At 52.5% G+C, this 55,822-nt stretch carries 59 protein-coding genes (1 of these 59 running past the window's edge); 37 read left to right on the top strand and 22 right to left on the bottom strand.

Annotated elements, in window-relative coordinates; genetic code table 11:
• Positions 1-152: 152 nt before the first annotated feature.
• From cysE to EPE01S_RS15605, 5 genes are all read right to left on the bottom strand, one after another.
• Positions 153-974 (bottom strand): serine O-acetyltransferase, encoded by an 822-nt coding sequence (gene cysE, locus EPE01S_RS15585; RefSeq protein WP_062746875.1) that lies wholly within the window; start codon positions 972-974, stop codon positions 153-155.
• A 64-nt stretch (positions 975-1,038) separates the two neighbouring features.
• Positions 1,039-2,058, bottom strand: a complete 1,020-nt coding sequence (gpsA, locus tag EPE01S_RS15590) for an NAD(P)H-dependent glycerol-3-phosphate dehydrogenase (protein ID WP_062746877.1) — start codon at positions 2,056-2,058, stop codon at positions 1,039-1,041.
• Positions 2,058-2,519, bottom strand: a complete 462-nt coding sequence (secB, locus tag EPE01S_RS15595; RefSeq protein ID WP_062746879.1) for a protein-export chaperone SecB — start codon at positions 2,517-2,519, stop codon at positions 2,058-2,060. Before secB ends, gpsA begins: the two co-directional genes overlap by 1 nt.
• 82 nt (positions 2,520-2,601) lie before the next feature.
• On the bottom strand, positions 2,602-2,853 hold the full coding sequence (gene grxC / locus EPE01S_RS15600; RefSeq protein WP_062746881.1) for a glutaredoxin 3: 252 nt from the start codon (positions 2,851-2,853) through the stop codon (positions 2,602-2,604).
• Positions 2,854-2,870: 17 nt separating this feature from the next.
• Complete coding sequence (locus tag EPE01S_RS15605) at positions 2,871-3,302, bottom strand: rhodanese-like domain-containing protein (RefSeq protein WP_062746883.1); 432 nt, start codon at positions 3,300-3,302, stop codon at positions 2,871-2,873.
• 352 nt (positions 3,303-3,654) lie between these two features.
• Here EPE01S_RS15605 and envC point away from each other — a divergent pair, with 352 nt between their 5' ends.
• The gene (gene envC / locus EPE01S_RS15610) at positions 3,655-4,962 is read left to right on the top strand and encodes a murein hydrolase activator EnvC (RefSeq protein ID WP_062746886.1); all 1,308 of its coding nucleotides are present in this window, start codon (positions 3,655-3,657) and stop codon (positions 4,960-4,962) included.
• Between the two features lie 3 nt (positions 4,963-4,965).
• Positions 4,966-5,883, top strand: coding sequence for a divergent polysaccharide deacetylase family protein (locus EPE01S_RS15615; RefSeq protein WP_062747030.1), 918 nt, complete (start codon positions 4,966-4,968; stop codon positions 5,881-5,883).
• A 39-nt stretch (positions 5,884-5,922) separates the two neighbouring features.
• Here EPE01S_RS15615 and tdh read toward each other — a convergent pair whose 3' ends face one another.
• Both tdh and kbl read right to left on the bottom strand, forming a co-directional pair.
• The gene (tdh, locus tag EPE01S_RS15620) at positions 5,923-6,951 is read right to left on the bottom strand and encodes an L-threonine 3-dehydrogenase (RefSeq protein ID WP_062746888.1); all 1,029 of its coding nucleotides are present in this window, start codon (positions 6,949-6,951) and stop codon (positions 5,923-5,925) included.
• Complete coding sequence (kbl, locus tag EPE01S_RS15625) at positions 6,948-8,159, bottom strand: glycine C-acetyltransferase (protein WP_062747032.1); 1,212 nt, start codon at positions 8,157-8,159, stop codon at positions 6,948-6,950. Before kbl ends, tdh begins: the two co-directional genes overlap by 4 nt.
• A gap of 228 nt (positions 8,160-8,387) precedes the next feature.
• On the opposite strand from kbl, the gene rfaD reads away from it, so the two are divergent.
• The 5 genes from rfaD to EPE01S_RS15650 are packed head-to-tail and all read left to right on the top strand — an operon-like array spanning position 8,388 to position 13,502.
• The gene (gene rfaD, locus EPE01S_RS15630) at positions 8,388-9,320 is read left to right on the top strand and encodes an ADP-glyceromanno-heptose 6-epimerase (protein WP_062746890.1); all 933 of its coding nucleotides are present in this window, start codon (positions 8,388-8,390) and stop codon (positions 9,318-9,320) included.
• A gap of 16 nt (positions 9,321-9,336) precedes the next feature.
• The gene (rfaF, locus tag EPE01S_RS15635; protein ID WP_062746891.1) at positions 9,337-10,383 is read left to right on the top strand and encodes an ADP-heptose--LPS heptosyltransferase RfaF; all 1,047 of its coding nucleotides are present in this window, start codon (positions 9,337-9,339) and stop codon (positions 10,381-10,383) included.
• Complete coding sequence (rfaC, locus tag EPE01S_RS15640) at positions 10,384-11,352, top strand: lipopolysaccharide heptosyltransferase RfaC (protein WP_062746893.1); 969 nt, start codon at positions 10,384-10,386, stop codon at positions 11,350-11,352. It begins immediately after the preceding gene.
• A gap of 31 nt (positions 11,353-11,383) precedes the next feature.
• Positions 11,384-12,355: a WaaZ-like lipopolysaccharide core biosynthesis protein gene (locus EPE01S_RS15645; RefSeq protein WP_255210151.1), complete on the top strand. Its 972-nt coding sequence runs from the start codon at positions 11,384-11,386 to the stop codon at positions 12,353-12,355.
• Positions 12,342-13,502, top strand: coding sequence for an O-antigen ligase family protein (locus tag EPE01S_RS15650; protein WP_062746895.1), 1,161 nt, complete (start codon positions 12,342-12,344; stop codon positions 13,500-13,502). The genes EPE01S_RS15645 and EPE01S_RS15650 overlap by 14 nt, the downstream gene beginning before the upstream one ends.
• 43 nt (positions 13,503-13,545) lie before the next feature.
• Here EPE01S_RS15650 and EPE01S_RS15655 read toward each other — a convergent pair whose 3' ends face one another.
• Positions 13,546-14,622, bottom strand: coding sequence for a glycosyltransferase family 9 protein (locus EPE01S_RS15655; protein ID WP_062746897.1), 1,077 nt, complete (start codon positions 14,620-14,622; stop codon positions 13,546-13,548).
• A gap of 303 nt (positions 14,623-14,925) precedes the next feature.
• Between EPE01S_RS15655 and galE the strand changes: the two genes are divergently transcribed.
• Positions 14,926-15,942 carry a UDP-glucose 4-epimerase GalE gene (galE, locus tag EPE01S_RS15660; RefSeq protein ID WP_062746899.1) on the top strand — a complete coding sequence of 339 codons (1,017 nt, stop codon included), beginning with the start codon at positions 14,926-14,928 and terminating at the stop codon, positions 15,940-15,942.
• Between the two features lie 60 nt (positions 15,943-16,002).
• On the opposite strand, the gene EPE01S_RS15665 is transcribed toward galE, so the two are convergent.
• Entirely contained in the window at positions 16,003-16,965 is a 963-nt protein-coding gene (locus EPE01S_RS15665) for a polysaccharide deacetylase family protein (RefSeq protein ID WP_062746901.1), read from the bottom strand.
• 178 nt (positions 16,966-17,143) lie between these two features.
• Between EPE01S_RS15665 and rfaQ the strand changes: the two genes are divergently transcribed.
• The 3 genes from rfaQ to EPE01S_RS15680 are packed head-to-tail and all read left to right on the top strand — an operon-like array spanning position 17,144 to position 20,438.
• Positions 17,144-18,211, top strand: a complete 1,068-nt coding sequence (rfaQ, locus tag EPE01S_RS15670; RefSeq protein ID WP_062746903.1) for a putative lipopolysaccharide heptosyltransferase III — start codon at positions 17,144-17,146, stop codon at positions 18,209-18,211.
• The gene (locus EPE01S_RS15675; protein WP_062746905.1) at positions 18,208-19,338 is read left to right on the top strand and encodes a glycosyltransferase family 4 protein; all 1,131 of its coding nucleotides are present in this window, start codon (positions 18,208-18,210) and stop codon (positions 19,336-19,338) included. The genes rfaQ and EPE01S_RS15675 overlap by 4 nt, the downstream gene beginning before the upstream one ends.
• Positions 19,335-20,438: a glycosyltransferase gene (locus EPE01S_RS15680; protein WP_062746907.1), complete on the top strand. Its 1,104-nt coding sequence runs from the start codon at positions 19,335-19,337 to the stop codon at positions 20,436-20,438. The genes EPE01S_RS15675 and EPE01S_RS15680 overlap by 4 nt, the downstream gene beginning before the upstream one ends.
• Positions 20,439-20,480: 42 nt before the next feature.
• On the opposite strand, the gene EPE01S_RS15685 is transcribed toward EPE01S_RS15680, so the two are convergent.
• Positions 20,481-21,497 carry a glycosyltransferase family 9 protein gene (locus tag EPE01S_RS15685; protein WP_062746909.1) on the bottom strand — a complete coding sequence of 339 codons (1,017 nt, stop codon included), beginning with the start codon at positions 21,495-21,497 and terminating at the stop codon, positions 20,481-20,483.
• A gap of 288 nt (positions 21,498-21,785) precedes the next feature.
• On the opposite strand from EPE01S_RS15685, the gene EPE01S_RS15690 reads away from it, so the two are divergent.
• From EPE01S_RS15690 to coaD, 4 genes are all read left to right on the top strand, one after another.
• On the top strand, positions 21,786-22,787 hold the full coding sequence (locus EPE01S_RS15690) for a glycosyltransferase (protein WP_062746911.1): 1,002 nt from the start codon (positions 21,786-21,788) through the stop codon (positions 22,785-22,787).
• 161 nt (positions 22,788-22,948) lie between these two features.
• Complete coding sequence (gene waaA / locus EPE01S_RS15695) at positions 22,949-24,223, top strand: lipid IV(A) 3-deoxy-D-manno-octulosonic acid transferase (RefSeq protein ID WP_062746914.1); 1,275 nt, start codon at positions 22,949-22,951, stop codon at positions 24,221-24,223.
• Positions 24,224-25,000 carry a glycosyltransferase family 2 protein gene (locus tag EPE01S_RS15700; RefSeq protein WP_062746916.1) on the top strand — a complete coding sequence of 259 codons (777 nt, stop codon included), beginning with the start codon at positions 24,224-24,226 and terminating at the stop codon, positions 24,998-25,000. It abuts the gene before it with no gap.
• Positions 24,997-25,476, top strand: coding sequence for a pantetheine-phosphate adenylyltransferase (coaD, locus tag EPE01S_RS15705; RefSeq protein WP_062746918.1), 480 nt, complete (start codon positions 24,997-24,999; stop codon positions 25,474-25,476). The genes EPE01S_RS15700 and coaD overlap by 4 nt, the downstream gene beginning before the upstream one ends.
• A gap of 8 nt (positions 25,477-25,484) precedes the next feature.
• Here coaD and mutM read toward each other — a convergent pair whose 3' ends face one another.
• The 4 genes from mutM to radC all read right to left on the bottom strand — a co-directional run bounded on the left by mutM (position 25,485) and on the right by radC (position 27,797).
• Entirely contained in the window at positions 25,485-26,294 is an 810-nt protein-coding gene (mutM, locus tag EPE01S_RS15710) for a bifunctional DNA-formamidopyrimidine glycosylase/DNA-(apurinic or apyrimidinic site) lyase (protein ID WP_062746920.1), read from the bottom strand.
• Between the two features lie 114 nt (positions 26,295-26,408).
• Positions 26,409-26,576 carry a 50S ribosomal protein L33 gene (gene rpmG, locus EPE01S_RS15715; protein WP_001051798.1) on the bottom strand — a complete coding sequence of 56 codons (168 nt, stop codon included), beginning with the start codon at positions 26,574-26,576 and terminating at the stop codon, positions 26,409-26,411.
• A 16-nt stretch (positions 26,577-26,592) separates the two neighbouring features.
• Positions 26,593-26,829, bottom strand: coding sequence for a 50S ribosomal protein L28 (gene rpmB / locus EPE01S_RS15720; protein WP_062746922.1), 237 nt, complete (start codon positions 26,827-26,829; stop codon positions 26,593-26,595).
• Between the two features lie 296 nt (positions 26,830-27,125).
• Entirely contained in the window at positions 27,126-27,797 is a 672-nt protein-coding gene (radC, locus tag EPE01S_RS15725; RefSeq protein ID WP_062746925.1) for a RadC family protein, read from the bottom strand.
• 191 nt (positions 27,798-27,988) lie between these two features.
• Between radC and coaBC the strand changes: the two genes are divergently transcribed.
• The 3 genes from coaBC to slmA all read left to right on the top strand — a co-directional run bounded on the left by coaBC (position 27,989) and on the right by slmA (position 30,351).
• On the top strand, positions 27,989-29,200 hold the full coding sequence (gene coaBC, locus EPE01S_RS15730; RefSeq protein WP_174522432.1) for a bifunctional phosphopantothenoylcysteine decarboxylase/phosphopantothenate--cysteine ligase CoaBC: 1,212 nt from the start codon (positions 27,989-27,991) through the stop codon (positions 29,198-29,200).
• A complete protein-coding gene (gene dut, locus EPE01S_RS15735) occupies positions 29,178-29,636 on the top strand; it encodes a dUTP diphosphatase (protein WP_062746929.1) in 459 nt (152 codons plus the stop codon). Before coaBC ends, dut begins: the two co-directional genes overlap by 23 nt.
• 118 nt (positions 29,637-29,754) lie before the next feature.
• Positions 29,755-30,351 carry a nucleoid occlusion factor SlmA gene (gene slmA / locus EPE01S_RS15740; RefSeq protein ID WP_062746931.1) on the top strand — a complete coding sequence of 199 codons (597 nt, stop codon included), beginning with the start codon at positions 29,755-29,757 and terminating at the stop codon, positions 30,349-30,351.
• 101 nt (positions 30,352-30,452) lie between these two features.
• Here slmA and pyrE read toward each other — a convergent pair whose 3' ends face one another.
• Together pyrE and rph are read right to left on the bottom strand one after the other, a co-directional pair.
• Positions 30,453-31,094: an orotate phosphoribosyltransferase gene (gene pyrE / locus EPE01S_RS15745; protein WP_062747037.1), complete on the bottom strand. Its 642-nt coding sequence runs from the start codon at positions 31,092-31,094 to the stop codon at positions 30,453-30,455.
• A gap of 57 nt (positions 31,095-31,151) precedes the next feature.
• A complete protein-coding gene (gene rph, locus EPE01S_RS15750; RefSeq protein ID WP_062746934.1) occupies positions 31,152-31,868 on the bottom strand; it encodes a ribonuclease PH in 717 nt (238 codons plus the stop codon).
• A 211-nt stretch (positions 31,869-32,079) separates the two neighbouring features.
• On the opposite strand from rph, the gene EPE01S_RS15755 reads away from it, so the two are divergent.
• Complete coding sequence (locus EPE01S_RS15755; RefSeq protein ID WP_062746936.1) at positions 32,080-33,264, top strand: NupC/NupG family nucleoside CNT transporter; 1,185 nt, start codon at positions 32,080-32,082, stop codon at positions 33,262-33,264.
• A gap of 48 nt (positions 33,265-33,312) precedes the next feature.
• Here the strand turns inward: EPE01S_RS15755 and EPE01S_RS15760 are convergent, their stop codons facing one another.
• Positions 33,313-33,741, bottom strand: a complete 429-nt coding sequence (locus EPE01S_RS15760) for a DUF3574 domain-containing protein (RefSeq protein WP_062746937.1) — start codon at positions 33,739-33,741, stop codon at positions 33,313-33,315.
• A gap of 155 nt (positions 33,742-33,896) precedes the next feature.
• Here EPE01S_RS15760 and EPE01S_RS15765 point away from each other — a divergent pair, with 155 nt between their 5' ends.
• Positions 33,897-34,760, top strand: a complete 864-nt coding sequence (locus EPE01S_RS15765) for a YicC/YloC family endoribonuclease (protein ID WP_062746939.1) — start codon at positions 33,897-33,899, stop codon at positions 34,758-34,760.
• A 30-nt stretch (positions 34,761-34,790) separates the two neighbouring features.
• Here EPE01S_RS15765 and EPE01S_RS15770 read toward each other — a convergent pair whose 3' ends face one another.
• Positions 34,791-35,714, bottom strand: coding sequence for a LysR family transcriptional regulator (locus tag EPE01S_RS15770; protein WP_062746942.1), 924 nt, complete (start codon positions 35,712-35,714; stop codon positions 34,791-34,793).
• 213 nt (positions 35,715-35,927) lie between these two features.
• Between EPE01S_RS15770 and EPE01S_RS15775 the strand changes: the two genes are divergently transcribed.
• Genes EPE01S_RS15775 through EPE01S_RS15810 form a run of 8 tightly spaced genes read left to right on the top strand, consistent with a single transcriptional unit; the run spans position 35,928 to position 41,843 of the window.
• Entirely contained in the window at positions 35,928-36,539 is a 612-nt protein-coding gene (locus EPE01S_RS15775; RefSeq protein WP_062746945.1) for a hypothetical protein, read from the top strand.
• A 12-nt stretch (positions 36,540-36,551) separates the two neighbouring features.
• Positions 36,552-37,328, top strand: coding sequence for an AfsA-related hotdog domain-containing protein (locus EPE01S_RS15780; RefSeq protein ID WP_062746948.1), 777 nt, complete (start codon positions 36,552-36,554; stop codon positions 37,326-37,328).
• Positions 37,321-38,151, top strand: coding sequence for a hypothetical protein (locus EPE01S_RS15785; protein ID WP_062746950.1), 831 nt, complete (start codon positions 37,321-37,323; stop codon positions 38,149-38,151). Before EPE01S_RS15780 ends, EPE01S_RS15785 begins: the two co-directional genes overlap by 8 nt.
• Positions 38,152-38,161: 10 nt before the next feature.
• A complete protein-coding gene (locus tag EPE01S_RS15790) occupies positions 38,162-38,392 on the top strand; it encodes a tautomerase family protein (RefSeq protein ID WP_062746952.1) in 231 nt (76 codons plus the stop codon).
• On the top strand, positions 38,389-39,039 hold the full coding sequence (locus tag EPE01S_RS15795; protein ID WP_062746954.1) for an HAD family hydrolase: 651 nt from the start codon (positions 38,389-38,391) through the stop codon (positions 39,037-39,039). The genes EPE01S_RS15790 and EPE01S_RS15795 overlap by 4 nt, the downstream gene beginning before the upstream one ends.
• A gap of 20 nt (positions 39,040-39,059) precedes the next feature.
• Positions 39,060-40,271: an MFS transporter gene (locus tag EPE01S_RS15800; protein WP_062746955.1), complete on the top strand. Its 1,212-nt coding sequence runs from the start codon at positions 39,060-39,062 to the stop codon at positions 40,269-40,271.
• Complete coding sequence (locus EPE01S_RS15805; protein ID WP_062746957.1) at positions 40,268-40,675, top strand: carboxymuconolactone decarboxylase family protein; 408 nt, start codon at positions 40,268-40,270, stop codon at positions 40,673-40,675. Before EPE01S_RS15800 ends, EPE01S_RS15805 begins: the two co-directional genes overlap by 4 nt.
• The gene (locus EPE01S_RS15810; RefSeq protein WP_062746960.1) at positions 40,668-41,843 is read left to right on the top strand and encodes an acetyl-CoA C-acetyltransferase; all 1,176 of its coding nucleotides are present in this window, start codon (positions 40,668-40,670) and stop codon (positions 41,841-41,843) included. Before EPE01S_RS15805 ends, EPE01S_RS15810 begins: the two co-directional genes overlap by 8 nt.
• A 74-nt stretch (positions 41,844-41,917) precedes the next feature.
• Here EPE01S_RS15810 and EPE01S_RS15815 read toward each other — a convergent pair whose 3' ends face one another.
• Entirely contained in the window at positions 41,918-42,916 is a 999-nt protein-coding gene (locus EPE01S_RS15815) for an aldo/keto reductase (RefSeq protein ID WP_062746962.1), read from the bottom strand.
• A gap of 171 nt (positions 42,917-43,087) precedes the next feature.
• On the opposite strand from EPE01S_RS15815, the gene EPE01S_RS15820 reads away from it, so the two are divergent.
• Together EPE01S_RS15820 and EPE01S_RS15825 are read left to right on the top strand one after the other, a co-directional pair.
• Positions 43,088-43,426 (top strand): zinc ribbon domain-containing protein YjdM, encoded by a 339-nt coding sequence (locus EPE01S_RS15820; protein ID WP_062746964.1) that lies wholly within the window; start codon positions 43,088-43,090, stop codon positions 43,424-43,426.
• 153 nt (positions 43,427-43,579) lie between these two features.
• Positions 43,580-44,947 (top strand): MFS transporter, encoded by a 1,368-nt coding sequence (locus EPE01S_RS15825; RefSeq protein ID WP_062746967.1) that lies wholly within the window; start codon positions 43,580-43,582, stop codon positions 44,945-44,947.
• A gap of 302 nt (positions 44,948-45,249) precedes the next feature.
• Here EPE01S_RS15825 and EPE01S_RS15830 read toward each other — a convergent pair whose 3' ends face one another.
• Positions 45,250-45,894, bottom strand: coding sequence for a response regulator (locus tag EPE01S_RS15830; RefSeq protein ID WP_062746969.1), 645 nt, complete (start codon positions 45,892-45,894; stop codon positions 45,250-45,252).
• Positions 45,895-46,306: 412 nt separating this feature from the next.
• Between EPE01S_RS15830 and EPE01S_RS15835 the strand changes: the two genes are divergently transcribed.
• Positions 46,307-46,924, top strand: a complete 618-nt coding sequence (locus tag EPE01S_RS15835) for a trimeric intracellular cation channel family protein (RefSeq protein WP_062746971.1) — start codon at positions 46,307-46,309, stop codon at positions 46,922-46,924.
• Here EPE01S_RS15835 and ligB read toward each other — a convergent pair whose 3' ends face one another.
• Entirely contained in the window at positions 46,925-48,589 is a 1,665-nt protein-coding gene (ligB, locus tag EPE01S_RS15840; RefSeq protein ID WP_062746972.1) for an NAD-dependent DNA ligase LigB, read from the bottom strand. It lies immediately after the preceding gene.
• Positions 48,590-48,846: 257 nt separating this feature from the next.
• On the opposite strand from ligB, the gene gmk reads away from it, so the two are divergent.
• The 5 genes from gmk to recG all read left to right on the top strand — a co-directional run bounded on the left by gmk (position 48,847) and on the right by recG (position 54,811).
• Positions 48,847-49,470 carry a guanylate kinase gene (gmk, locus tag EPE01S_RS15845; protein WP_062746974.1) on the top strand — a complete coding sequence of 208 codons (624 nt, stop codon included), beginning with the start codon at positions 48,847-48,849 and terminating at the stop codon, positions 49,468-49,470.
• Positions 49,471-49,526: 56 nt separating this feature from the next.
• Positions 49,527-49,802 carry a DNA-directed RNA polymerase subunit omega gene (rpoZ, locus tag EPE01S_RS15850; protein ID WP_062746976.1) on the top strand — a complete coding sequence of 92 codons (276 nt, stop codon included), beginning with the start codon at positions 49,527-49,529 and terminating at the stop codon, positions 49,800-49,802.
• Positions 49,803-49,821: 19 nt separating this feature from the next.
• Positions 49,822-51,948, top strand: a complete 2,127-nt coding sequence (spoT, locus tag EPE01S_RS15855; RefSeq protein WP_062746978.1) for a bifunctional GTP diphosphokinase/guanosine-3',5'-bis pyrophosphate 3'-pyrophosphohydrolase — start codon at positions 49,822-49,824, stop codon at positions 51,946-51,948.
• Positions 51,949-52,034: 86 nt separating this feature from the next.
• Positions 52,035-52,730, top strand: a complete 696-nt coding sequence (gene trmH / locus EPE01S_RS15860) for a tRNA (guanosine(18)-2'-O)-methyltransferase TrmH (protein ID WP_062746979.1) — start codon at positions 52,035-52,037, stop codon at positions 52,728-52,730.
• Positions 52,730-54,811, top strand: coding sequence for an ATP-dependent DNA helicase RecG (gene recG / locus EPE01S_RS15865; RefSeq protein WP_062746981.1), 2,082 nt, complete (start codon positions 52,730-52,732; stop codon positions 54,809-54,811). Before trmH ends, recG begins: the two co-directional genes overlap by 1 nt.
• Positions 54,812-54,824: 13 nt before the next feature.
• Here recG and EPE01S_RS15870 read toward each other — a convergent pair whose 3' ends face one another.
• Positions 54,825-55,187: a winged helix DNA-binding protein gene (locus EPE01S_RS15870; RefSeq protein ID WP_062746983.1), complete on the bottom strand. Its 363-nt coding sequence runs from the start codon at positions 55,185-55,187 to the stop codon at positions 54,825-54,827.
• Between EPE01S_RS15870 and EPE01S_RS15875 the strand changes: the two genes are divergently transcribed.
• A protein-coding gene (locus tag EPE01S_RS15875; protein ID WP_062746985.1) for a nucleobase:cation symporter-2 family protein crosses the window boundary here: on the top strand, positions 55,159-55,822 show its 5' portion. 725 nt of this gene lie beyond the right edge of the window; the window shows 664 of its 1,389 coding nt (coding positions 1-664); the start codon lies at positions 55,159-55,161; its stop codon lies off the right edge, out of view. The two genes, EPE01S_RS15870 and EPE01S_RS15875, sit on opposite strands and share 29 nt — an antisense overlap.

Here is a 55,822-nt window from a genome sequence, read left to right on the forward strand (position 1 = left end):
GAGCGTGAGGACAGATTTTACACCTCTATCAAGGGCCGTCGGTGTCGCAGCCAGTTTGCGTTCGGCCAGCGCGCAGTCACCGCAGCGTGCATGCAGTACGTGAGGATGACGAGCACTGCCCGGACACAAAATGGCAAGTAAACCAGGCTTAATCAGATGCCGTCGCCGAATTCGAAGCCTGGCACCATGCCATTAAAATGCTGGTCCATATCCATGGACGGTTTATCGCTGCCCGGTTTGCCTACAATGCGCGCCGGTACGCCCGCTGCAGTGGTATGTGGTGGCACGGGCTGTAAAACCACGGAACCCGCCCCGATCTTCGCCCCGCGTCCGACTTCAATATTGCCGAGGATCTTCGCACCCGCACCGATCATCACCCCTTCACGGATCTTCGGATGACGGTCACCGCTGGTTTTTCCCGTACCGCCAAGGGTGACGGACTGCAGGATGGAAACATCATCTTCAATGACGGCGGTTTCACCCACCACAATACCGGTAGCATGATCGAGCATAATCCCGCGGCCGATTTTGGCTGCCGGATGAATATCGACGGCAAACGAAACGGAAATCTCGTTTTGCAGATAGACGGCCAGCGCACGACGCCCCTCGTTCCACAGCCAGTGGCCGATACGATAAGCCTGCAATGCGTGGAAGCCTTTCAGGTAGAGCAACGGCGTGGAGTATTTGTCGACAGCCGGATCTCGCTGGCGTACCGCCTGGATATCACAGGCAGCAGAGACGATCATCGAGGGATCCTGACGGTAGGCATCCTGGATCACTTCACGGATGGCAATGGCGGGCATGATCGGATTCGCCAGCTTGTTTGCCAGCATGTAGCTGAGGGCGCTCCCCAGGTCATCATGTTTGAGCAGAGTAGCGTGGTAAAAGCTGGCCAGCATGGGTTCACAGTCGGCCAGCGCACGTGCCTCCGTTTTAATGCTATCCCAGATAATTTCAGGCTCTACACATGGCATGACTCTCTCCCCATTAAAAATGGCGTCCGGTCAGACGCCACAGGCTCCAACACGTCGATCCGGTTCAGCTTCCGCTGTTTTCGTCCTTCCTTGTGCGCCCGAGCAGACTCAATGCTGCCTCGCGTGCATTTTTTCCGCAATAGAGCACCTGATAAATCTGCTCGGTAATTGGCATTTCTACGCCAAACCGCGCGGCCAGTGCCTTCACTTCTTTAGTATTGCGGTAGCCTTCCACCACCTGACCGATGGTGTTCTGGGCACCTTCCACATCGGCACCCTGCCCCAGCATCATGCCAAAACGACGGTTACGCGACTGATTATCGGTGCAGGTCAGCACCAGATCGCCCAGCCCCGCCATGCCCATAAAGGTGGTCGGATCGGCACCCAGCGCCGCGCCCAGCCGGCTCATTTCTGCCAGGCCCCGGGTGATTAACGCGGTGCGCGCATTGGCCCCAAAGCCAATACCATCTGACATACCTGCGCCGATAGCGATGACGTTTTTCACCGCGCCGCCCAGCTGCACGCCGATAAAGTCAGGATTATTGTAGACCCGGAAGCTTTTGCCACAGTGCAATAACTGCTGCAGGTCATCAGCGAACACGGCGTCCGTAGCCGCCAGAGCAATGGCCGTCGGCAGACCGGCTGCCAGCTCTTTGGCGAAGGTCGGGCCAGAGATTACCGCCAGCGGAATAGTCTCGCCCAGGATCTCACGGGCCACATCCTGCAGCAGTCGCCCCGTCTCTTTCTCCAGACCTTTCGTTGCCCAGACCAGACGCGAATCCGCGCGCAGGTAAGGTTTGATCTGCTGCAGCACGTCACCAAACACATGGCTTGGCACCACCACCAGTAAATCACGGCTGGCCGCTATCGCCGTCGCAAGGTCGGTTTCAAGATGAAGGGTATCCGGGAAAGGAACATCGGGGAGGAAAGCGGTATTACAACGGTCGGCCTGTAACTGCGCCTGATGCCGGGGGTTGTGCCCCCATAGCACCACATTGTGGCCGTTACGAGCCAGCGTAATCGCCAAAGCGGTGCCGTACGAGCCGGCACCGATGACGCTCATGGATGCATGAGGGCTATCCATTAAGCATCCTGCTGAGGCGCTGCACCTTCTGACTGCTGCAGGTAGTTCATAAACAGCGCGTCAAAGTTGACCGGAGCAAGGTTCAGCTGCGGGAAGGTACCACGGGAGACCAGGCTGGTAATGCACTCACGCGCATACGGGAACAAAATGTTCGGGCAGTAGGCACCCAGGCAATGGGCCATCTGCGTCCCTTCGATTCCGCCGATAGAGAAAATACCGGCCTGCTGTACTTCACACAGGAACGCAGAGTCTTCACCCACGGTAGCGGTGACGGTCACACGCAATACAACTTCATACACATCGTCAGCCAGCTGGCTTGACGCGGTGTCCAGATCCAGTTTGACTTCCGGCTCCCACTCTTTCTGGAAAACCTGTGGCGCGTTTGGCGCTTCGAAAGAGACATCTTTGGTGTAGATACGCTGGATCTGGAAAGACATCTCGGTATTGTTCTGTTCTGACATGGTACGTAATCCTATAGGTTAATAATCCGTTACTCTGCTGCAGCAATCGTCAGGCAATATGCGCCAGAATGCGCAGCCTTCCCTAGTTTAACAACGGGCTAAGGCCATCACGACCTTCAAGTGCAAACAGGTCGTCACAACCGCCGATGTGCTGTGCATCAATAAAAATCTGCGGAACGGTTGTCCGGCCGCTACGTTTTATCATCTCTTCACGCAGGGAAACATCCCCATCAATAGGGATTTCCTTGAAATTAACGCCCTTCTGACTCAGCAATGCTTTCGCACGGTGACAGAAAGGACAGGTCGCTTTGGTGTAGATCTCAACGTTTGCCATGCCAGAACTCCCGTAATTTATTTACCGCGAACCAGCGGCAGGTTGTCACCACTCCAGCCGGAGACGCCATCTTTCAGCACGTAAACCCGCTCGAAGCCTGCTGCATTCAGCTTGGTCGCTGAATCAGAGGCAGATGTTCCGGTTGCACACACGACGATCAGTGGCTGCGCTTTATGTTTTTCAAGCTCGCCGAAGCTGCCTTTTTTAATATCTGCTGCCAGCACGTTCATCGCGTTAGAAATATGGCCCTTGCGGTAATCATCGCGCCCACGCACGTCCACTACCACGGCATCTTCTTTGTTAATTAAGCGGGTGGCTTCACCCCGGCTAATCACTTTTACTTTGGAGAACATGCCTTTAACGGTGGTCACGATCACCAGTACCAGCAAAACAACCCACGCCAGACCTAAAATGGTGTGATTGCCTGCGAACTGCATAATATCTTGCATGAGGGGTAACAACTCCCGAAAGGGTTAATAAGCTAAAAACAAGGCTTCTGAGTATACCTGCCAGGAGTGTCATGTACAGTCGAGAAGCCCTTCAGAGTTATGTTTTCTGCGACAGATTACAAAAAAAAGTTGCCTTAAGTGAAAACCGCTATCCTGTGAAGGGACTGCGGCGAAGTTAAGCGGTCAATTGTTGCGCATTGTCGCCTTTTCGCGTCTCGCGTTGCTCTGTCGCCGAGGGCTCTTTCGCCTGATTGCCCCCGGCGGGTAAAGTGCACGACTGTTACTGACAGAAATAGAAAACCATCCAGAGATGGCTGGTAAGCTGCTGTTCATCGTGGAATAATCCACAGATATGAGGGAAAAAGCGACAGTGTTACATTCATGGACCCCGCGTAATCCAACGGCCGTTGTTCCGCCATTACGTGCAAGCTTGTCCGCCCTGGCCGTCAGTGCACTTTGCACCGGCGCATTGTTGTTCTCTTTTTCTGCATCAGCTGCAGAAGATAACAAATCCCAGTTACAGACCCTTCAGCAGGATATTGCCGCAAAAGAGAAGAGTGTTCAGCGGCAAAAGCAGCAGCGCAGTCAGCTTCTCGATCAGCTGCAGAGCCAGGAAAAAATCATTGCGCAAGCCAGTCGACAGCTGCGTGAAACCCAGGGCAGCCTCAGCGCGATCAATAAAGACATCGCCAGCCTGACCGCGTCTATCAATAAGCTCCAGCAGCAGCAGAAACAGCAGGAAGATATCCTGGCGCAGCAGTTGGATGCGGCATTCCGCCAGGGGCAGCACAGTGGATTGCAACTTATTCTTAGCGGCGAAGAGAGCCAGCGTAGCGAGCGGATTCTGGCCTATTTTGGCTATCTGAACGATGCCCGACAGAAGTCGATAGAAGACCTGAAGCAGACCCGTAGCGATCTGTCAGCGCAGAAAGCCAGCCTGCTCGATAAACAGGCACAGCAAAAATCACTGCTGACCCAACAGGAGAATCAGCAGCAGAAGCTGGAAGGCGCACGCCAGGCGCGTAAGAAAACGTTGACCACACTGGAGTCTTCACTGGAAAAAGATCAGGCGCAGCTGGTCGAGTTGCGTCAGAACGAAAGCCGCCTGCGCGACAAAATTGCCAAAGCAGAGCGGGAAGCCAAAGCGCGTGCCGAGCGGGAAGCGCGTGAGGCAGAAAAAGTGCGTGAGCGTGAAGCTCAGGCGAAGCGCAAAGGCAGCACCTATAAACCCACCGACAGTGAGCGCTCCCTGATGTCACGTACCGGTGGCTTGGGTAAACCATCCGGTCAGGCTATATGGCCGGTACGGGGCACGATCGAACACCGGTTCGGTGAAGAGCTTCAGGGTGAGCTGCGCTGGAAGGGGTTGGTGATTGATGCGCCAGAAGGCACCGAAGTGAAAGCCATTGCCGATGGACGCGTCCTGATGGCTGACTGGCTGCAGGGCTACGGGCTGGTCGTGGTGGTTGAACACGGTAAGGGTGATATGAGTCTGTATGGCTACAACCAGAGTGCGCTGGTGAGCGTAGGCACCCAGGTGCGTGCCGGGCAGCCGATTGCGCTGGTCGGAACCAGCGGTGGTCGCGGCACGCCTTCGCTCTATTTTGAAATCCGTCGCCAGGGACGGGCCGTCAATCCACAACCGTGGTTAGGAAGATAAGTGTTGTTCCAACATCGAAAACTCAGCGGGCTGCTGGTAGGGCTGCTTTTATCCAGCCCGGTCTTTGCCGGTAAGCTTTCGATCGTCATTGATGATTTTGGCTACCGTCCAGTCCAGGAAAATCAGGTGCTGCAGATGCCTGCCGCCCTCTCCGTGGCCGTGCTGCCTAATGCCCCCCACGCGCGTGAAATGGCGACTAAAGCCCACCAGCGCGGGCATGAAGTGCTCATCCATCTGCCGATGGCACCACTGAGCAAGCAGCCGCTGGAAAAGGATACGCTACGCCCTGACATGTCCGCAGAAGAGATCGCACGCATTATTCATGATGCTGCTGCAGCCGTGCCGTTTGCCGTCGGCCTGAATAATCACATGGGCAGCGCGATGACTTCCAGCCTGCCGGGGATGCAGAAAGTGATGCGGGTATTGGATCACTACAATTTTTATTTCCTCGACAGTATGACCATTGGCAACAGCCAGTCTACCCGTGCCGCCGCGGGCACCAGCGTGAAAGTGATCAAACGTCGGGTCTTCCTGGACGACACACAGAACGAAGCGGACATTCGCAAACAGTTTACCCGCGCGGTACGTCTGGCACAGCGGGATGGTTCTGCAATTGCCATCGGTCACCCGCATCCGGCCACAGTCAGGGTGCTGCAACAAATGCTCCCCACGCTGCCGGCAGATATCACGCTGGTGCGTCCGAGCCAGCTTCTCAACGAACCACAGCGCATTAACAACAAGCCCCTCCCACCGGAGAGTCAGCCCCAGCCCGTCAAACCACGTAATCCGTTCCACGGCAGCGAGGTGTGCAAAGTGACCGTGCCGCCGGTGCCGGCAACACGTGCGCTGGAAGTCGTAGGTGAGAGCATCAGCAACAGCCCGCTGGTGCAGGGTCTGAAGAAAAACCTGTTTGGAAAATAGGGAGGCGGGGGCCGCCGTTTTTCTGGCCGCCCCTGCAGTTCAGTTCCAGTCGAGGATCACTTTCCCCGATTGCCCGGTGCGCATATCGTCAAATCCTCGCTGAAAATCATCTATACCATAGCGGTGGGTGATCACCGGCGACAGATCCAGTCCCGATTGCAGCAGTGCCGCCATCTTGTACCAGGTTTCAAACATCTCACGGCCATAGATACCTTTGATAAACAGCCCCTTGAAGATAACCTGATTCCAGTCAATTGACATTGATGCCGGAGGAATACCCAGCATCGCAATGCGCCCGCCATGGTTCATCACATCCAGCATGGAGCGAAACGCATCAGGGACGCCGGACATTTCCAGCCCGACATCGAACCCTTCCGTCATCTCCAGCGCACGCATCACCTGCGGCAGACTCTCTTCGCTGATGTTGACCGCCCGCGTCACCCCCATCTGTCGCGCCAGTCCCAGGCGATACTCATTGACGTCGGTGATCACCACATGGCGCGCCCCCACGTGACGGCAGATAGCCGCCGCCATAATACCAATCGGGCCCGCGCCGGTGATCAGAACATCTTCCCCTACCAGGTCAAAGGACAATGCGGTGTGAACGGCATTTCCAAAGGGGTCGAAGATCGCGGCCAGCTCATCGGAAATATTATCGGGGATTTTGAAGGCGTTCACCGCCGGGATCACCAGATATTCGGCAAAACAGCCCTGACGGTTAACGCCAACGCCAATGGCATTGCGGCACAGATGCGTACGGCCGCCCCGGCAGTTGCGGCAGTGCCCACAGGTAATGTGACCTTCACCCGACACGCGGTCGCCGGGCTGAAAGCCAGCGACTTCCTGACCGACAGCCACCACTTCCCCGACATATTCATGGCCGGTGATCATCGGTACCGGAATGGTCTTCTGCGACCATTCATCCCAGTTATAAATATGCACGTCGGTGCCGCAGATCGCCGTTTTACGGATCTTGATCAGCAGATCGTTATGACCCGGTTCAGGTACCGGAGCATCATGCGTCATCCAGATCCCGGGACGGGAATAGCGTTTTGACAGCGCTTTCATAAGGCCTCCCCACCCGTAATAACGCCCAGTTCTATACCCACCCGGCAAAAAGCGTCGACCGCCTGTTCTAACTGGGCCTGGGTATGCGCCGCCGAGATCTGCGTCCGTATCCGTGCCTGTCCTTTCGGCACCACCGGATAACAGAAGCCGGTAACAAAAATCCCCTCCTGCTGCAGCCGGGCCGCAAAGGTCTGTGCCAGCCGGGCATCGCCCAGCATGACCGGGATAATTGCGTGGTCGGCCCCGGCAAGCGTAAACCCGGCCGCGCTCATTCTTTCACGGAAATAGCCCACGTTATCCCAAAGCCGCTGACGTAAGCCCTGCCCGTCTGCCAGCATCTTCAGGACCTCAAGGGAGGCGGTCACAATGGCGGGTGCCAGCGAGTTCGAGAAAAGGTAAGGTCGCGAGCGCTGCCTCAGCCACTCCACCACCTCTTTTTTCGCTGCCGTATAGCCGCCTGAAGCGCCGCCAAGCGCTTTACCCAGCGTGCCGGTGATAATATCTATCCGCCCCATCACGCCACAGTGCTCATGACTGCCGCACCCCTGCGTTCCCACAAAGCCGACGGCGTGGGAATCATCGACCATCACCAGCGCCCCATACTGGTCAGCGAGATCGCAAATGCCCGTCAGATTAGCAATCACCCCGTCCATGGAGAACACGCCATCAGTGGCAATCAAAATATGACGTGCGCCGTCGGCCCTGGCCTGCTGAAGACAGGCCTCCAGTTCAGCCATATCATTATTGGCATAGCGATAACGGCGGGCTTTACACAGCCGGATGCCGTCGATAATCGAGGCATGATTCAGCGCATCAGAGATGACCGCATCTTCTGGCCCCAGTAAGGTTTCAAATAAGCCGCCATTGGCATCAAAGCATGAAGAGTAGAGGATGGCTTCCTCCATGCCGAGAAACGTCGCTAACGCCTGCTCCAGCTGACGATGGATGTCCTGGGTTCCGCAGATAAAGCGTACTGAGGCCATGCCGAATCCGTGGCTGTCCATGCCGGCTTTCGCCGCAGCAATCACTGCTGGATGGTTCGCCAGTCCCAGATAATTATTGGCGCAGAAGTTCAGTAACTCACTGCCATCTGCCAGGACGAGGGTAGCCTGCTGAGCCAGCGCAATGTGTCGTTCCCTTTTAAATAACCCCTCCTGCTCTGCGCCGATCAGTTGGGTCGAAAGCTGCTGATAGAATTCCTGAGTCACCTTATTCTCCAAATCAATGTTTTCTCAAAACAGATAACTAAAATTGAAGCACAGGGATGATGATATACGCGGAATAATCTGTTTTTTGCAGCATAACTCACGGAAAGCAAACTTCATTTCCCCCCGTTGCAGACTCCTCTGGCTGTCGACTTTGCGATGAGATGTTATGATATGAATCATTAGCGTGTGGAACCTCCTGTTCCACCCCACATTTTAGGGTTGAAGCTCATGATTATCGTCACTGGCGGTGCTGGATTTATCGGTAGCAATATCATTAAGGCGCTGAATGATAAGGGTCACACCGACATTCTGGTGGTGGACAATCTGAAAGACGGCACTAAATTCGCCAATCTGGCGGATCTGAATATTGCCGACTACATGGACAAGGAAGACTTCCTCATCTCCATCCTGGCGGATGAAGACTTTGGTGATGTAGAAGCCGTATTCCACGAAGGTGCATGCTCTTCCACCACCGAGTGGGATGGGAAGTACATGATGGATAACAACTATCAGTATTCCAAAGAGCTGCTGCACTGGTGCCTGGAACATCAGGTTCCCTTCCTGTATGCCTCTTCCGCCGCAACCTACGGCGGCCGTAACAGCGACTTTATTGAAGAGCGTCAGTTTGAAGCGCCTCTCAACGTTTACGGCTATTCCAAAATGCTGTTTGACCACTACGTGCGTAATATCCTGCCGGACGCGCAGTCACAGGTGTGTGGTTTCCGCTACTTCAACGTCTACGGTCCACGTGAAGGGCACAAAGGCAGCATGGCGAGCGTGGCATTCCACCTCAATACCCAGTTGAACAACGGCGGAAACCCGAAACTCTTCGAAGGCAGCGATGGATTCAAACGTGACTTTATCTATGTTGAAGACGTCGCATCAGTGAACCTGTGGTTCTGGGAAAATGCCGTATCGGGCATCTTTAACTGTGGCACCGGCCGCGCCGAATCATTCCAGGAAGTGGCTGATGCCGCCCTGAAGTACCATCAGAGCGGCGAAATTGAGTACATTCCTTTCCCGGAAAAACTCAAAGGCCGCTACCAGGCATTCACGCTGGCAGACCAGACCAAACTGCGCGCCGCCGGGTATGACAAACCGTTCAAAACTGTTGCTGAGGGCGTGGCTGACTACATGGCCTGGCTAAACCGTAACGCGTAAGAGGCACCGTCCGGGAATGAAAATTCTGGTTATCGGCCCGTCGTGGGTCGGCGATATGATGATGTCACAAAGTCTCTATCGCACCCTGAAGGCCGAACATCCTGATGCCGTGATTGACGTGATGGCACCCGCGTGGTGCCGTCCACTTCTGTCACGGATGCCGGAAGTGAACGAAGCCCTGGCCATGCCGCTGGGGCACGGTGCGTTGCAGGTTGCCGAGCGCCGCCGCCTGGGTAAAGCGCTCAAGGTTAACGGCTACGATCGTGCCTATGTTCTGCCTAACTCGTTTAAGTCTGCGCTGGTGCCGTTTTTTGCCGACATCCCCCGTCGCACCGGCTGGCGCGGGGAAATGCGTTACGGGTTGTTAAACGACCTGCGACGGCTGGATAAAACCGCTTTCCCGCTGATGGTGCAGCGCTATGTTGCGCTCGGGTACGACAAAGCGCGTATCCATAGCGCCAGTGACCTGCCGCAACCTCTGCTGTGGCCGCAGTTAACCGTTAATGAAGCGGAAAAACAGACCACAGCTCACACCTTCGATCTCGCCTCCGGGCGGCCGATGGTCGGGTTTTGTCCGGGCGCTGAATTTGGTCCGGCCAAACGCTGGCCACACTATCACTACGCCACGCTGGCACAGAGCCTGATCGATCAAGGCTATCAGGTGGTGCTGTTCGGCTCGGCCAAAGACCATGAAACCGGACAGCAGATCCAGGCTGCACTGGCAGAAGATGCCCGCCAGTACTGCCGTAACCTGGCAGGAGAAACGCAGCTGGAGCAGGCTGTTATTCTGCTGGCGGCGTGCGATGCCGTCGTCAGCAATGACTCCGGGCTGATGCACATCGCCGCCGCGCTCGATCGGCCACTGATTGCACTGTATGGGCCCAGCAGCCCGGACTTCACCCCACCGTTGTCAGCGAAAGCCCGCGTGATCCGTCTGATTACGGGTTACCACAAGGTTCGTAAAGGAGAGGCCGACGAAGGTTATCACCAGAGCCTGATCGATATTACGCCAGAGCGTGTCCTGCACGAACTGGCAACGCTTTGCCCACGGCCTGGAGTCTGAATGCGGGTTCTGATCATTAAAACATCTTCAATGGGGGATGTCCTTCACGCATTACCTGCCCTGACGGATGCCATGCACGCCATCCCTGAGATCCGGTTTGACTGGGTCGTGGAAGAGGGTTTTGCCCAGATCCCTTCCTGGCATCCTGCCGTCGACCGGGTATTACCGGTGGCTATCCGTCGCTGGCGTAAACACTGGTTTGGTAGCCAGGTGCGGGAAGAACGCGTCGTCTTCAAACGTGCGCTGCAATCTCGCGAGTACGATGCCGTTATCGACGCCCAGGGACTGATGAAAAGTGCGGCCCTGGTAACCCGGCTGGCAAAAGGTGAGAAACACGGTCAGGACAGCCGCAGCGCACGTGAGCCCTTCGCCAGCTGGTGGTATGACAAACGCCATGAAGTCAGTAAACAGCAGCATGCCGTACAACGTACCCGCGAGCTTTTTGCTAAAAGTCTGGGATATGAGCTGCCCGCTACCACCGGCGATTACGCCATCGCACAGCATTTTACGCAGGCGCTACCTGCTGATGCAGACCGCTATCTGGTGTTTCTTCACGCTACCACGCGCGACAATAAGCACTGGCCGGAAGATCACTGGCGCGAGCTGATTGGGTTAATGCAGCCTTCAGGTTTAAAGATTAAATTGCCCTGGGGGGCGGAGCATGAGCATCAGCGGGCAGTGCGGTTGGCTGATGGCTTCGACTTTGTTGAGGTGCTGCCCAGGCTCACGCTGGAGCAGGTGGCACGCACGCTAGCTGGTGCAAGGGCCGTCGTGTCGGTAGATACCGGTTTGAGCCACTTAACCGCCGCGCTCGACCGACCGAATATTACGCTCTATGGCCCGACCGACCCGGGGTTAATTGGAGGATATGGGAAGAATCAGTTTGTGTTACGCCCGATGGGATCAAACGATATGGCGGCCATTACCGCGCAAAGTGTGCTACAAAAACTTGCCACACTGCTTTCATAGCAATACAGGGATCAGCTGTCTGTAATAATGGATGGTTTTTTCTGGAATCACCGGCAATTCACTGCAGAAAGTCGTCATACGACGTGAGGTTATAGCACCAGATATGGGAACGCTTTTTAAACAACTTTACCGGTACAGCCATTCGCGCCGTTTTCGCCATAACGAAAATCTGTGGCCCTATGTCAAAATCACACGTGCCAGTGAAGGGCACATCAGCAGTCTGAGCCTGCGTGGACAGTCGGTGAAACTCGTTAACCTCAACGATTTACATCATCAATACGCAGGCGATCTGTTGCTGATAGCATCTGGCCCTTCTGTGAATGACACCGATTTCACCCCCCTGCAGCACATACCTGCTATGGGCATGAATGGCTCATGGTTTATGCGCGATAAAACCCATTTCAAGTTCTTCGTGATTGTGGACATGACCTTTATTGACCAGCGCTTAAGCATGGTTAAGGACATGGTCAGAGATCCGGAAATCATTCTGTTCACCACACTTCGTTGCATTGTTCAACTTATTGACTATATTGGGTATTCTTCCCTTCGCTGTCAGGTCGCTATCGTTGAAGATGCGTGCTATAAGAACTTCCAGCCCAGGATACTGACTGAAGAAATACACCAGACCTATCAACATGAACAAAGTGTCAGCTTCAGCGAAGCCGACCGTAACATTGCCTTTTTTAAAGATATACGCAAAGGTGTGTTTGATGCCGGTACGGTGGCGCACTGGGCATTACAGATTATTCAGTATATGGGGTTTAACCGCATAATTATTGCTGGCCTGGATATGAATAACTTTCACAAACCCCGCTTTTATGAAAATGAAAATGACATATCTCCCTGCAGTCTTGATAAACAGTTTTCAGGATTAATAGAACCGGCTTTCAGACATGCCAGTAACGTCTTAAAAGAACATTTCATCGATGTGTTAAATCTTTCTCCATATAGTGCGTTAGACAGTAGCATCTTTAAAAAGGTAAAGCCCGATGATATCAAATAAAAACAACTTCATTGAGAAGAGCATGATTTTTTTCTATGCTATATTCCTTTTTCTCATGCCTCTCTTAGGCGGATTAACTAAAGTTAACAATTCCTTTCACATGGCTTTAATACTTAGCATAATTTATTTAATTTCAGCCAGTGATTTTCGTCGCGATATATTTAAAAATAAAAAATTGATAACTGGACTGGTACTTACCTCCATATTCCTTTTTTATTTCTCTATCAGTGGTCTCTGGAGTACCAATGCTGACACTGTCGTTTCCGACCTGACTCACAGTGTTTATATTATCTTCTTCATTCTTATCTTTTATATCATCACCCAGCATGATAAAAAGAACATTATGTTAGCCCTGATTTTTGCTTCTGTGGTGATACTTTGCATATTAACGTTAATTTATATTAATAAGAAAACATTGTTATATAATCGTCTGCAAAATGGATTTCCATTTGCACCTGAGAATGTTATCGACATGGCAGGCTATTACGGTATCGGTATCTTTTGCGGTCTTATCCTGCTGAGAGAGACCGGTAAGAAATGGCTCTATCTGCCGATCGCCCTGCTTTTTTTCGCTATACTGCTTACGCAGAGCCGTGGCCCCTTGTTCTCACTGATTGTCGCTCTGGCCCCGCTACTTTTACTGATTAAACGCATGCACCGTAAAGACTGGTTAATTATCGCTCTGCTCTTAATGGCCATCATCCTGGCCATCATATTCAGCAATGGTTATAACGTTCTTTTACTCAGAATTGAAAGCAGCTATTCACAAAGTTTTATCCGGTTTGGTATCTGGGAAGATGCACTGAGCTATGTGCAGCAAAAACCCTGGTTTGGATGGGGTTTTGGCCAGGAAATTAACTTTGTGAACGAGATAGGGCAAAGGGTCCACACCACCCACAGCCTCTATCTCGCCACGCTGCTGAAAGGCGGCGTTGTCGGGGGACTACTCTTGCTGATGGTCATCGTTTATGGCGCTTATATGGCATGGCAGCACTTTAAAGCACACCGTGCGCTGGAGGCATCGATGTTGCTGTTTTCCCTGCTGTTCTACATAACTCAGGGCATGTTCGTTATTGGTAACCCGGGTACAGCATGGGTGCTGTTCTGGTTCCCACTCGCTCTGGTGATGGCGCTGCCAAGAAGATAGTAATCTGCGATAAACACCGACACACCGATGCTTTTCGGTGTGTCTATTGCTTAGCGAAGGCTAACAGTGAAACTTTTTCCTTAACCGACTCTGCACTTATTTGTTCCAGTGGTTGCCTGCTGTCAGGCAGAGTATGGGTCATTTTCATAATAATATGCTGTACTAAATCCTGATAAGGCCCCGTATGTTTAGGCTCCGCATCAGCGTAAAGACTCACGGTCGCGGTTTGCAGCGCAATAGCCAGATGAAGTGGCCCGGTATCCCCTGTCACTAATACATCAAATCCATCGATCAGCGTAAGTAATTCTACCAATGAAGTTTTTCCCACTTGGTTGTCTACATGAGAAAATATCTCTGCGCCGACCCGCCGCTCGAACTCAGCAACTAATCCTCTGTCTTTAGGCCCACCAATCAATGTAATCTGATAGTTCTCATGCTGATATAAGAGCGTTGCCAACTCGGCAAAGCGAGCGACCGGCCAACAGCGTTTGGCTTCAGAGGCGCCCATCTGAAAACCGATGCGGATGTTATTTCCCTGCTTTTCTGCCGCACGATATGCGACTGGAATATGCATGCGGGGATCGTCATTACGACATCCCAGGGCGGTGAGCAAATCAAGTTTACGCTGGATCAAATGTCCGTTATAAGGCATCGAATACAGATTGAGCCAGCGGTTCATAAGCGGACTGTCTACGCGATACTGATCGCGGACAATATATTCGCTGCCAGAAAGAACGGCGCAAAATATATCATAGGGCATATAAGAGTGCAGAATAACGGTTAACTGCGGCCGGAAAGAGCGTAACGATTTTATTAGCCGATGTGCATTTCTTATTTTATTATCCCAGTAGAGGACCTCGACGAACCACGGGCTGCTATCCACTAACGGACGGTTTTTTTCACTCGAAACCAGCACAAATTCAGCCTGCGGATAACGTTGCTTTAAGGCAAAAATAGCAGGGGTGTTGAACATCAAATCGCCCAGCGCCGTGGTTGAAAAAATCGCAATGCGCTGAAACTCACTGTCTGAATTCAGAGGTCTATTTTTTTTCAAATGGCGAAAAAAAAAGGTATAAAACATTAATACCCGGTTAATCCACTTAATTTTAGATACCTTCATTGTTACCACTCAATTTGTCTTATAAAACACTTCCAGATTCATACGCTGGAACGGCATCGACGCTGTATGCTTTCACTACAAAGCAAGGTCATTAAATCAACAAATCATAATACATATGTATCGTATGATAGCACTGTTCTGGGGGAGTTTCGACGGTTCAGCTATGCCGCAGAACCGCAGTAAGCGGGCCCGGGAGCGTGTTGCACTTGCCTTCTTAATCACGCACTATATTACGTGAGCTAAAAATGTTGGCCGAACGACGGGAAGTCACGTCAGACACAGAGAGAGAGAGTGAAGATCTGTATGGCAATTCTGATAACGGGTGGTGCCGGGTATATCGGTTCGCACACAGTGCTTTCGTTGCTGAAGCACAATTATGAAGTCGTGGTGCTGGACAATCTCATCAACGCATCACCGGTGGCGCTGGGGAAAGTCGAAAGCCTAACAGGGTGCAAGGTCACCTTTTACCGGAACGATATCCGGGAACGGGAGACATTAAGAACGATTTTTTCCCGACATAACATTTCAGCCGTCATTCATTTTGCTGGTCTGAAATCTGTTGGTGAGTCTGTTGCTAAACCCCTTGAGTACTACCAAACCAACGTTGCCGGCACTTTAGTCTTGCTGGAAGAAATGTATGCTGCTGGAGTGAAAGATTTTATATTCAGTTCTTCCGCGACCGTCTATGGCACCCCAACGACAATACCGCTCAAAGAAACTGCAAGAATAGGTGGTACCACTAACCCTTATGGTACCTCAAAGCTGATGGTTGAGCAGATTTTGGTCGATGTAGCAAAAGCCTGGCCAGAGATGTACATAACCATCCTACGTTACTTCAACCCTGTTGGTGCCCATGAATCAGGCCTGATTGGTGAAGATCCCAATGGGATCCCGAATAATCTCATGCCCTATATTTCTCAGGTTGCCAGCGGCAAATTACAGCAGTTGTCCATTTTCGGAAATGACTACCCTACCCCTGATGGCACCGGCGTAAGGGACTATGTTCATGTTATGGATTTAGCGGAAGGTCACCTGAAAGCACTGCAAAACATCCGGCAGTCTCCCGGGGTCAGTACCTATAATCTGGGCACGGGAGTCGGGTATTCAGTGTTGCAAATGCTGGCAGCATTCGAAAAGATATCTGGCAAAAAAGTGCCTTACCAAATGGTGCCGCGTCGCGAAGGAGATATCGGCGAATGCTGGGCTGATGTTGAAAAAGCCTACCAATATTTGGGCTGGAAAGCACAGCGAGGCCTGGAAGAAATGATGCGCGATGCCTGGAACTGGCAGGAACAAAATCCCAACGGTTATCAGCAATAGACCGGGTTTATTAAAGCTTATGTGCCGGGCCCACCGGCACACTGCTGCTTTATCGCAAAACTACACCTTGCTTGTTTTAGCCTGATAGTACTCTGCCAGTGTTTTTCCCACCGTACGTTCAGAGAGCCAGCTAAAGAGCTGTTCCAGATCCTGGTACAAACGTTCAATATGTTGCTCTGTTGCAAATGTGGGGCTTCCGCCCGGCATAAACTCAGAAGAGTGCAGCATGAATTCAACGTAATCCTGTCCCTCATCCAGCGACTGCCGCACAACCTGTTTCATGTTCTCAACATTACCACCTGAAGGTCGCAGCCAGTTTACGGAGGGTGAACGTCGCTTACCCCGCAAACGGTCATAACCACTCTTCAATGAATTCATTAAGCCAGAATGTTTGTACTGGATAGTCATTGGGACTTCTAACAGTGATGACGTTCCAGCTCGCGCAATATTTTTTTCATCCATGAAGTAGGCGTGTGAAGGGAAATTGCGATAGTTTGTCCCCCCTTTCCCTTCTGGATTACCCGGGGAAAACTGCCAGTTCACCTTTGGTGTCACAGAACAATCAACCACGTAGCCGAACTCGATCAACAGGGCTGCATAATATTCATTAAAGGCCCAGCGCCCGGCACGATGACTCAGCATTTTCGTCTGAAACGTGTCTTCCAGCAAGCGGGTCATAAACTCAAACTTACTGCGGATCAGCCCGGCTGGGTATTCAATCAGGTACGGTTTATAACGCCAGTCATCATCCGTCAGCGGATCAAGCGGCGGGCTGTTCCACGCGTGCAGATGCATCCCAACCTCGCCGGTTCCACGCGCAATAACATCCCGCGCAAACGCAACATAGTCATCATCCACTGCCATCTCATAGTTAGTCAGATACACCGGCTTGAAGGCATACTTTTCACACAGCGCCTGAAATCGCGGGAGATAATGGGTGTTTTTGGTCGAAATGAGGTTGTGGTTTTCCCACAGGTTATCACCCTCCGTATCGATGGTAATAATGAATGCTGGTTTGACCATGGATATAGAACCTGAATTATGCTTTTGGCCTTATGTTACGCAGCCCCTTTGCTCAGAGCAAATGACTTTGCATGCAGTCGCCTACTTGCTTACCCGCATGGGTAAAACCGAGCAGTGCTAGCCACGATGCCATTGCTCCATTAGAATTCACCTTCTGTATCCTGGAAAGCAATACATCATGAATTCAGCCCTTGTTCCCCTGCCAAAACGCATTTTGGTTATTAAACTCCGTCATCATGGCGATATGTTGCTAACGACACCGGTCATTAATACGCTGAAGCAAAACTGGCCGGAGGCAGAAGTGGATGTGCTGCTATATCAGGAAACCAGAGAGATGCTCTCTGCCAACCCCTGCATCGCCCGACTGATATCCATCGACCGGCAGTGGAAGAAGCTTGGTCCTGCTGTCCATGTAAAGCAAGAATGGGCGCTTTTGCAGCAGCTGCGCGCACGCCAGTACGATGTAGTGATTAATCTGGCAGACCAATGGCGCAGTGCGCTCGCGGCACGCTGGACCGGTGCAAGGATCAGACTCGGCTTTGATTTCCCCAAACGGCAGGGAGCATTATGGCGCTTCTGCCATACAAAGCGGGTCACGGTTGCCGGACATGGTCAGTTGCATACCGTTGAGCAAAACCTTTCGCTGCTTAAACCCTTGGGCGACCTGGCGTACACCACTCAGGTCACAATGAGTTATGAGGCCCGCGACTGGCAGCACGTTGAAAAATTACTTCATCAACACGCTGTTGTGGATCATTTCATTGTGGTTCAGCCGACTTCGCGTTGGTTCTTCAAATGCTGGACGGAAGCTAAAATGGCGGCCACTATCACCGCTCTGCAAAAAGAAGGCTATACGCTGGTGATCACATCAGGCCCTGACAAGCGAGAGCAGGAAATGGTCGCGGCCATTATGGAAAATTGTCCGAAAGAACGGGTGATTTCACTGGCAGGCCAGCTCACTTTACGCCAGCTCGCAGCGCTCATTGATCATGCACGTCTTTTCCTTGGGGTAGACTCTGTTCCGATGCACATGGCCGCTGCGCTAAACACGCCTTACGTGGCCCTTTTCGGCCCAAGCAAACTGACGCTATGGCACCCGTGGCAGGGAAAAGGGAAAACCATATGGGCAGGAGACTATGGCACGCTGCCCGACCCGGATAATGTGGATACAAAAACCAGTGAACGTTACCTTGATTTAATCCCCACTGGAGCCGTAATCAATGCAACAAGGGAACTCCTGAAATGAAGCCGTTTCGTCTGGCGCTGGTACGCCAAAAATATCGTCCGGATGGGGGCGCCGAACGCTTTATTTCTCGTGCGTTACTCGCGCTGGAAAAAAAAGACCTTGAACTTAATGTGATTACGCGCGAATGGCAGGGTGACATTCATCCTGACTGGCATATCCATTTATGTAATCCGCTGAAGCTGGGCCGCATCAGCCGGGAACGGGGCTTTGCCTCAGCAGCAAGAGCTATCTGGCAGCGTGAGAATTTTGATCTGGTACAGAGTCATGAGCGTATCGCTGGCTGTGATATCTATCGTGCAGGGGATGGGGTACACCGCAACTGGCTTCTTCAGCGGGCGCGTCAGCTTCCCGCCTGGCGTCGTACTCTTATGTTTAACAGTCCCTATCATCGTTTTGTGATGCAGGCAGAAAAAGACATGTATTCAGCCCCAGAGTTGAAAGCAGTGATCTGTAACGCGGAGATGATTAAACGCGAGATAGTTGAGCAGTTTCAGGTGGCGCCAGAAAAAATCACCGTTATCTACAACGCTATCGATCACCACACCTTTCAGCCTGCAGATATCGCCCTTAAGCATCAGTTGCGCCAGGCATATCAGTTACCAGAACAGGCGCATTGCCTGATTTTTGTCGGCTCTGGTTTTGAAAGAAAGGGACTGGAAGCCGCTATTCGTGCGATTGCACCGACAGAGAGTTACCTGATGGTGATCGGGCGGGATAAAAATCAAAAAGCCTATCAGGCGCTTGCCGGTTCTCTGGGCTGCCAGTCGCGGGTTCGTTTTATGGGCGTTCAGAAAAGCACCCTGCCATTTTATCAGGCCGCAGATGCCCTGTTATTACCCACCCTTTATGATCCTTTTCCCAATGTCATTCTCGAAGCCATGGCCTGCGGTTTACCCGTTATTACCAGCGATACCTGCGGTGGTGCTGAATTTATCAACGAGGGCATCAATGGTTTCGTCACCGATGCGCTGGACGTTCCCTCGCTGACTGCGGCAATTCGGCAGTTGCCGCTTGAGGCGCTTGGCTCTGCAATGGGCCACTCTGCGCGGGAGAAAATTCTGCCTTACCATCCTGCGAGCCTTTCGTCACAATTGATCGACCTTTATCAAAGAGTATTAACTCAATGAAAAGCCATATTTTGTTTATCATCGATGGGCTGCCCGGTGGCGGCGCAGAAAATGTCACCCTCACGCTGGCAAAAGGTATAGCGCAGCGCGGCCACACCGTCACGCTTCTCTCTTTAAGTGACCGACTTGACTATGAAATACCAAAAGAAATCAATTATATAGTTGATAAAGATGCCGGAGGGAAAGGGCCATTACGTAAACTTTGTGAATTGAGAAGGCGTGCTGCTTCAGTGGACCGTTTATTACCTGCGCTTTTTCTTCAATATGGCAAACCCAGCCTGGTGATCAGCAGCCTGCACAAAACAGATCGCATTGTGGTGCGCTCTCGCGTACTCAGAGCCTGTAATCTGTGGTTATGTGTTCACGGCATGTTCTCACGATCGTATCTGGGTAATAAAACCGGTTTCAGCCGCTGGCTAAAAACAAACAAAATAAAAAAAGTATATAAAAACCGCAATGTTATCTCTGTCTCAGATGCCGTTGGTGAAGATTTAGTCAGCAATATAGGACTGAAGCCCAACACGATAATGACTATATACAATCCGTTCCATCTTGATGAAATTACTGCGCGTGCGGCTTTAAGCAATCCCTATGAACACGAATCCTATATTACTCATGTGGGCCGATTTCATCAGGTGAAAAGGCACGATCGTTTATTAGAAGCTTTTTCGCTGGCCAATCTGCCCTGCAAGTTAATTATCATTGGCCAGGGAGAAGCTGACGTCACCCAAAAAATTCAGGACAAGGTATTACAACTCAATTTGCAGGATAACGTTATTTTCACCGGCTTTATCAGCAATCCGCTACCGGTGATTAAAGGGGCTAAAATGGTCGCCCTGAGTTCAGATAGCGAGGGATTACCATCTGTACTTATTGAAGCACTCATTTGCCATACGCCGGTCGTCAGTACAGCCTGTCCGGGTGGCGCTTCTGAAATTATGACCGGTGAACTTCAACCTTTCCTGGCAGAGTTAACCAGTTCCTCACTGGCAGAGAAAATGCGCCAGGCATGGTATTCGCCTCCGGTTATTCGCGAAGAGATGTACAATAAATTCAGTTATGACATCATTATTGATCGATACTTATCACTACAAAAATGATAAGTATCGTTTACTGATGACAGCCGTTCAGCATGCTGATTTTTAATGCTGCAACTGGATTTTATCCCACACTTCGTCAACAGATATATCGCTGCAGTTCCCTGAGTCTGTTTGCATGATCTCATATCGACCAGACCAGGGATGCCACGCGTTGCGGTCGGTATCACCAAAGAAGACGACCTGCTTTTTATTCATCGCGGCCGCAAGATGCATCTGACCGCCATCACTGCACAGTATCAGGTCGCAATGCTCGTAGGCGGCAAGCAGTTCACGCACTGAAGCGGTAGGGTAAAGTGATACGCGGGGATCCTGACATGCCGCCAATAGCTGCTCGGCACGATGCTGGTCACCGATATCATCCGGGGCCAGCGTGCCCTGAGGTGACCAGAAAATGCAGACGCTGCTGTGGCTGTTTTCCTGCAGATAACGTTGGATGATTGCCGCGTAGCGCTCCAGCGGCCATCGACGCTTTTCACTCCGGCTACTGATATGGACCGCTAATCCGATCGGGTAATCTGATGGTCGATTTTTCAGCCGGCTGACAGCCTGTTGCTGTTCATCCAGGGTCAGCCAGACACGCACCGGAGGAATGGCGATCTGCCTGTCGGTCAGTGCCGATAAATAACTGAATGTCCGCTCCACCTGGTGCTGGCCCTGGAAATCCTCCGGGCTGAAAGGGATGGTTATGCCGCGATCGCCCTTCGAAGCGCCAATGATATTTTTCGCCCCAATCATTTTTGCCATTCTCAGGCTGTATTTACAGGGTTTCGGATTAGCCAGAATCACCGCATCAAACGCAATCCGCCGCAGTTGCAAAATGATTTTTACCCTTTCGACATAGATGCCGAGTTTCGTTTCATTTTCTGTTCGGTGTTTGGCTTTACGGTAAATAAAAACCTGCTTAATAAAAGGGTTATTTTTTACCACATCGTGGCTGACAGTATTAATCAAAAGGTAGATGTTAGCATCCGGAAAGGCGGTTTTTGCCCCCTCAATCAACGGGGTGGTACACACCAAATCGCCAATATTGTCACGGCGTATAATCAAAATATTCTTCATTACCAACCTGCTAACAAACAGTCTGCTTATGTCTACTGGAGTTCCGTCCTGCTGAACGAGACTCGCCTGATAACACTCCATGTCCTGATCAAAACCACCTTTACAGCTCACTTTTCCTGAGGGTTGGCAAAGTCAGGCCTGTAACGCGATGGCGTCCTGTCATGCTCTGACACTCTTAGGGTATGAATTGCACACTTAAAGTTAATAAAAATCCAGCAAATCATTTAAAATTAATTAACTTATTGAATTTCAATGGATTGTTATTTTTTTGGATGAAAGGAATCTGTCATGCTGACTGCACCACTGCTTAGTGTTGTTGTTCCTCTCTATAACGCAGGGGCATTATTTGCCCCTTTTATGACCTCCCTGCTAACACAGACCTTTCGCGATCTGGAAATCATTATTGTGGATGATGGGTCGACGGATGGTTCAGCAGTCAAAGCAGATGAGTATGCCAGCAGGGCTTCTCATATCAGGGTTATCCATCAGGAGAATGGTGGTGTTTCGCGGGCGCGTAACACCGGGATGAAGTACATCAGGGGAAAATATGTCACTTTCCCCGATGCGGACGATATTCTTGAACCGGAGATGTACAGCACGTTAGTGGCCATGGCCACCGCCGACGATTTGGATGCCGCGCAGTGTAATGCCTGGCGAACCAGTACCCCCGGGAGCAAGGAACAGGTGCTCATTCCTGCCCGCCGGCTACGTTCCACACCGGTCCTCAGTGGTGCCACCTGGTTAAATCGGGCGCTGAAAACGCATCGCTATCTGCACGTCGTGTGGCTGGGTATATACCGTACCTCTCTCATCCGGCAGCGTGACCTGACCTTTATACCCGGGCTTCATCATCAGGATATCCTGTGGACCACTGAGTTTATGCTGAATGCACGCCGGGTCAGGTATAACGAGCGCCCCCTTTACAGCTATCTGTCACACGAACAATCCATCAGCCATCGCCCAAGAACAGGTCTGTCAAATGTTGAGTACCAACGACATTACCTGAAGATTTGCCAAAAACTGGAGGAGATCAATCAGCAATATAGTCGCTGCGTTAACATTCACCGCTCATTTTATGCACAGATCACCCGGGAAGCACTCACTGTCTGTCACGCTATACGTCGTGAGCCCGATGAAGCCGCCAGACAAGCGATGATTGCAGATTTTTGGGCGGCTGAGATGCCCCTCCGAATGCAACGCAATGCACGGGGTTTGCAGCAAAAGTATCATTTATTGCTCTGGATGAGCCGCCTGCGCCGCTGGCGAAAATCTGCGCCAGCGCAGACCTGAACGGATAACCACTCCTTAATCGCGTTGTACATTCAGTAAACCCACCGGGATGGCTATGAAGTAGCGTGAGAGAGCCAGACTTATCTGCTAACATGCGCCATTATTTCTCTTTTTTCGGCCATCTCTGGACGTAAGTCTCTGTTCACCTGAAAAACAATGTGATGATTACCATTTATACCGCTCTGCTCTATCTCATTCAGCCTCTTATCTGGCTGCGTCTCTGGCTGCGCGGCAGGAAGGCACCCGCCTATCGAAAACGCTGGGCGGAACGTTATGGTTTTTGTGCGGGGAAAGTGAAACCAGACGGTATTCTGCTGCACTCCGTATCTGTGGGCGAAACACTGGCCGCGATCCCCCTGGTTCGCGCACTGCGTCATCGTTATCCTCATCTGCCCATCGTGGTTACCACCATGACTCCGACAGGGTCAGAACGTGCCAGCTCCGCCTTTGGAAAAGATGTCCACCACGTTTACCTGCCCTACGATCTGCCGGGAGCCATGAATCGTTTCTTCGATACCGTACGCCCTCGCCTGGTGATCATCATGGAGACCGAACTGTGGCCGAATATGATCACTCAGTTGCATACGCGCAAAATCCCGCTGGTGATTGCCAATGCCCGTTTGTCAGAGCGCTCGGCGAAGGGCTATGCGAAAATTGGCAAATTCATGAAACGTCTGTTGCAGCGCATCACTCTGATTGCCGCACAGAACCAGGAGGATGGTGAGCGGTTTATCGGCCTGGGAGTAAAACGCTCGCAGCTGGCCGTCACCGGCAGCCTGAAATTCGATATCTCCGTCACACCAGAGCTGGCGGCACGAGCCATCACACTTCGTCGCCAGTGGGCGCCGCGCCGTCCGGTATGGATTGCCACCAGTACGCATGAAGGCGAAGAGAGTATTATTCTGGATGCCCACCGCAAGCTGCTGGTTCGGTTCCCTAACCTGCTGCTGATTCTGGTGCCCCGCCATCCGGAACGTTTTGATGTGGCACGAACGCTGACCCAGAAAGCCGGGTTCAGCTATACCCTTCGAAGCAGCGGCGAGATCCCGTCTGGCAGTACTCAGGTCGTGATTGGCGATACCATGGGCGAGCTGATGCTGCTGTATGGTATTGCTGATCTGGCCTTCGTTGGTGGTAGCCTCGTCGAACGCGGCGGCCACAATCCGCTGGAGCCCGCTGCCCATGCCATTCCGGTGCTGATGGGACCACATATCTTTAACTTCAAAGATATCTGTGCCCGCCTGCAACAGGCCGATGGTCTGATCACCGTAACCGACGCCGACTCGCTGGACAAAGAGATCGGTACATTGCTGACGGATGAAGACTATCGCCTCTATTACGGCCGCCATGCCGTAGACGTACTGCATCAAAATCAGGGCGCACTTCAGCGCCTGCTGCATTTACTTGAACCTCACCTGCCACAGCGGAATCATTAAATGAGCGTACGCCAGAAAATATCGGTCGTGATGATAGCGAAAGATGCAGCTGACGTGCTGCCCGAATGCCTGGCGTCGGTGAACTGGGCGGATGAGATAGTCCTGCTCGACTCCGGCAGTAGCGATGGTACGCCGGACATTGCCCTGCGTCACGGCGCACAGGTTTTTCACTCAGACCAGTGGCACGGGTATGGTAAACAGCGCCAGCTGGCGCAGAGTTATGCCACTCACCCGATGATTTTGATGATCGACAGCGACGAGCGCGTCACACCCGAGTTAAAGCAGGCCATTGAAGTCATACTGTGCCAGCCGCCGTCGGAAAAAATCTACAGCATTGCACGACGTAACCTTTTTCTTGGGCGTTTTATGCGCCACAGCGGCTGGTATCCTGATCGCGTCACACGCCTCTATCCCCGGCAATATCAGTACAACAATCATCAGGTGCATGAATCACTGGAAACGGGTCCGGTGAAAGCCACTCCGTTAAGCGGCGATCTGCTGCACCTGACCTGCCGTGACTTCTCCGCCTTTCAGTGGAAACAGTTTGCCTACGCAGAAGCCTGGGCAAAGCAGCGTCATCAGCAGGGAAAGCGCTGTGGTATCACCGCTATTTTTGGCCATACCGCTGGGGCGTTCCTGAAAACGCTGGTGCTGCGGGCAGGATTTCTGGATGGCAAACAGGGCTGGCTACTGGCTGTGGTCAACGCGCAGTATACTTTCAATAAATACACGGCCCTCTGGGCTCTGAATCACGCATCCAGGAGCGGCAGACTATGAGTACCAAAGCCATCTACCCCGGTACCTTTGACCCGATGACCAATGGCCATCTCGATATCGTTACGCGCGCCGCGTTGATGTTTGATCATATCGTTCTGGCTGTCGCAGCCAGTCCGAGCAAGAAACCGCTGTTCTCGTTAGACGAGCGTGTCGCCCTGGCCTGTGAGGTGGTGGCACATCTGCCCAATGTAGAGGTCGTAGGCTTCAGTGACCTGATGGCTAACTTTGCGAAAGCGCAACAGGCCAACGTACTGGTGCGTGGCCTGAGGGCAGTTTCCGACTTTGAATACGAGCTCCAGCTGGCGCATATGAACCGCCACTTACTGCCTACGCTTGAAAGCGTATTCCTGATGCCCTCTGAAGCTTATTCCTTTATTTCATCATCCCTGATGAAAGAGGTGGCCCGCCATGGCGGAGAAGTTCAGGCATTCCTGCCAGCCCCGGTTTACAAGGCGCTGAAAGAAAAGCTCGGATAAAACGCGGTTTACTTCTGGCAGTGCCGACAGAAAAAGGTGCTGCGCTGCGCGTGTTTACTGCTTTCTATCGGCATCCCGCACTGGCGGCAAGGTTCACCCGCACGGCCATATACCTGCAATTCCTGCGCAAAATATCCCGGCTTACCGTCGCTTTGTAAAAAATCGCGCAGCGTTGTGCCGCCCTGTTCAATAGAGCGCAGCAGTACCGCTTTGATGGTGGCGACCAGCAGCCCGCAATCTGATTCGGTCAGCGCCATGGCAGGCCGATCGGGCAGGATCCCTGCGACAAACAGTGATTCACTGGCATAAATATTTCCGACGCCGACCACCACTTTGTTATCCATCAGCCAGGGTTTCACGGGCGTGCGCTTACCCCGCGATTTTTCAAACAGATACTGCGCACAGAACCCTTCACTGAGTGGTTCTGGCCCAAGATGCGACAATACGGAACTGGCAGCAAGGTCGGGCGCCCACAGCCAGGCACCGAAACGGCGGGGATCGGTATAGCGCAGCACCTTGCCATTACTCATCACCAGATCAACATGATCGTGCTTTGCCGCAGGAAGATCTTCCGGTAACACTCGCAGGCTGCCCGACATCCCCAGGTGAATGATGATCCATCCCGTTGGCAGTTCCAGCAGCAGGTATTTAGCCCGACGCTGCACGCTCAGTACGGGCTGATCGCTCAGGGCATGGATTTCCTGAGATACCGGCCAGCGCAGGCGGGAATTACGCACCACAGCATGTAAAATCGTCGCCCCGACCAGATGCGGCTCAATGCCGCGTCGACTGGTTTCAACCTCTGGTAACTCTGGCATTGCCCTGTCTCCGTCTCGCGCTGTCAGCGCTTCGCTTTAACCACGTATTCTATAAGAAAAGCTGAAAACAAAAAAACCCGGCCGGGGCCGGGTTTTTTTATCCACTCAGATTAATTACTTAATCTTAGCTTCTTTATAGATCACGTGCTGGCGGACAACTGGATCGAATTTCTTCAGTTCCAGTTTCTCCGGCTTAGTACGCTTGTTCTTCGTGGTGGTATAGAAGTGACCTGTACCAGCAGAAGAAACCAGCTTGATCTTCTCACGAATACCTTTAGCCATGTTTCAGTTCCTTACCTTAGTACTTCTCACCGCGGGCACGGAGATCGGCCAAGACCGTATCAATACCCTTTTTATCAATTACACGCATGCCATTGGCAGATACGCGCAGTGTAACGAAGCGCTTTTCGCTCTCAATCCAAAAACGATGAGAGTGCAGGTTCGGCAGGAAACGGCGTTTCGTCGCGTTCATTGCGTGGGAACGGTTGTTACCCGTTACCGGACGCTTGCCAGTTACTTGGCAGACTCGTGACATGTCTATTCTCCAAAAATCAAATCAGCTCGAGCTTTAAAAATAAGGTTCTGGCCGCCTCGTCAGGCTTATAGCCCATCCAGGCGAGTTCTATGTGAACCCGCTGAGTAGGCTCAACGCCAAACCCGAGATTCTCAAAGGTGGCGTAGTATACGCCCTGTAGCGCGAGTGCTCAAGTCCCGAACAGATAAAGATCCCTCAGGATCGCGTACTATTGTCTCTTTTGTACGGGAATTGCACTGTTCAGACGGTAAAAAAGTGAAATTAAACCGCAACATGGTTAAATAGCACCCAATCCGTTATAGCCAACTTCGCTCCGCAAAAGAGACATATTCACCCCGGCCAATCACAATATGGTCAAGTACCCGAATATTCATCAGGGAACAGGCACGCACGATTTGTTGCGTAATATGGCGATCGGCACGGCTGGGTTCAGCCAGTCCAGACGGATGATTATGCGCCAGAATGAGCGCCGCTGCATTCCGTTTTAGCGCTTCACGTACAATCTCACGCGGATGCACCTCTACGCTGTTGAAAGTGCCGCTGAACATTTCGCTGGTATGAATAATCCGATGCTGATTATCAAAAAAAACCACCTGAAAGATTTCCCGTTCCCGATGCGCCAGCGAACTGTTGAAGTAATCCAGCATCTGTCCCGTACTGCTGACCACGCGATTTTCCAGCGCTTCCCGACAGGTAAAGCAGCGCCGCGCCAGTTCCGCCACCGCATTCAGCTGTGCATACTTTGCGGTGCCCATCCCGTAGATCGCTTTTAAATCCTCAGGCGGCGCGGTCAGCAGTCGATGGAGTGAACCAAACTTATCCAGTAACTGCTCCGCCAGTGCCATCACATGGACCCCGCGAGAACCAATGCGCAGGAAAATAGCGAGTAGCTCAACATCACTTAACGCTTGTGCGCCGCATTCTGACAATTTTTCTCGCGGGGGGAGACCCAGCCAATGCTCGTTCATTTTTTCTTCTCCTTCCTGAATGAGAAAAAGCATGTCATTATATACAGTAGTTTCCTATCAGAACGTGCCAGCTTTACGTGCTGGCTCGCAAATATTGTGCAGTACTCACCCCAACGTAGGAGTGTGATAAAATACGGGGATGACGGCGCTACGGCACCGGGCGGGCTTAACAGAAGGCGAACAGCAAAATGATGGGATTAACCGGAAAGCGTATTGTCCTTGGCGTCAGCGGCGGCATTGCGGCCTATAAAACACCGGAACTGGTACGCCGTCTGCGCGACCGCGGTGCGGATGTTCGGGTCGTGATGACCGATGCAGCAAAAGCCTTTATTACCCCGCTCAGTCTGCAGGCGGTATCGGGTTATCCGGTATCCGACGATTTGCTCGACCCGGCGGCCGAAGCCGCAATGGGTCATATCGAACTGGGGAAATGGGCTGATCTGATCATACTCGCCCCGGCAACCGCCGACCTGATTGCGCGCGTCGCCGCCGGTATGGCCAACGACCTGTTGACCACCGTCTGCCTCGCAACACCGGCGCCTGTGGCCATTGTCCCGGCAATGAATCAGCAGATGTATCGCGCCCTGCCAACACAGCACAATATCAACCTGCTGGCACAGCGTGGCATGTTGATCTGGGGCCCGGACAGCGGGAGCCAGGCCTGCGGCGATATCGGGCCGGGGCGAATGCTTGATCCGCTGGCGATAGTGGACCTGGCCGTAGGCTGGGCGGCCCCGATCAACGATCTGCAACATCTCAATATTATGATCACCGCTGGCCCGACCCGGGAAGCCCTCGACCCGGTGCGTTTTATCAGTAACCACAGCAGTGGAAAAATGGGGTTTTCCCTTGCTGCCGCCGCTGCAAAGCGCGGCGCAAAAGTGACGCTTATCGCCGGCCCGGTAGGGTTAACGACACCCTCAGGTGTTGATCGCATTGATGTGATCACGGCGCTGGAGATGGAGCAGGCGGTGATGGCACAGGCCAGGAACCAGCACATTTTTATTGGCTGTGCTGCGGTTGCAGACTACCGGGCGGCGGCTGTGGCGGAAGAAAAAATCAAAAAGCAGGGGGATGAAATCACTCTGCGAATGATAAAAAATCCGGATATTGTGGCCGGTGTAGCAGCAATGCAGCAGGGCAGGCCCTATGTGGTAGGATTTGCCGCTGAAACCCAGAATGTGGAAGAATACGCGCAAGAAAAACGGACACGTAAAAACCTGGACGTGATCTGCGCTAACGATGTTTCCAAAACCGGGCAGGGTTTCAATAGTGATACCAATGCTCTCCACCTTTTTTGGCAAAAGGGAGATAAGGTCTTACCGCTGTGCGATAAGTCACTCCTTGGCCAACAGTTATTAGACGAGATTGTCAGCCTTTATGATGAAAAAAATCGACGTTAAAATCCTTGATGCGCGTGTCGGTACAGCTTTTCCCTTACCGACCTATGCCACATCGGGATCGGCCGGGCTCGATCTGCGCGCCTGCCTGGATGAAGCTTTCGTCCTCGAGCCCGGCGTGACCACGTTGGTACCAACGGGTTTAGCGATTCATATTGCTGACCCACAGCTCGCTGCCGTTATCCTGCCACGTTCGGGATTGGGCCATAAACATGGCGTTGTGCTTGGTAACCTGGTGGGCCTGATCGACTCCGATTATCAGGGCCAGCTGATGGTTTCCGTCTGGAACCGTGGGCAGGACTCCTTTACTATCGAACCGGGCGAACGTATTGCACAAATGGTTTTCGTGCCCGTCGTCCAGGCAGAGTTCAATCTGGTCAACGACTTTGATTCCAGCGTACGCGGCGAAGGTGGTTTCGGCCATTCTGGTCGCCAGTAGCTCTCCACTGCTCTCACAATGACGATAAACTGCATTTTACGTCCGTGAACCTCGTGCTCACGGACGTTGAGTGGGCCTTTGCCCGTTTATGGTGATGTTTTCAGGGGTCTTTTAAGACATGGTTGAAAAAAAGAGTGCGAAACGGAATCGCCGTGAAGAAATCCTGCAGGCGCTGGCACAAATGCTGGAATCCAGCGATGGAAGTCAGCGAATTACTACGGCCAAACTGGCGGCCAGTGTTGGGGTTTCTGAAGCGGCGCTTTACCGGCATTTTCCCAGTAAAACCAAGATGTTTGACAGCCTTATCGAGTTTATCGAAGATAGCCTGATTACGCGCATCAATCTGATTCTGAAAGACGAAAAAGAGACGCTGCCGCGCTTACGTATGATCACTCAGTTAATTCTGGGCTTTGGTGAGCGTAATCCGGGTTTAACACGCATTTTGACCGGGCATGCGCTGATGTTCGAACAGGATCGCCTGCAGGGACGTATCAACCAGCTTTTTGAGCGCATCGAAGTTCAGCTACGCCAGGTGATGCGTGAAAAGAAAATGCGCGAAGGTGAAGGGTTCATTACGGATGAAACCCTGCTGGCCAGTCAGCTACTGGCCTTCTGCGAAGGGCTGCTGTCACGCTTTGTTCGTTCAGAGTTTCGTTATCGCCCTACCGTTGATTTCGATGTGCGCTGGCCGCTACTGGCCGCTCAGCTCGTCTGACATTACGCATCAATCGTCAAAGGGCAGTCCGGAGAAAAGGATCAGCCCCTACGTTATGGCGGGCTTATTTTCCGGCCCGCCCGCATCATTGGGAATGCTTCTTAAATGCCAAATTCGCTGCGATAAGCACGTACCGCCACGAGATGATCGGCCATTTCGGGCTTTTCTTCGAGGTAAGCAATCAGCTCTTTAAGCGTAATGATCGAAATCACTTTGCAGCCGTAGTCCCGTTCCACTTCCTGAATCGCAGAAATATCCCCCTGTCCCCGCTCCTGACGATCGAGAGAAATCAGCACGCCGGCCAGCGTCGCCTGATGGGCCGCGATAATTTCCATTGATTCCCGGATCGCCGTTCCCGCCGTAATCACATCGTCCACCAGCATAATCTTACCCTGCAGTGGGCTGCCCACCAGCGTGCCGCCCTCGCCATGGGTTTTGGCTTCTTTGCGGTTGAAGCAGTAAGGCACATCACGATCGTGGTGATCGGCCAGCGCCACCACGGTGGTTGTGGCAATCGGAATGCCTTTATAAGCCGGACCAAAGACCAGATCGAAATCAATACCTGAATCCACCAGCGCCTGGGCATAGAAACGCCCCAGCAGGGCGAGGTCACGCCCGGTATTGAACAGTCCGGCGTTAAAGAAATAAGGGCTTTTACGCCCTGATTTCAGCGTGAACTCACCAAACTTCAGCACCTGCTTGTTGATGGCGAATTCGATAAATTGGCGCTGCCAGGCTTTCATGTCATCTTCCTCAAAATAATGGCGTAAAAAAGGCGACTTCATCGTCGCCTGATATAATCAGTTGGCCAGCGCCGCTTTTTGCGCTGCAACCAGCGTATCAATACCGCCCCGCGCCAGCGCCAGCAGTTTCAGCAACTCGTCGTGGCTGAACGGCTCACCCTCTGCCGTACCCTGTACCTCTATCATGCGGCCATCTTCAGTCATCACCACATTCATATCGGTTTCTGCAGCAGCATCTTCCACATACTCGAGATCGCAGAGTGCTTCACCCTTTACGATACCCACAGAGATAGCGGCTACCATGCCTTTCATCGGGTTGGCTTTCAGTTTGCCGATAGAGACCAGGTGGTTCAGCGCGTCGGTCAGCGCCACACAGGCACCGGTAATGGAGGCTGTGCGGGTACCGCCGTCGGCCTGCAGCACGTCGCAGTCGAGGGTGATGGTGAACTCCCCCAGGGCTTTAAGATCGATGGCAGCACGCAGTGAACGGGCAATCAGACGCTGGATCTCCAGGGTACGTCCGCCCTGCTTCCCTTTGGCCGCTTCACGCGCGTTACGGCTGTGAGTGGCTCGGGGCAGCATACCGTATTCCGCAGTGACCCACCCCTGGCCCTGGCCTTTCAGAAAGCGTGGTACACCTTCTTCGATGGTGGCGGTGCACAGGACTTTGGTATCACCGAATTCAACCAGCACAGAGCCTTCTGCGTGTTTGGTGTAATGACGGGTCAGGGTGACGGGACGCACCTGTTGTGCGCTACGACCTGATGGACGCATAATTTCTCTCCGGCTAGCTAAACATAATTGGCTGCGCATTATACGGATTTCGCCGCGGATTGCCTATCACAGGTGACCATCTGAGCAGGTTGTTATGCGAATGCCGTCTGTTTAAACGTTAAAACAGCAAGATAGCCTGCTACAGGGTGTAAAGCATACCGAAATATGGCTAAATGCTCCTCTTCGATAATTCCTCATGCCGGACCTGTGTATGACTTCTGTTTTCCATTTTATTCTGGCGCTGGCCATTATCTTCGGCCTGGCGTTACTGTTCAGTAATGACCGTAAAAAAATTCGCCCGCGCGTACTGCTGCAGCTGGTGGTAATTGAAGGCGCTCTGGCCTGGTTCTTCCTGCACGCCTCTGCCGGACTGACCATTGTTACCGCATTTTCCGGTTTCTTTGAAGTGCTGCTTAAGTACGCGGCGAAGGGCACCGACTTTGTCTTTGGCGGCATGGCGGCACAGGGAATGGCCTTTATCTTCCTCGGCGTGCTCTGCCCGATCGTGTTTATCTCCGCGCTTATCGGCATCCTGCAGCATGTCAAAATTCTGCCAGTGCTGATCAGAATCGTCGGTACCGTGCTGTCGAAAATCAACGGCATGGGCAAGCTGGAGTCATTTAACGCCGTCAGTACCCTGATCCTCGGGCAGTCAGAAAACTTTATTGCCTACAAAGGCATCCTGGCCGATATTTCTCCGCGCCGCCTCTATTCGATGGCCGCAGCGGCGATGTCCACCGTCTCGCTGTCAATTGTCGGTGCCTATATGTCGATGATCGAGCCACGCTACGTCGTGGCCGCGCTGATCCTCAACATGTTCAGTACCTTTATCATCCTGTCGATCATCAACCCGACGCCGGTGGGTGATGAGCCGGAAATCCGCCTGGAAAAGCTGCATGAAGACCAGAGCTTCTTTGAAATGCTCGGTGAATACATCCTGGCAGGCTTCAAAGTAGCGATGATTATCCTGGCGATGCTGATTGGCTTTATCGCCCTGATTTCCGCCGTCAATGCGGTGTTCCTGGCCGTATTTGGCATCAGTTTCCAGCAGATCCTGGGTTATGTGTTCTGGCCGTTTGCCTGGCTGATTGGCATCCCGACCGCGGACGCGCTGTCTGCGGCCAGTATTATGGCGACCAAGCTGGTCACCAACGAGTTTGTTGCGATGATTGAGCTGAAGAAAATCGCCGCGGAACTGACACCGCGTGGTCTGGGTATTCTGTCGGTGTTCCTGGTTTCCTTCGCCAACTTTGCCTCCATCGGCATCGTTGCCGGGGCGATCAAAGGGCTGAATGAGCAGCAGGGGAATGTCGTCTCACGCTATGGCCTGAAGCTGATTTACGGATCCACGCTGGTCAGCCTGCTGTCTGCAGCTTTCGCCGGGCTGGTACTGTAATCACTGAACCCGGCGCCGTCGCGCCGGGTCTCTTGACGGGCAAACACCTCAGAATGCCACGCACACCGGGGCATCCACCCGCATCACCGAATCCTGGGCAAAACGCTGCTTATAGCGCGCACGCAATGCTTCGATTCCCTGTTCGCTCGCCTGATTAACTGGATGAATCAGTAACAACGCCTTACTGTTTTCTCGCGCCAGCTTGCCGTCATCTCCCTGCCATTGTCCTTTCGCCGCGAACACGGTCAGGCCCTGTTTAAAGCGCGGGGTAACCTCATTATCGATGAATGCCTGCCATTCCCCTTCGGTGATCGCGGTTCCCTGGGGACGATTAAGACCGAAATAGAGCGTGGTCTGGCTCATGGCGTCACCTACCGCGCAGACCGGCTGCACAGCGGGAGGGGACGGCCGATCTGTCACGGTACAGCCTGACAGCGCCAGTAGTACTAAAGAAAAAGTGAGGGCACGCGAGGTCATGTTTACTCCTGAAGGTATGGTTGTACTGACGTTCAGCATCTTAAGCTGCTGACCACAAAACGTCAGCCAAAACACCGCCTTTTGACCGAATTCCTGTTAAGCCGCCGTCAGCACCGCTATAATCGCAGCTACTTTTCTTTAAAACGGTACGCAAAATGATCCGCAGTATGACCGCCTACGCCCGGCGCGAGACCAAAGGCGAATGGGGCAGCGCAGCCTGGGAGCTGCGTTCCGTCAACCAACGCTATCTCGAAACCTACATCCGCCTGCCAGAACAGTTCCGGGGTCTGGAACCGGTGATCCGTGAACGCATCCGCAATCGCCTGACGCGCGGCAAAATCGAAGTCAATCTGCGGTTCGACGCAGATCCAAGCGCTCAGAGCTCGCTGGTCCTGAACGAAAAGCTGGCCATCCAGCTGGTGCAGGCGGCCAACTGGGTGAAAATGCAGAGCGATGAGGGTGAGATCAATCCCGTCGATATTCTGCGCTGGCCAGGCGTCATGTCGGCTGAAGAGCAGGATCTGGACACCATTTCTGCCCAGTTGCTGACCGCACTGGATGCCGCTATCGACGAATTTATTATCGCCCGGGAAAGCGAAGGTGCCGCCCTAAAGACGCTGATTGAACAGCGCCTGGAGGGGGTCAGCGCCGAAGTGATTAAAGTGCGCACGCACATGCCAGACGTGCTGAAATGGCAGCGTGAACGTCTGCTTACGCGTCTGGAAGAGGCGCAGGTGCAGCTGGAAAATAATCGCCTGGAGCAGGAACTGGTGATGCTGGCACAGCGGGTCGACGTGGCAGAGGAACTGGACCGCCTGGAAGCGCACGTGAAAGAGACCTACAACATCCTGAAGAAGAAAGAAGCGGTCGGCCGCCGTCTCGACTTTATGATGCAGGAGTTCAACCGTGAGTCGAACACCCTGGGGTCTAAATCCATTAATGCTGAAATCACCGCCTCAGCGATAGAGCTGAAAGTGCTGATTGAGCAGATGAGAGAACAGATTCAGAACATCGAATAACACTCTTCTCATGGCACTAAAAAGCCCTGTTTACAGGGCTTTTTTTTCACTATTTTTCTCTGTCAGAGCCTCAACGCCATTAATGACCGGCTGCCGTCGTTCATGCTTCCGCGTTGCCACGTAAACATCAATATTCAGCGACGACTGTGCATCGTCGTCCAGCGCGCGATAACATAATCCCTGCTGATTAAACGTACACATCGACTGCGGCATCAGCGTCATTCCTTTACCCCGTGCAATGCTGGCAAGCAGTACAAGAGAGTCGTCCGGCTCTTTTATGCGCCTGAGCGCCAACGGCAGGCGCTGAAAATAAGCCTCACATTTATCGTAATAGACGGGGTTAGCATGGCGGGGGAACCAGAACAGCGGCAGATCAGCAATGTCAGCCAGCGCCACCTTCTCTTTTAAACTGGCCGGGTGAGAGGACGGCATTGCCAGCAGGAGTGGTTCGCGGTAGATCCAGTGAAAACTAAAATCCTGATCGCTGTGCAAACTCTTTTCACCGATGATGACCATATCCATCTGCCCCTTAGAGAGGGACTGCAGAAGCTGACTGGATGTCTGATTCTGTATCTCGATCTCTTCGGCGCACATCAGTTTTTTTATTTTGTCATTCACCGAAGGAATGTTATCGAAACTGAGCGTGCGGGTCAGACCAATTCGCAGATGGGATGACTCTTTATTCATTTCACGAACGAATTTGGTGAATTCATTAATCAGGTGCGTTGCTTTATCCACCAGCAGGGCGCCCGCTTCTGTCAGGCGAACTTCATGGGTATTACGGGTAAACAGCTCACGCCCCAGCGCATCTTCCAGGGATTTAATCTGCCGGGTTAACGGCGGCTGAGTCATTCGCAGCCGTTCAGCGGCCCGTCTGAAGTTAAGCTCCTGAGCAACCACAAGAAAGCATTGCAACTGCTTTATGCTGGGTAACTTACTATTAATGCTGTCCACAAATTCTCCGCAGCTGTTGGGGCATTATTCAGTTTTTTGGCATCGATTTAATGGTTAACATATTATCTCACCATGAAGTCTTTGTAAATTAATCAATATGTTACAGATAAAACCTTCTTGTGATACCTAAATCGTATTACAAAATTAACAATTCTCATAAAAAATCCAGATGATATTTTTATTCCCGAAATTCACCTACTAAGGATAAATATCATGTCTGCTAAATACGTTTTGATTTCCCGCTTTCCACTCAAAAACAACGTAACCCCTTCTTCAATTACCGGACTAAAATCCACTTCAGAGAAAAAATATTTTTTCTGTGAGGAAAATGATATCCATGAACTTCTTGAACTTCGTTCATTTAACGATATAAAAGAGATCCCGTGGGTAGAAGGTGAGCTTGAGGCAGCCTTCCATAATATGGCATCGCTTCTTTCAGGTGATATTCGCCGCGAGTTGGTGAAATACGTAGAAGCCCCTATCGAAACTGATAAGTCGCTACCTGACACCAAATATATTCAACTTCGTCACGTTGAAGTTCCTGCTGATAATTATGCGCAATATCGCCACTGGCGTGAAGAGACCATTTTTAATGTTGTTCGCGACAACAGAGATAAGATCTCCAGCTTTGAGGCTTTTCACTCTCTCATTAGTGGTCTGCCCGGCGTTATGTTTATCTCATCATTTAATGGTGACAAAGATGAGTATAAAGACGCATTCACAAACGCTCGTTATCAGAACATTATCCAACAAGCCGGTGATAATTACATTACCGGAGGTAATGAAGGTCTTTACACTCGTATCTACAGCGCCTTTTCTTGTTGAAAGTGAGATTATATGAAAATTAAGAAAATTTTTGTTGTCGGTGATAAATTCAGTGAATTTACAAATGGTAAAAACGTTTTAACCATTTCACAACTGGAACTGCTTACACAAATACCGGCAAAAATAATCGATACTGAACATGAAATCATTGTTGGCCAGGGGGTCAGAGATGACTTTGCAAGAAAAGTCATCAAAAACCAGAAGCGTAATGAGATACATGATAACAAATTAAACATCATCTCATTAGAAAAACTGGCAGAGGCAAAGAAGAACTGTTACGCACATAAAAAAATAAAACACAATGTGCTGATTGGTGCTGCTGAAAAAGTAGAACATAACGATAAGTTATACGCGCTTCCCTTATTGATTGATGAGCGCTGCGAACTGATGGCTGACCATCAAACCGGGCAACATATTCAGGGCATGCTTTTAGTGGAAGCATGCAGGCAAACCTTTATTGCCGTAACAGAAGAGTTCTTCTTTAGCGGCAATAAAAACCGCTATTACGTGATAAACGGCATGGCTATTAATTTCAGCAATTTCCTTTTTCCGCTGCCCGCAGTGATGCATTACGAAATTCTGGATCAGGATATTAATGATCGCCGCGCGCGTTTTAAAGCGCAAATTCGTGTCACTCAACACGAGACGGCATGCGCGACGATGGATGTATCATTTACTGTTTATCCTTCCGAGGTGATCAGCAGCAAAGAGAGTGAACTGGCAATGACAGCGACACAAAACGCCTTCATTGCTGCACAGCAGACTCCGGTAGAGGCTATCCATGCCTGAAAACAGCCGGAAGTATGAACTGGCTGCCACCACGCAGGGGCCGCTTTACCCCCCTGCGGAGGTGATGGATAGTCAGGGTAACTTTGTTGTAGAGGGTATGATACCCGGTCAACACGGCGTTCGATGGGGTCGCGCCCTCGTGTCACCACAGAGCCCGCTACCCGCTTTTGGCCAGGTCGCACCCTACACGATAGTGCGCTTTCTGGAAAAAGTAACGCCTCAAGAACTTGAAGAGATTGTGTTATTCACACTGCCTTTACCGATCCCTTTAAATAACTACAATATGTTATTCGCACCTGACCAGCGACCAAAGGCCAACTCAGAGCAGCGTGATAGTCTTCCGCTGCATCAGGGACATATCTCTGATTACCGCGACAGCGATGGCAGGCGGAAAATCTCTCCAGTCACATTACGTCACTGGCTGGCTGCCAGAGGAGAACTGGTTGTCCGTGTCGCTGGCGACAGGAAAAGTGCCCGGTTCGAGTTTGTGTTCCATCATCTGGTACCGAACAGTCTGTATACCATAATGAGTCTGCGCGAGCGCGACCTGGACCCGGAAAATACCAGCAGACCTGGCCCACTAGGCATACCGAATGTATTTATTACCGATGAATCGGGCCACGCCAGTTTCTGGGCAGAGTTGCCTAATCCATTTCCAAAACGTCACCACCACAGCAATCGTATTATTAATGTCGTGGTGCTTTATATGAGTACTCAACAAAGTTATGGCGGCGCTATCGGTCTTTATGGACTGGGCGGTGACATACACGCTCAACTAAAACTTAAATTTCGCTCATTTGATGAATTTACAACAACCCCGTAAGGATAAAACAATGCCTTTTATTCAAATTTCAACCTGGAAAATGAGTAATGAAGCACAGGTACAAAATATGATGGAAGCCGTCACACTCGCCGTTCACCAAACCAGTGGGGCACCACTGGATAAAATATCTGTAGTTATCAATGAAATTTTACCTTCACGTTGGAGTGATGCCGGCATTTGCGGCAATGACCCTCAATTTCCCATAAAAAGCAGAAGAAAAAATTACAAGGAGTCAGTGTGAATGAAGTCGCTGCTTTCTTTGATGTTGATGAAACCATCATAAATTTTAAAAGCATGTTTAGTTTTTATGAATACTGGTGTAAAGAAAAAGGACTTTTAACTCAATATAGTGAATATACCTCCAGGCTTAAGCAAGACATGCAAAGTGGAAAGCGAAGAGAGCTGTTAAATAAGGATTATTACCAGCAATTTACTCATGTCCATCTCGATGCGCTGAAGAAGTCTGGTCAGGAATGGTTCCAACAGTGCCTTAATAAAAATATATTTATTAGCGAGACGATTTCTGAGCTACGTTTTCATCAGAAAAATGGAATAACACCCGTTTTTGTTTCCGGATCGATGTTGCCTGTTCTGCAGCCTATTGCCGATCATTTAGGTGTTAAAAATATTATTTGCGCCCCCTTAATAATCAATGAAGAGGGTGTGCTAACAGGGAAGATTGGCACGCCACAAACAATTGGAAGCGGAAAAAAAGAGGCATTACTTTCCTTCTGCGATGAGAACGATATTCGGGCTGAAGATTGCTATGCCTATGGTGATGATATCTCCGACATACCGATGCTGGAAGCAACAGGACATCCTGTTTGCGTAGGGAAGAACATCAGGCTAATGGATTATGCAGCACTGAAAGGCTGGCGCAACATTTAAACATTCACAAGGAAATTATCATGGTCTCTGATATCAAAGAGTCAACGATGTCCATCAGGACATGGGTGGCATTATTTATTCTGGCTTTATCCACTTTTACCATTGTAACGACAGAGCTGGCGCCGGTAGGTTTACTCACGCCTATCGCCAACGGGCTTCATGCCTCTGAATCTGAGATTGGTATGACCGTATCACTCTATGCCTGGATTGGCGCATTGAGTGCACTCTTTGCCTCGGTATTTTTGGGTAATTTCCCTAAAAAGATCCTCCTCCTGTCACTCACCGTCGTCCTGTTCATTTCGAACGTATGGTCTGCAACAGTGGGCTCTTATGAGGTATTGCTGGCGGCTCGTGTCGTCGGCGCACTGGCCCATGGCGCCTTCTGGGCGATGATTGGAGCCACGGCGGTGGCCATGGTTCCAACTAAGTACCTTGGAGTAGCCACTTCCATTGTGTTTGGCGGTGTTTCTGCCGCCAGCGTGTTTGGCGTGCCTCTCTCAAACTATATTGGTCTGAACTTCGGTTGGCGTCAGGCCTTCTGGCTGATGTCAATTCTGAGCATGGTTGCCTTTGTTGGCATGATGTGGGTTGTCCCGAATATCAGCGTCAAAAGTACGATTGGTCTGGGCGCACTGAAAAATGTTTTACGCTCCTCCACATTGTGGAAAATCTACTCCGCGACGTTGCTGGCTATTACCGCGCACTTTGCTGCCTTCACCTTTATTGAACCCTGGCTGCAAACCCAGCCAGCACTCTCCGCAGCTTTCATACCGGTCGTGTTATTCATTTACGGCATCGCCGGTCTGGCCGGAAACTTCCTGACCGGTATGCTGATCGATAAATACCTTAAAATGACCGTCTCTCTCTCCGTTCTGCTGATTGGTATCGTACTGGTCGCGCTGGGTCTTGAGGCTCAGTCATTGTCCCGACCTTTGGTACTGGCCGCGGTCATGCTATGGGGAATTGCCGTTTCAGGCATCTTTGTTGGTTTCCAGACATGGGTACTCCGTGTGGCTGGAGAAGAAGCGTTTCCTGCCTCAGCAATTTATGTCTCTTTCTTTAACGCCGCAATCGGTATCGGGGCCTCTGTTGGTGCCTGGATGGTTTCTGCCCTGTCACTTCCGGCACTTTTTGTGACCGCAGGCGTGGCTATCGCTCTTTCCTTCCTCCTCGTTGTGTTCATTCCGTCCGACAAGCTTGTTACGAAAAAAATGATGGAGAATATTGCATGAAACACGATGCTGAACTGACCCGCTATGGCCGTGAAATTATGGACCGCCTCGAAGACGGGCTCGCCGATTCGGTGACATCCCGGCTGGCAGAACTGGATGCAGACCTGCCAAATCTGATTACCGATTATGCTTTTGGGGCCATCGTTGGGCGCCCCGGTCTGGACCTCAAAACACGCGAAATGTTAACGGTGGCCTCGCTGATAACATCCGGTAATGCGCAGCCTCAGCTTGAGTTGCACATGCGTGGCGCACTGAATGTCGGTGTCACACCGCAAGAGTTGCTTGAGATAGTCATCCAGATGGCGGTATACGCCGGTGTTCCTGCCTGTATGAATGGCTTGACGGCCTATCGCGCAGCAACTGCACGCTTCTCTTCTCAGAAGAGTGGAGAAATAAATGAATGAGATTGTGGTTGTTTCGGCGAAAAGAACGGCAACAGGCGCATTTATGGGCGGTTTGGCCGAACATTCGGCCACGTCGTTGGGTAGCGTAGTGATTCAAGCGCTGCTGGCCGACAGTAAATTACCCGCAGAGGATGTGGACCAGGTCATTATGGGTCAGGTTCTGACTGCTGGTTGCGGCCAGAATCCCGCCAGGCAGTCAGCATTAAATGCCGGCCTTCCTGTCGCGGTCGCTGCGCTAACAATTAACAAAGTGTGTGGTTCAGGATTGAAAGCCGTACACCTTGGCATGCAGGCACTCATCTGTGGGGAGGCCGAGTTTGTGATTGCCGGGGGCCAGGAAAGCATGTCGAATGCCCCACATATCCTGTCAGGCTCCAGGCAGGGCATTCGGCTGGGTGACGGTGCGCTACAGGACAGTCTGATTGCTGACGGTCTGTGGGATGCGTTCCATCATTACCATATGGGCGTGACCGCTGAGAATGTCGCTGCTGACTATAATATTTCCCGTTCAATGCAAGATGAGTTCGCCCTGAGCTCTCACCGCAAGGCGTTAAAAGCTCAGGAAGCAGGACTGTTCTTTGAAGAAATTGTTCCCGTAAAATGGGTGACCAGGAAAGGCGAACCACGGAGTGTGATTCAGGATGAATGTCCTCGTCATACCAGCATTGAAAAGCTGTCTGGCTTAAAAACCGTATTTAAAAAAGAGGGAACAGTGACAGCGGGTAACGCTTCGTCTCTGAATGATGGTGCAGCTGCAGTGCTGCTTTGTCGTCGGGAAACTGCAGAAAAACGGGGTATGGCTGTTCTCGCCTCACTCGGTGCCTTCTCAAATGCCGGTATTGAGCCCGAACTGATGGGGGCTGCACCGATTAAAGCTATTGAAATGAATATCAAGAGCATGAAGTGGTCACCTCAGGAGGTCGATATTCTGGAGTCAAATGAGGCTTTTGCTGCCCAGGCATTGGCTGTAGCACACGCTTGTGGCGTCCCCTCAGAGCGTATTAACCCACACGGTGGCGCGATCGCTCTGGGACATGCCATTGGTGCGTCCGGCTGCCGTATTCTGGTCACGTTAATTCATGGCTTAATTCGTGAAGACCTTCATAAAGGTATCGCTGCGCTATGTATCGGCGGGGGGGAAGGTGTCGCGCTCAGCGTAACGCGTTAACATGCGCACAGAACAAATACTCAAAAAAAAACCGCCGGATAGTTGGCGGTTTTTTTTACTGGCTCATTAGATGGTTAAGCATTAACGCCTTTCATCCCTTCTTCGGAATAACGGCTACCTTTAATCGAAATCGTTCTGTGAATATTATTCAGCGCCACGACATCTGACGCTTCCAGTACCAGATCGGCAGCGGCAGCATTCTCTGCCAGATAATTTACATTCTTGGTTCCGGGGACAGGCACCGTTTTATCATACTGCGCCAGTAACCATGCCAGCGCAATCTGCCCCGACGTGCAGTGGTACTTTTGCGTGAGCGGTGCAATAGCGTCTAACAGCTTAAGATTATGATCGATATTATCCTGCTGAAAACGCGCGTTGTTCCGGCGGAAGTCCCCTTCCGGGAAGTCCGCGTTCTTCAGATATTTACCCGTCAGAAAACCCCGGCCCAGCGGCGAATAGGGCACTAACCCAATCCCCAGCGACTTCACCATCGGCAAAATGCTCTCTTCAATATCGCGCGTCCACAGCGAGTATTCGGTTTGCAGCGCCGTCACTGGAAACACGGCGTGCGCTTTTTGCAGGGTGGCAGCAGAGACTTCGCACAGCCCGATATGACCAATTTTCCCTTCCTGCACCAGGCGGGACAAACAGTGCATACTCTCTTCAATGTCTGCCTCTTTATCCACGCGGTGAAGATAGAAAAGGTCTATTTTTTCCACGCCCAGACGCTGTAAAGATTCATGGCAGCAGCGAACAATATAATCCGGGTGATTATTTATTTTTCGCGCATAGGCAGCATCAGGATCGCGGTCGATGCCACATTTAGTGGCCACTTTAAACTGACTGCGCGTATGAGGATCAAGCTGGGCTAAAAAATGGCCGATAAGCCGCTCGTTATGACCCCGCCCGTATAAATTTGCACTATCAATGAAGTTCACGCCCGCATTCGCCAGTTGGCCGAGCAGTGCCAGAGACTGACTGTCGTCTGTTTCACCGTAAAATTCACTCAGCCCCATCGCACCGTAGCCGATAGCACTTACGCTCAGATCCTGACCCAGCTGTCTTGTTTTCATAACCCCTCCATAAAATGAAATCGTATTCTTTCATGGTTGAGTGATGCGCTGAATTTCAAACCAGGCGATACCTTTTAGGTATCATCGCTGCGGGCAAACAGCGGTAGGAAGAAAGTCGCTGACAGGGTAAACTATTCCCTTACTTTATTATGGATTTACTTGAGGATGATAATGGAAACTTTACCTCCCTGCCCAAAATGTCACTCAGAATACAGCTGGCAGGATGGCGCAATGCTGAACTGCCCCGAGTGCGGACATGTCTGGGCTGACGGCGCAGATGCAGCCACCGAGGATATGCTGATGGTGAAAGATGCCAACGGTAATCTGCTGGCCGATGGCGACAGCGTCACGGTGATTAAAGACCTCAAGGTCAAAGGCAGTTCCACGCCGCTGAAGATGGGCACGAAAGTGAAGAGTATTCGCCTGGTGGAAGGCGACCATAACATCGACTGCAAAATCGATGGCTTTGGTCCCATGAAGCTGAAGTCTGAGTTTGTGAAAAAGAACTGATCCCGGCCAGTAGCCGCCGCGCTACTGGCACTCTCTTTGCCCACCTGATTTGCCCTCACGTCTGAAACTGCTAGTATCACAAGGCACAATCTTCATGTGTTAAGGGCGTGCGGCGCTCAACGGACCGCCTCAATATTTCCCCAGGGGGGCAGAGTGAATAAGACGTTAGGCGTGTTTTTCCCGCTTTATACCACGACGCTGTTAATGCTGCTCGGCTCCGGGCTGCTGACCACCTACGTATCGCTACGACTGACCTCGGCCCATGTGTCCGGAGGGTTGATCGGGGCGATTATTGCTGCCAACTACATTGGCCTGGTCATCGGTGGCAAAGTCGGCCACTTTCTGATTGCCCGCGTCGGCCACATTCGCACCTATGTCTCCTGTGCCGGCATCATTACCGCCGCGGTGCTGTGCCACGGGTTAACCGGGTTTATCCCGGTCTGGGTCGGCCTGCGGTTGATTATCGGCCTGTGTATGATGTGCCAGTATATGGTGCTGGAAAGCTGGCTCAACGATCAGTCTGAATCGGAACAGCGCGGCAAAGTCTTTGGCTGCTATATGGTAGCGACCTATCTTGGCATGTCACTCGGGCAGGTGGTGCTGATGCTGCAAACCGACCTTGGCCTGAGTACATTACTGCTGATCGCACTCTGCTTTTCACTCTGCCTGGTGCCTATTGCGCTGACTACACGTACGCACGCCCGTCAGCTTTCTCCCGCCCCGATGGAGCTGCGTTATTTCGTTGGCGCTATCCCGAAGGTGCTGGCTACCACGCTGGCCATTGGAATGCTGGTCGGCTCTTTTTACGGCCTTGCGCCCGTATACGCCAGCCAGCAACAGCTCACAACCGGGCAAACCGGTCTCTTTATGGCTATCGCTATTTTTGCCGGGCTGGTGGCGCAGTTCCCGCTCAGCTGGCTGTCTGACCGCTATAACCGAACCCTGTTGATGCGCCTGAATGCCATTGTGCTGATTGTTGCCGCGCTGCCGCTGGCGATCCTGCCGCAGATCAGTTTTTCGCTGCTGCTGGTGCTCGGCTTCGTTGTCAGTATGCTGCAATTTTCACTCTACCCGCTGGCGGTAGCACTGGCCAATGACCTGGTTGAACCGGAACGACGTGTATCACTGGCCGCGTGTCTGCTGATGGCCTTTGGCGTGGGAGCCAGTATCGGACCGTTAGTGGTGGGGCTGCTGATGGAACCGCTGGGCGGCAATACCCTGTACGCCTTTTTTGCCCTGTGCGGACTGATGATTGTGGGTCTGAGCAGAACAGTGAAAGAAGATGCGGCACAGTTCGTGGAGGATGCACCGGTTCCCCATATTGCGATGCCAGACAGCCTGATGAGTTCTCCGCTGTCTCCTGCACTGAATCCCGCATTCGATGAGCAGATGATCGAGGAAACCATGCCGTCATTTGACAGTGAGACTGAAAGTGAGGCGGAAGAGGAAGAAACCCCGCCATTACAGGGTGCCGACCCCGATGAAGAGACCGGTCTGAAGAAAGCCTGGGAAAGGCTGTAAGCGATCAGGTTTAACGAACGCCTTCTCTGAAAATCCCCGTTGCAGCTAAGTCGGTTGGAACGCAGCAAACCTGCGATTCCCCCGACTTAGGCTCACTTTTCCAGTTTTACGTATTTATACTTAAGAAATTCAGCATGATAACGGCATGTCGAGGAACGATGTCACCCACAAGCTGTGCGGGCGGGCAAAAAAACGAGCAAACAGGGAAGCCCCTTATGTCACGTCTTATTAGCCAGTATCAACATAACACGCTGTTGTGCAGATATTAATGACTTCAGCGAGCCCTGTTAGTCCTTCAGAACTTAAATTAAACCCTGGGCATAAGCATAACGAATCAACTCAATGTTTGATGAAACACCCAGCCGTCGCATTGCATTATATTTTTGCGTGGAAATGGTGCTTATCGTTCTGTTCTGTCGCTGTGCAATTTCAGACAAGGTATATCCGGAAGAAAACAGTCTAATTACCTCTAACTCTTTTGGGGTAAGTGGACTTCCTTTCTCCTGACCTTTTACCAGGTAGTTCTTAATGTATCTTAAAGAGGATGAAAAATAATATCCAGACTGAGTAGTAATATGTTGACACGCCTGTAAGGTTTCTTCAACCGGGTCAGCTTTGCTAATAATTGACTTAACACCATAATCACAGGCACCTCTGAGAATTGCTGTATTATTTTGTGATGTCAAAAGAATCACTTTCACATCAGGAAAGCGCCCCTGTAACGCGCGAAGCTTGGTAAAACCATCCATTGCTGAACGATCGGAGCTCAATGAAAAATCAGTAATGACGATATCCGTTGGTGCAGAAGCCAAAACCGCAAGCAAACTCTTTCCACAAACCGTTTCACTGGTTATGGAAAAGCGATCGCTATTTGCTAAAAGCATTTTTATTGAATTAATGATATGCGGGTGGTCGTCAGAGATAGCCACTGTGTATCTGTTGTACATACATCCTCCATGTGGGTTTTCATCCCGAATCAATAAACGAACTATTAAAGATCGAATACGAAAATTATCTTAATTGCGAGATATACGTCATGGCAAGCATTTGCGTTAAATAAACAAACATGACACGCGCATGGGGCTATAAAAGAATGAAAAAACCCTAAAAAAGAGTCGCCAATCATCACAACTCATAAAATTACGATAATTTTAAATTAATATTGACTAATAAACGATTTCAAAAACACTTATCATTTATTTACGCAATTAAAATTCACAGAAAGAACCATCACGTTAAGAAGACACGTACGAATACCTTTTGAAGAAAATTTGTCATCAAAATCCCCCCTGCGAAAATTTCAGTCGCCGTTTGGGCCTGAACCCCTTAGCATTGCCGCCAGGTTTTGAGGAGAAGGCTATGCTACTCACTGTACTTTACATCATCGGTATCACCGCAGAGTCCATGACCGGGGCGCTGGCCGCTGGCCGCCGTAAGATGGATATGTTTGGCGTTATCATCATCGCATCTGTTACTGCAATTGGTGGGGGATCGGTACGCGACATGCTGCTGGGCCATTATCCGCTTGGCTGGGTCAGGCACCCCGAATACATTATCATTGTGGCCGCTGCCGCCGTGATAACCACGCTGGCTGCCCCGCTGATGCCGCACCTGCGCAAAGTTTTTCTGGTGCTGGATGCATTAGGTCTGGTGGTATTTTCCATCATTGGGGCTCAGGTTGCACTGGATATGGGACATGCCGGGATCATTGCGGCTATCAGCGCGGTCGTCACCGGGGTCTTTGGCGGCGTACTTCGCGATATGTTCTGTAATCGCATTCCTCTGGTTTTTCAGAAGGAGCTTTACGCCGGGATCGCCTTCGCCTCCGGCTGGGTTTATATCCTTCTGCTGAAAACGACGATGGCAACCGAAACCGTTATTATCATCACGTTATTCGCCGGGTTTAGCGCGCGTCTTTTAGCACTGCGTTTCAAACTGGGACTACCGGTATTCAATTACCCCCACGGTGACCACTAGTTACGGGCTGGCTGATGCTTCCAGCCATTTGATTAGCCATTCCACTTCCTGATGATGCAGATAAGCATAAATTTTCTCCGCCCGTCCGGGACCCACGCCAGGCTGCTGCTGCCACTCCTGCACGCTGCGTGACAGTAAAGGGGCCCAGCTATCGTCTAAGATCGAATGCATTGCCCGGACGGGTATGGGCACGCCCAGTGCCCTGACCCAACGTTTAAAAGGAAGCTGACGGCTTAAACGAAACTGTTGCCTGAAAGCCTGCGCTTTTGCCTTGCCGATTCCCGCAATAGCCTGTAGCTGCTCCTCTGACAACGTCAGCCATGAAAACAGGTGACTCAGGCTTCCTGACTGCATTAACTGCTGCCAGCGCTGTCGCCCCATCCCCGTCAGGTTAAGTACTGATTTTCCGCTTAACCACTCCAGCCTTGCCAGAAACTGCTGACGGCAATCCGGTGTGGGATGAAAACAGCTCAGTGCATGGAACAGGGTGCTATCAGGCGGGCGGGGCGGGTCGCGCTGCGCAACGCGCCAGAGTACGCTATCCAGTCGCGGGATCCCCTGTCCGGCCAGGCTGATACGAACCTGATCGCCTGCGATGACGTCACGTTGCCGCCAGCGGGCCACTGACCCCACGCTCACCCGGGTGATACGTTTATCATCCAGTTGTACCGGCTGAAGCGTTAACACCACACTGATTTTTCCCGTGCGACCTACGGAAAATGATACTGACTGCACTTCGCCGGACACCTGCGGCGGGGGATATTTCCATGCCACCGCCCAGTCTCCGGCATCTGGCATCCAGCTATTGCCTTTCATATCGGGAATGGCGTGTACAACAACCCCATCGGTGACGAACGGCAGTGCCTGATGAAACCAGCGCTCACGCCACGCCTCCACCTCTTCCGCATCCTTCACCCTGCGTGTCCAGTCGCTGATATCAGGGAAGCCAGCGTTACGCAGCCCGGACAGCCGTTGTGCCAGCGTTTTGGGTCCGTCCGGCCAGGCCCAGACAAACAGCCCGATGTTGCGCAGCACGCCGCCCGGGTTTTTGGCTCTCATTGCTCCAGCCACGATGGCGCGGGCATTTTTTCCCCCATCAGCAGCCTGGTGGTGATCGTTCATCATCAGATACAGCTCCCCCTGAAAAACCTGTTGTCCGGAGGAAAGCGGTATAACGCCGGGAATAGCCCCGATCGCCCTGGCGCTGGCCGTCCAGTCTTCGCCGGTAATCCCATCCCCCCTGCTGATCATTTTCGCCAGAATACCGTCCCGATAAACCAGCGTGACCGCCACACCATCCACTTTTGGCTGTACCACCAGGTCCTGCTTATTCTCCATCCATTTCGCCACCGCCGCTTTTCCCGCCAGCTTCCTGACGCCAACGTGGGCAACAGGGTGCAGCACGTGCCCATCGGTGCTCAACTGCGGCCGACGGTCACTGGCAGGATGAAAACAGCGCTGCCACTGCTCCATTTTGCCCTGCAACGCATCGTAATCAGCATCACTTATCTGACTTTTTCCCTGCCGGTAATAAGCGTCATCCCACTGCGTTAACTGCGCACCCAGTGCGCTGATCTCCGCCTCTGCACGTGCAGGCGTCCAGACCGGGCATCCGGCAATGGCCGCAGAACTGAACATCCACACCAGCCCTATGATGTAATGCATCCTTTCCTCCTGCTTTCCTGTTGGTAAGGACGGCAGTACAACGCAGCTCCGGACGTATAGCGAGGAGGGAAATGGTCATCTGGGAAACGGCTTCAGAACTTCCGCTTTCATCCCACATCAGCTGGCAATAATTTGCGGGATGCTGTCTGTTTTTTAGAAAAAACGGGTTAACACACCCTAAACGCTGCATGACAGGCTGCACCTGTGTATACTGTGCAGGAAGTAGACTCCGCTTTATTGGCATATCAAGAATAATCATGGCTCAAGGCACACTTTTTATTATTTCCGCCCCCAGCGGCGCGGGTAAATCCAGCCTGATTCAGGCACTGTTAAAAACGCAACCGCTGTACGATACCCAGGTCTCTATCTCACACACCACGCGTGGCGTCCGGCCCGGTGAAAATCATGGAGAGCATTACTACTTCGTCAATCACGACGAGTTCCGCTCCATGATCAGTGAAGATGCGTTTCTCGAACATGCTGAAGTGTTCGGTAATTATTACGGAACCTCGCGTAAGGCGATTGAGCAGGTGCTGTCGACCGGCGTTGATGTGTTTCTTGATATCGACTGGCAGGGTGCAAAACAGATTCGTGAGAAAATGCCGTCCGCACGTAGCATTTTTGTGCTGCCACCGTCGAAGGACGAACTGGACCGCCGCCTGCGAGGGCGCGGCCAGGACAGCGAAGAAGTGATCGCTAAACGTATGGCGCAGGCCGTTGCAGAAATGAGTCATTACGCAGAGTACGACTATCTGATTGTGAATGATGATTTCGACCTGGCGCTGTCCGACCTGAAAAATATTATTCGCGCAGAGCGTTTGCGCATGGCTCGTCAAAAAGCCCGTCATGATGCTTTAATCAGCAAACTATTGGCAGACTGAGGACAACTCAGTATGATGCCCAGTCATTTCGTCACCACCCGTGGAGTATCACACTTATGGCACGCGTAACCGTACAGGACGCAGTAGAAAAAATTGGTAACCGTTTTGACCTGGTTCTGGTAGCAGCACGTCGCGCACGTCAGATGCAGGTTGGCGGCAAAGACCCACTGGTTCCGGAAGAGAACGACAAATCTACCGTTATCGCGCTGCGTGAAATCGAAGAAGGCCTGATCACTAATCAGATCCTCGACGTTCGCGATCGCCAGGAGCAGCAAGAGCAGGAAGCCGCTGAAATGCAGGCTGTTACCGCTATTGCTGAAGGTCGTCGTTAATTCGCTTTGAAGGCCCGCCTTGTATCTGTTTGAAAGCCTCAATCAGCTGATTGAAAGATACTTGCCTGAGGAGCAAATAAAGCGCCTCAAGCAAGCTTACCTTGTCGCACGTGATGCTCACGAGGGACAGTCACGCTCCAGCGGTGAGCCTTACATCACCCATCCGGTTGCCGTAGCCTGTATCCTGGCTGAAATGAAGCTCGACCATGAAACACTGATGGCCGCCCTTCTGCACGACGTTATCGAAGACACCCCTGCCACCTACCAGGATATGGAACAGCTGTTTGGTCAGACTGTTGCGGAACTGGTAGAAGGGGTTTCCAAACTCGATAAGCTGAAATTCCGCGACAAAAAAGAAGCGCAGGCTGAAAACTTCCGCAAGATGATCATGGCGATGGTGCAGGATATCCGCGTCATTTTGATCAAGCTGGCTGACCGTACGCATAACATGCGTACTCTGGGTGCGTTGCGTCCCGATAAAAAGCGCCGCATTGCCCAGGAAACCCTCGAAATTTACAGCCCGCTGGCACATCGTCTGGGTATTCACCACCTTAAAACCGAGCTGGAAGAACTGGGCTTTGAAGCTCTGTATCCGAACCGCTATCGCGTGATTAAGGAAGTGGTGAAAGCGGCACGCGGCAACCGTAAGGAGATGATTCAAAAAATCCTTTCCGAAATTGACGGTCGTCTCGAAGAAGCTGGCATTACCCGTCGCGTCAGCGGACGTGAGAAGCACCTCTACTCCATCTACTGCAAAATGCACCTGAAAGAGCAGCGATTCCATTCCATTATGGATATCTACGCTTTCCGGGTCATTGTGCGTGATGTCGATACCTGCTACCGCGTACTGGGCCAGATGCACAGTCTGTACAAGCCGCGCCCTGGCCGGGTCAAAGACTATATTGCGATCCCCAAGGCCAACGGCTATCAGTCCCTGCACACCTCAATGATCGGCCCGCACGGCGTGCCGGTTGAGGTACAGATTCGTACCGAAGATATGGATCAAATGGCAGAGATGGGGGTCGCCGCGCACTGGGCTTATAAAGAGCAGGGCGAAAGCAGCACCACGGCACAGATCCGCGCCCAGCGCTGGTTACAGAGCCTGCTTGAGCTGCAACAGAGCGCCGGCAGTTCGTTTGAATTTATCGAAAGCGTTAAATCCGACCTGTTCCCGGATGAAATTTACGTCTTCACTCCGGAAGGGCGTATTGTCGAACTCCCTGCCGGTGCGACACCGGTGGACTTCGCCTATGCCGTCCATACCGATATCGGTCATGCCTGCGTCGGCGCACGCGTCGATCGCCAGCCTTATCCGCTGTCGCAGTCGCTGACCAGTGGCCAGACCGTAGAAATTATTACCGCACCGGGTGCCCGCCCGAATGCGGCGTGGCTGAACTTTGTTGTCAGTTCCAAAGCGCGCGCCAAGATCCGCCAACTGCTGAAAAATCTCAAACGCGATGACTCGGTCAGCCTGGGCCGTCGCCTGCTCAATCACGCTCTGGGCGGCAGCCGCAAGCTGGCCGAAATTCCAGAAGCTAACGTTCAGCATGAGCTGGAGCGTATGAAGCTGGCCACGCTGGACGATCTGCTGGCTGAAATTGGCCTTGGCAATGCGATGAGCGTGGTGGTGGCGAAAAACCTGCAGCAGAGTGACCAGAGTACGGCGCCAGCAACGGGCACGTCCCCTGCCAGCGGAGCACGCAGCAAGCTGCCAATCAAAGGTGCCGATGGCGTCCTGATCACCTTCGCCAAATGTTGCCGTCCCATTCCCGGTGACCCGATTGTGGCGCACGTCAGCCCGGGCAAAGGCCTGGTGGTACACCATGAATCCTGTCGTAATATTCGCGGTTACCAGAAAGAGCCTGAGAAATACATGGCGGTAGAGTGGGATAAGGTAACCGAGCAGGAGTTCGTGGCTGAAATTAAGGTGGATATGTTTAACCACCAGGGCGCGCTCGCTAACCTGACGGCGGCCATCAACACCGCGGGTTCCAATATTCAGAGCCTGAACACCGAAGAGAAAGACGGTCGTGTGTACAGCGCCTTTATCCGTCTGACGGCACGCGATCGCGTTCATCTGGCGAATATCATGCGTAAAATTCGCGTGATGCCGGATGTGATCAAGGTGCACCGCAACCGCAATTAAGTCAGAGACGGCGCCCCGCTCCGTCTCTTGCTGCTCCCCGATCGCCGGTCTGACGGAATGACTAATTTATAGGGAGTCTGCTTCTCATGAATGCTCAACGTTATGCCCGCATCCGCGCAATGCTTGCCGCCCGTCAGCATGACCTGACGGTCTGTATGGAGCAGGTGCACAAACCTCATAACGTTTCCGCAGTGATCCGCACCGCTGACGCCGTTGGCGTGCATGAAGTCCACGCCGTATGGCCAGGCAGCCGTATGCGCACCATGGTCTCTTCCGCCGCAGGCAGCAACAGCTGGGTACAGGTGAAAACTCACCGGACCATATCGGATGCCGTTACCCATCTCAAAGATCAGAACATGCAGATTCTGGCTACCCACCTCTCTGACAAGGCCGTTGATTTTCGTGAAATCGACTACACCCGCCCCACCTGTATCTTAATGGGGCAGGAAAAAACCGGGATCACCCAGGAGGCGCTCGACCTCGCCGATCAGGATATTATCATTCCGATGATCGGGATGGTGCAGTCGCTGAATGTCTCTGTGGCATCAGCACTGATCCTCTATGAAGCCCAGCGCCAGCGGCAAAATGCCGGCATGTACCTGCGTGAGGAAAGCACACTGGACTATGCAGAGCAGCAGCGCCTGCTGTTCGAAGGGGGCTATCCGGTACTGGCCCGCGTAGCCAGGCATAAGGGACTGCCCTACCCGGAAATTAACGATCGGGGTGAAGTGGTGGCGGCGCCGGAATGGTGGGCCACCATGCAGTCGAAGGCGCATAAATAATGCAGGGCCGTCTGCTCGATGCCGTCCCGCTGAACACGCTGTCCGGCGTGGGTGCCAGTCAGGCGGCAAAGCTGGCTAAACTCGGCCTGCTGACGGTACAGGATCTGCTGCTGCACCTGCCGATGCGCTACGAAGACCGTACCCAGCTGTATGCCATCAACGACCTGCTGCCGGGTATTTACGCCACGGTAGAAGGGGAAGTGCTGCATTGCGACATCTCGTTTGGCCGTCGTCGTATGCTCACCTGTCAGATCAGCGACGGTAGCGGCATACTGACCCTGCGCTTCTTTAACTTCAATGCGGGAATGAAAAACAGCCTTGCCGCCGGCCGCCGCGTTACCGCTTATGGCGAGATTAAACGCGGTCAGCGTGGCGCAGAGATTATTCATCCCGAATATAAGGTTCAGGGTGAAAGCAGTGTGACAGCGCTCCAGGAGACGCTGACGCCCGTCTATTCCACCACGGAAGGTGTCCGCCAGGCCACGCTGCGGAATCTCACTGACCAGGCGTTAACCCTGCTGGACACCTGCGCCATTGCCGAACTGCTGCCGCCGGAGTTAAGTCAGGGCCTGATCAGTCTGCCCGCGGCCCTGCGCACCCTGCACCGGCCACCGCCGGATATGGCCCTGGCCGATCTGGATAGCGGCACCCATCCGGCACAGCGCCGCCTGATTATGGAAGAGCTGCTGGCGCACAATCTCAGCATGCTGGCGGTGCGTGCTGGCGCCCAGCGCTATCATGCCCTGCCGATGGAGGCCCGCCACAGTCTGAGTGACAAGCTGCTGGCTGCCCTGCCCTTCAAACCGACTCATGCCCAGGCACGCGTGGTGCGTGAGATCGAAACCGATCTCGCCCGCGACTACCCGATGATGCGCCTGGTTCAGGGTGATGTGGGCTCAGGGAAAACGCTGGTTGCGGCGCTGGCCGCGCTGAATGTCATTGCCTTTGGCAAACAGGTGGCGCTGATGGCCCCCACTGAGCTGCTGGCCGAACAGCACGCGAATAACTTTCGTCAGTGGTTCGCTCCGCTGGGGCTGGAAGTCGGCTGGCTGGCGGGTAAGCAAAAAGGTAAAGCCCGTATCGCTCAGCAGGAGGCCATTGCCAGCGGCCAGGTCTCGATGATTGTTGGCACTCATGCAATTTTCCAGGAGCAGGTACAGTTTAACGGCCTGGCGCTGGTCATTATTGATGAGCAGCACCGCTTTGGCGTCCACCAGCGTCTGGCGCTGTGGGAAAAAGGCGAGGAGCAGGGTTTCCATCCGCATCAGCTGATTATGACTGCAACGCCCATCCCCCGTACCCTGGCGATGACCGCCTATGCAGACCTGGATACCTCCACCATCGATGAAATGCCGCCGGGCCGCACGCCAGTGACTACCGTGGCGATCCCGGATACGCGCCGGGCCGATATCATTGCCAGAGTGAAACTGGCCTGTGGCAGCGAAGGCCGCCAGGCCTACTGGGTGTGTACGCTGATTGAGGAGTCTGAGTTGCTGGAAGCGCAGGCGGCAGAGGCCACCTGGGAAGAGCTGAAACTGGCCCTGCCCGAGCTGAATATCGGGCTGGTACATGGCCGCATGAAACCACAGGAAAAACAGGCCGTGATGCAGGCCTTTAAACAGGGTGATATTCACCTGTTAATTGCCACCACGGTTATTGAAGTCGGCGTGGATGTTCCCAATGCCAGCCTGATGATTATTGAGAACCCGGAGCGCCTGGGCCTGGCACAGCTGCACCAGCTGCGCGGCCGCGTCGGCCGCGGGGCGATCGCCTCTCACTGCGTGCTGCTGTATAAAGCACCGCTGAGTAAAACGGCTCAGAAGCGCTTACAGGTACTACGCGACAGCAACGATGGTTTCGTGATTGCCCAGTGCGATCTTGAAATTCGCGGTCCGGGCGAGCTGCTCGGCACCCGACAGACCGGGAATGCCGAGTTCAAAGTGGCCGATCTGCTGCGCGACCAGGCGATGATCCCTGAAGTCCAGCGCGTGGCGCGTCATATCCACCAGCACTATCCTGAGCAGGCCGTCGCACTGATTGAACGCTGGCTGCCGGAAACCGAACGCTACACCAACGCCTGATCCGACGGGTTGTTCACGTCGCGCGAATAAAGTCGGCAGCAAAGCGCTGCACCAGACGGATCAGCTCGTCTTTATCCTGCCGTGGCCACTGGCTGAGATACCGCTGACAGTGGCGTTCACGCACCACATCCACACGCTGAATTATCTCTTTTTCCGCAGGGGCGACGACGGTTTCCTGCACGCACCGATCTTTTTCGCCTTTCTGGCGTACAACCAGCCCAGTCCGATCGGTTTTGCCACCGGTACAGGCTGCCGGTACAGGGAAAAAGGCCAGACGATGGCAAACGATTGCTTTTGCGCTAAAGAAGATTAAAATCGCCCCTTTATTGCCCCCGGGAAGCCTGAAGATGTCCGTTAAAACCCAAGATGCTGCCACCGACCGTAGCCCTGTTGCTACCGCCAAAAGCGAACTGATTTACCGCCTCGAAGATCGCCCGCCATTACCACAAACCCTGTTTGCAGCCTGTCAGCATCTGCTGGCGATGTTTGTGGCGGTCATCACCCCTGCCCTGCTGATTTGTCAGGCCCTGGGTCTGCCCGCGCAGGACACGCAGCACATTATCAGCATGTCGCTTTTTGCCTCCGGCGTGGCGTCGGTTTTGCAGATAAAAACCTGGGGGCCGGTGGGTTCCGGCCTGCTGTCGATTCAGGGTACCAGCTTCAACTTTGTCACCCCGCTAATCATGGGTGGCCTGGCGCTGAAAAATGGCGGCGCAGACGTACCCACCATGATGGCGGCCCTGTTCGGCACGCTGATGCTGGCTTCCTGCACGGAAATGGCGCTGTCGCGCGTGCTGCATCTGGCGCGCCGGGTCATTACCCCGCTGGTGTCCGGGATTGTAGTAATGATCATCGGTCTGTCACTGATTCAAGTCGGCCTGACGTCCATCGGCGGTGGCTTTGCCGCGATGAACGATCACACCTTCGGGGCGCCAAAAAACCTGCTGCTGGCCGGTGTGGTGCTGGCGGTGATCATTCTGCTGAACCGCCAGCGTAATGCTTACCTGCGCG

The sequence above is a fragment of the Erwinia persicina NBRC 102418 genome, assembly GCF_001571305.1.
GTDB classification, from domain to species: domain Bacteria; phylum Pseudomonadota; class Gammaproteobacteria; order Enterobacterales; family Enterobacteriaceae; genus Erwinia; species Erwinia persicina.

What these genes read in the sequence shown, in the direction of transcription:
- cysE (WP_062746875.1), bottom strand. Translation starts at nt 974, where the DNA reads ATGCCATGTGTAGAGCCTGAAATTATCTGGGATAGCATTAAAACGGAG.
- gpsA (WP_062746877.1), bottom strand. Translation starts at nt 2,058, where the DNA reads ATGGATAGCCCTCATGCATCCATGAGCGTCATCGGTGCCGGCTCGTAC.
- secB (WP_062746879.1), bottom strand. Translation starts at nt 2,519, where the DNA reads ATGTCAGAACAGAACAATACCGAGATGTCTTTCCAGATCCAGCGTATC.
- grxC (WP_062746881.1), bottom strand. Translation starts at nt 2,853, where the DNA reads ATGGCAAACGTTGAGATCTACACCAAAGCGACCTGTCCTTTCTGTCAC.
- EPE01S_RS15605 (WP_062746883.1), bottom strand. Translation starts at nt 3,302, where the DNA reads ATGCAAGATATTATGCAGTTCGCAGGCAATCACACCATTTTAGGTCTG.
- envC (WP_062746886.1), top strand. Translation starts at nt 3,655, where the DNA reads ATGAGGGAAAAAGCGACAGTGTTACATTCATGGACCCCGCGTAATCCA.
- tdh (WP_062746888.1), bottom strand. Translation starts at nt 6,951, where the DNA reads ATGAAAGCGCTGTCAAAACGCTATTCCCGTCCCGGGATCTGGATGACG.
- rfaD (WP_062746890.1), top strand. Translation starts at nt 8,388, where the DNA reads ATGATTATCGTCACTGGCGGTGCTGGATTTATCGGTAGCAATATCATT.
- rfaF (WP_062746891.1), top strand. Translation starts at nt 9,337, where the DNA reads ATGAAAATTCTGGTTATCGGCCCGTCGTGGGTCGGCGATATGATGATG.
- rfaC (WP_062746893.1), top strand. Translation starts at nt 10,384, where the DNA reads ATGCGGGTTCTGATCATTAAAACATCTTCAATGGGGGATGTCCTTCAC.
- EPE01S_RS15645 (WP_255210151.1), top strand. Translation starts at nt 11,384, where the DNA reads ATGGTTTTTTCTGGAATCACCGGCAATTCACTGCAGAAAGTCGTCATA.
- EPE01S_RS15650 (WP_062746895.1), top strand. Translation starts at nt 12,342, where the DNA reads ATGATATCAAATAAAAACAACTTCATTGAGAAGAGCATGATTTTTTTC.
- EPE01S_RS15655 (WP_062746897.1), bottom strand. Translation starts at nt 14,622, where the DNA reads ATGAAGGTATCTAAAATTAAGTGGATTAACCGGGTATTAATGTTTTAT.
- galE (WP_062746899.1), top strand. Translation starts at nt 14,926, where the DNA reads ATGGCAATTCTGATAACGGGTGGTGCCGGGTATATCGGTTCGCACACA.
- EPE01S_RS15665 (WP_062746901.1), bottom strand. Translation starts at nt 16,965, where the DNA reads ATGGTCAAACCAGCATTCATTATTACCATCGATACGGAGGGTGATAAC.
- rfaQ (WP_062746903.1), top strand. Translation starts at nt 17,144, where the DNA reads ATGAATTCAGCCCTTGTTCCCCTGCCAAAACGCATTTTGGTTATTAAA.
- EPE01S_RS15675 (WP_062746905.1), top strand. Translation starts at nt 18,208, where the DNA reads ATGAAGCCGTTTCGTCTGGCGCTGGTACGCCAAAAATATCGTCCGGAT.
- EPE01S_RS15680 (WP_062746907.1), top strand. Translation starts at nt 19,335, where the DNA reads ATGAAAAGCCATATTTTGTTTATCATCGATGGGCTGCCCGGTGGCGGC.
- EPE01S_RS15685 (WP_062746909.1), bottom strand. Translation starts at nt 21,497, where the DNA reads ATGAAGAATATTTTGATTATACGCCGTGACAATATTGGCGATTTGGTG.
- EPE01S_RS15690 (WP_062746911.1), top strand. Translation starts at nt 21,786, where the DNA reads ATGCTGACTGCACCACTGCTTAGTGTTGTTGTTCCTCTCTATAACGCA.
- waaA (WP_062746914.1), top strand. Translation starts at nt 22,949, where the DNA reads ATGATTACCATTTATACCGCTCTGCTCTATCTCATTCAGCCTCTTATC.
- EPE01S_RS15700 (WP_062746916.1), top strand. Translation starts at nt 24,224, where the DNA reads ATGAGCGTACGCCAGAAAATATCGGTCGTGATGATAGCGAAAGATGCA.
- coaD (WP_062746918.1), top strand. Translation starts at nt 24,997, where the DNA reads ATGAGTACCAAAGCCATCTACCCCGGTACCTTTGACCCGATGACCAAT.
- mutM (WP_062746920.1), bottom strand. Translation starts at nt 26,294, where the DNA reads ATGCCAGAGTTACCAGAGGTTGAAACCAGTCGACGCGGCATTGAGCCG.
- rpmG (WP_001051798.1), bottom strand. Translation starts at nt 26,576, where the DNA reads ATGGCTAAAGGTATTCGTGAGAAGATCAAGCTGGTTTCTTCTGCTGGT.
- rpmB (WP_062746922.1), bottom strand. Translation starts at nt 26,829, where the DNA reads ATGTCACGAGTCTGCCAAGTAACTGGCAAGCGTCCGGTAACGGGTAAC.
- radC (WP_062746925.1), bottom strand. Translation starts at nt 27,797, where the DNA reads ATGAACGAGCATTGGCTGGGTCTCCCCCCGCGAGAAAAATTGTCAGAA.
- coaBC (WP_174522432.1), top strand. Translation starts at nt 27,989, where the DNA reads ATGGGATTAACCGGAAAGCGTATTGTCCTTGGCGTCAGCGGCGGCATT.
- dut (WP_062746929.1), top strand. Translation starts at nt 29,178, where the DNA reads ATGATGAAAAAAATCGACGTTAAAATCCTTGATGCGCGTGTCGGTACA.
- slmA (WP_062746931.1), top strand. Translation starts at nt 29,755, where the DNA reads ATGGTTGAAAAAAAGAGTGCGAAACGGAATCGCCGTGAAGAAATCCTG.
- pyrE (WP_062747037.1), bottom strand. Translation starts at nt 31,094, where the DNA reads ATGAAAGCCTGGCAGCGCCAATTTATCGAATTCGCCATCAACAAGCAG.
- rph (WP_062746934.1), bottom strand. Translation starts at nt 31,868, where the DNA reads ATGCGTCCATCAGGTCGTAGCGCACAACAGGTGCGTCCCGTCACCCTG.
- EPE01S_RS15755 (WP_062746936.1), top strand. Translation starts at nt 32,080, where the DNA reads ATGACTTCTGTTTTCCATTTTATTCTGGCGCTGGCCATTATCTTCGGC.
- EPE01S_RS15760 (WP_062746937.1), bottom strand. Translation starts at nt 33,741, where the DNA reads ATGACCTCGCGTGCCCTCACTTTTTCTTTAGTACTACTGGCGCTGTCA.
- EPE01S_RS15765 (WP_062746939.1), top strand. Translation starts at nt 33,897, where the DNA reads ATGATCCGCAGTATGACCGCCTACGCCCGGCGCGAGACCAAAGGCGAA.
- EPE01S_RS15775 (WP_062746945.1), top strand. Translation starts at nt 35,928, where the DNA reads ATGTCTGCTAAATACGTTTTGATTTCCCGCTTTCCACTCAAAAACAAC.
- EPE01S_RS15780 (WP_062746948.1), top strand. Translation starts at nt 36,552, where the DNA reads ATGAAAATTAAGAAAATTTTTGTTGTCGGTGATAAATTCAGTGAATTT.
- EPE01S_RS15785 (WP_062746950.1), top strand. Translation starts at nt 37,321, where the DNA reads ATGCCTGAAAACAGCCGGAAGTATGAACTGGCTGCCACCACGCAGGGG.
- EPE01S_RS15790 (WP_062746952.1), top strand. Translation starts at nt 38,162, where the DNA reads ATGCCTTTTATTCAAATTTCAACCTGGAAAATGAGTAATGAAGCACAG.
- EPE01S_RS15800 (WP_062746955.1), top strand. Translation starts at nt 39,060, where the DNA reads ATGGTCTCTGATATCAAAGAGTCAACGATGTCCATCAGGACATGGGTG.
- EPE01S_RS15805 (WP_062746957.1), top strand. Translation starts at nt 40,268, where the DNA reads ATGAAACACGATGCTGAACTGACCCGCTATGGCCGTGAAATTATGGAC.
- EPE01S_RS15810 (WP_062746960.1), top strand. Translation starts at nt 40,668, where the DNA reads ATGAATGAGATTGTGGTTGTTTCGGCGAAAAGAACGGCAACAGGCGCA.
- EPE01S_RS15815 (WP_062746962.1), bottom strand. Translation starts at nt 42,916, where the DNA reads ATGAAAACAAGACAGCTGGGTCAGGATCTGAGCGTAAGTGCTATCGGC.
- EPE01S_RS15820 (WP_062746964.1), top strand. Translation starts at nt 43,088, where the DNA reads ATGGAAACTTTACCTCCCTGCCCAAAATGTCACTCAGAATACAGCTGG.
- EPE01S_RS15830 (WP_062746969.1), bottom strand. Translation starts at nt 45,894, where the DNA reads ATGTACAACAGATACACAGTGGCTATCTCTGACGACCACCCGCATATC.
- EPE01S_RS15835 (WP_062746971.1), top strand. Translation starts at nt 46,307, where the DNA reads ATGCTACTCACTGTACTTTACATCATCGGTATCACCGCAGAGTCCATG.
- ligB (WP_062746972.1), bottom strand. Translation starts at nt 48,589, where the DNA reads ATGCATTACATCATAGGGCTGGTGTGGATGTTCAGTTCTGCGGCCATT.
- gmk (WP_062746974.1), top strand. Translation starts at nt 48,847, where the DNA reads ATGGCTCAAGGCACACTTTTTATTATTTCCGCCCCCAGCGGCGCGGGT.
- rpoZ (WP_062746976.1), top strand. Translation starts at nt 49,527, where the DNA reads ATGGCACGCGTAACCGTACAGGACGCAGTAGAAAAAATTGGTAACCGT.
- trmH (WP_062746979.1), top strand. Translation starts at nt 52,035, where the DNA reads ATGAATGCTCAACGTTATGCCCGCATCCGCGCAATGCTTGCCGCCCGT.
- recG (WP_062746981.1), top strand. Translation starts at nt 52,730, where the DNA reads ATGCAGGGCCGTCTGCTCGATGCCGTCCCGCTGAACACGCTGTCCGGC.